The organism is Paraburkholderia sp. BR14374, assembly GCF_040948685.1.
In the GTDB taxonomy this organism is placed as follows: domain Bacteria; phylum Pseudomonadota; class Gammaproteobacteria; order Burkholderiales; family Burkholderiaceae; genus Paraburkholderia; species Paraburkholderia youngii.
This window is the reverse complement of the sequence record NZ_JBFPKF010000001.1, coordinates 573,962-629,838: the sequence shown is the minus strand read 5'-3', so window position 1 is coordinate 629,838 and position 55,877 is coordinate 573,962. Positions and strand designations below refer to the sequence as shown.

53 protein-coding genes (1 of these 53 cut by a window edge) are annotated in these 55,877 nt (G+C 65.3%); 26 read left to right on the top strand and 27 right to left on the bottom strand.

From position 1 onward, the window contains the following. Positions 1-82: 82 nt before the first annotated feature. The 7 genes from AB3X86_RS02860 to AB3X86_RS02830 form a co-directional block, all read right to left on the bottom strand. Positions 83-1,390, bottom strand: a complete 1,308-nt coding sequence (locus AB3X86_RS02860) for a dienelactone hydrolase family protein (RefSeq protein ID WP_368594843.1) — start codon at positions 1,388-1,390, stop codon at positions 83-85. Between the two features lie 612 nt (positions 1,391-2,002). Then, complete coding sequence (locus AB3X86_RS02855; protein ID WP_368594842.1) at positions 2,003-2,458, bottom strand: YchJ family protein; 456 nt, start codon at positions 2,456-2,458, stop codon at positions 2,003-2,005. A 7-nt stretch (positions 2,459-2,465) separates the two neighbouring features. Further along, positions 2,466-3,596, bottom strand: coding sequence for an acyl-CoA dehydrogenase family protein (locus AB3X86_RS02850; RefSeq protein WP_368594841.1), 1,131 nt, complete (start codon positions 3,594-3,596; stop codon positions 2,466-2,468). Between the two features lie 33 nt (positions 3,597-3,629). Then, a complete protein-coding gene (locus AB3X86_RS02845; RefSeq protein WP_176109713.1) occupies positions 3,630-4,307 on the bottom strand; it encodes an SDR family oxidoreductase in 678 nt (225 codons plus the stop codon). A 27-nt stretch (positions 4,308-4,334) separates the two neighbouring features. After that, on the bottom strand, positions 4,335-5,543 hold the full coding sequence (locus AB3X86_RS02840) for an acetyl-CoA C-acetyltransferase (RefSeq protein WP_368594840.1): 1,209 nt from the start codon (positions 5,541-5,543) through the stop codon (positions 4,335-4,337). Positions 5,544-5,615: 72 nt separating this feature from the next. Continuing rightward, on the bottom strand, positions 5,616-7,433 hold the full coding sequence (gene aceK, locus AB3X86_RS02835; protein ID WP_368594839.1) for a bifunctional isocitrate dehydrogenase kinase/phosphatase: 1,818 nt from the start codon (positions 7,431-7,433) through the stop codon (positions 5,616-5,618). A gap of 39 nt (positions 7,434-7,472) precedes the next feature. Then, positions 7,473-7,877 carry a MerR family DNA-binding transcriptional regulator gene (locus AB3X86_RS02830; RefSeq protein ID WP_018436808.1) on the bottom strand — a complete coding sequence of 135 codons (405 nt, stop codon included), beginning with the start codon at positions 7,875-7,877 and terminating at the stop codon, positions 7,473-7,475. 158 nt (positions 7,878-8,035) lie between these two features. Between AB3X86_RS02830 and AB3X86_RS02825 the strand changes: the two genes are divergently transcribed. Continuing rightward, on the top strand, positions 8,036-9,109 hold the full coding sequence (locus tag AB3X86_RS02825; RefSeq protein ID WP_368594838.1) for an MBL fold metallo-hydrolase: 1,074 nt from the start codon (positions 8,036-8,038) through the stop codon (positions 9,107-9,109). Positions 9,110-9,209: 100 nt separating this feature from the next. Here the strand turns inward: AB3X86_RS02825 and AB3X86_RS02820 are convergent, their stop codons facing one another. The 7 genes from AB3X86_RS02820 to argS form a co-directional block, all read right to left on the bottom strand. Continuing rightward, complete coding sequence (locus AB3X86_RS02820; protein ID WP_368594837.1) at positions 9,210-9,644, bottom strand: lysozyme inhibitor LprI family protein; 435 nt, start codon at positions 9,642-9,644, stop codon at positions 9,210-9,212. 498 nt (positions 9,645-10,142) lie between these two features. Beyond that, entirely contained in the window at positions 10,143-11,729 is a 1,587-nt protein-coding gene (locus AB3X86_RS02815) for an ABC transporter substrate-binding protein (protein ID WP_368594836.1), read from the bottom strand. A gap of 281 nt (positions 11,730-12,010) precedes the next feature. Further along, complete coding sequence (locus AB3X86_RS02810) at positions 12,011-12,829, bottom strand: helical backbone metal receptor (protein ID WP_368594835.1); 819 nt, start codon at positions 12,827-12,829, stop codon at positions 12,011-12,013. 3 nt (positions 12,830-12,832) lie between these two features. Further along, positions 12,833-13,606 carry an SDR family oxidoreductase gene (locus AB3X86_RS02805; protein WP_176368326.1) on the bottom strand — a complete coding sequence of 258 codons (774 nt, stop codon included), beginning with the start codon at positions 13,604-13,606 and terminating at the stop codon, positions 12,833-12,835. A gap of 15 nt (positions 13,607-13,621) precedes the next feature. Continuing rightward, positions 13,622-14,260: a thiol:disulfide interchange protein DsbA/DsbL gene (locus tag AB3X86_RS02800; protein ID WP_176368327.1), complete on the bottom strand. Its 639-nt coding sequence runs from the start codon at positions 14,258-14,260 to the stop codon at positions 13,622-13,624. Between the two features lie 176 nt (positions 14,261-14,436). Further along, positions 14,437-15,258: an SPOR domain-containing protein gene (locus AB3X86_RS02795; protein ID WP_368594834.1), complete on the bottom strand. Its 822-nt coding sequence runs from the start codon at positions 15,256-15,258 to the stop codon at positions 14,437-14,439. 79 nt (positions 15,259-15,337) lie between these two features. Further along, positions 15,338-17,128, bottom strand: a complete 1,791-nt coding sequence (gene argS / locus AB3X86_RS02790; RefSeq protein ID WP_368594833.1) for an arginine--tRNA ligase — start codon at positions 17,126-17,128, stop codon at positions 15,338-15,340. A 460-nt stretch (positions 17,129-17,588) separates the two neighbouring features. On the opposite strand from argS, the gene AB3X86_RS02785 reads away from it, so the two are divergent. Next, positions 17,589-17,915: a DUF1840 domain-containing protein gene (locus AB3X86_RS02785; protein ID WP_013088219.1), complete on the top strand. Its 327-nt coding sequence runs from the start codon at positions 17,589-17,591 to the stop codon at positions 17,913-17,915. 131 nt (positions 17,916-18,046) lie between these two features. Here the strand turns inward: AB3X86_RS02785 and AB3X86_RS02780 are convergent, their stop codons facing one another. The 7 genes from AB3X86_RS02780 to AB3X86_RS02750 all read right to left on the bottom strand — a co-directional run bounded on the left by AB3X86_RS02780 (position 18,047) and on the right by AB3X86_RS02750 (position 26,174). Further along, positions 18,047-18,244, bottom strand: a complete 198-nt coding sequence (locus tag AB3X86_RS02780; RefSeq protein WP_368594832.1) for an acid-shock protein — start codon at positions 18,242-18,244, stop codon at positions 18,047-18,049. Positions 18,245-18,434: 190 nt separating this feature from the next. Continuing rightward, positions 18,435-21,161 carry a methionine synthase gene (gene metH, locus AB3X86_RS02775; RefSeq protein WP_368594998.1) on the bottom strand — a complete coding sequence of 909 codons (2,727 nt, stop codon included), beginning with the start codon at positions 21,159-21,161 and terminating at the stop codon, positions 18,435-18,437. 71 nt (positions 21,162-21,232) lie between these two features. Beyond that, on the bottom strand, positions 21,233-22,303 hold the full coding sequence (locus AB3X86_RS02770; protein ID WP_368594831.1) for a homocysteine S-methyltransferase family protein: 1,071 nt from the start codon (positions 22,301-22,303) through the stop codon (positions 21,233-21,235). A 295-nt stretch (positions 22,304-22,598) separates the two neighbouring features. Continuing rightward, entirely contained in the window at positions 22,599-22,856 is a 258-nt protein-coding gene (locus AB3X86_RS02765; protein WP_013088223.1) for a DUF3567 domain-containing protein, read from the bottom strand. A 120-nt stretch (positions 22,857-22,976) separates the two neighbouring features. Continuing rightward, positions 22,977-23,765 carry an alpha/beta fold hydrolase gene (locus AB3X86_RS02760; protein WP_176122258.1) on the bottom strand — a complete coding sequence of 263 codons (789 nt, stop codon included), beginning with the start codon at positions 23,763-23,765 and terminating at the stop codon, positions 22,977-22,979. 151 nt (positions 23,766-23,916) lie between these two features. Beyond that, on the bottom strand, positions 23,917-25,206 hold the full coding sequence (locus AB3X86_RS02755; RefSeq protein ID WP_368594830.1) for a DUF3108 domain-containing protein: 1,290 nt from the start codon (positions 25,204-25,206) through the stop codon (positions 23,917-23,919). Between the two features lie 41 nt (positions 25,207-25,247). Then, on the bottom strand, positions 25,248-26,174 hold the full coding sequence (locus AB3X86_RS02750; protein WP_368594829.1) for an IclR family transcriptional regulator: 927 nt from the start codon (positions 26,172-26,174) through the stop codon (positions 25,248-25,250). A 159-nt stretch (positions 26,175-26,333) separates the two neighbouring features. Between AB3X86_RS02750 and AB3X86_RS02745 the strand changes: the two genes are divergently transcribed. The 6 genes from AB3X86_RS02745 to rfaE2 all read left to right on the top strand — a co-directional run bounded on the left by AB3X86_RS02745 (position 26,334) and on the right by rfaE2 (position 32,760). After that, positions 26,334-27,317, top strand: coding sequence for a fumarylacetoacetate hydrolase family protein (locus AB3X86_RS02745; RefSeq protein ID WP_368594828.1), 984 nt, complete (start codon positions 26,334-26,336; stop codon positions 27,315-27,317). 196 nt (positions 27,318-27,513) lie between these two features. Beyond that, complete coding sequence (locus tag AB3X86_RS02740) at positions 27,514-28,767, top strand: ABC transporter substrate-binding protein (RefSeq protein ID WP_368594827.1); 1,254 nt, start codon at positions 27,514-27,516, stop codon at positions 28,765-28,767. Positions 28,768-28,821: 54 nt separating this feature from the next. Then, on the top strand, positions 28,822-29,679 hold the full coding sequence (locus AB3X86_RS02735; protein ID WP_368594826.1) for an enoyl-CoA hydratase/isomerase family protein: 858 nt from the start codon (positions 28,822-28,824) through the stop codon (positions 29,677-29,679). Between the two features lie 82 nt (positions 29,680-29,761). Beyond that, on the top strand, positions 29,762-30,622 hold the full coding sequence (locus tag AB3X86_RS02730) for a PhaM family polyhydroxyalkanoate granule multifunctional regulatory protein (protein ID WP_368594825.1): 861 nt from the start codon (positions 29,762-29,764) through the stop codon (positions 30,620-30,622). A gap of 623 nt (positions 30,623-31,245) precedes the next feature. After that, a complete protein-coding gene (locus AB3X86_RS02725; RefSeq protein WP_013088232.1) occupies positions 31,246-32,124 on the top strand; it encodes a ferritin in 879 nt (292 codons plus the stop codon). 153 nt (positions 32,125-32,277) lie between these two features. Continuing rightward, positions 32,278-32,760, top strand: coding sequence for a D-glycero-beta-D-manno-heptose 1-phosphate adenylyltransferase (gene rfaE2, locus AB3X86_RS02720; RefSeq protein WP_368594824.1), 483 nt, complete (start codon positions 32,278-32,280; stop codon positions 32,758-32,760). A gap of 68 nt (positions 32,761-32,828) precedes the next feature. Here rfaE2 and AB3X86_RS02715 read toward each other — a convergent pair whose 3' ends face one another. From AB3X86_RS02715 to AB3X86_RS02705, 3 genes are all read right to left on the bottom strand, one after another. Then, on the bottom strand, positions 32,829-33,068 hold the full coding sequence (locus AB3X86_RS02715; protein ID WP_176385438.1) for a hypothetical protein: 240 nt from the start codon (positions 33,066-33,068) through the stop codon (positions 32,829-32,831). Positions 33,069-33,145: 77 nt separating this feature from the next. Further along, complete coding sequence (locus tag AB3X86_RS02710) at positions 33,146-33,973, bottom strand: type III pantothenate kinase (RefSeq protein WP_368594823.1); 828 nt, start codon at positions 33,971-33,973, stop codon at positions 33,146-33,148. Next, positions 33,970-34,908, bottom strand: a complete 939-nt coding sequence (locus AB3X86_RS02705) for a biotin--[acetyl-CoA-carboxylase] ligase (RefSeq protein WP_368594822.1) — start codon at positions 34,906-34,908, stop codon at positions 33,970-33,972. Before AB3X86_RS02705 ends, AB3X86_RS02710 begins: the two co-directional genes overlap by 4 nt. 148 nt (positions 34,909-35,056) lie before the next feature. Here AB3X86_RS02705 and AB3X86_RS02700 point away from each other — a divergent pair, with 148 nt between their 5' ends. The 10 genes from AB3X86_RS02700 to AB3X86_RS02655 all read left to right on the top strand — a co-directional run bounded on the left by AB3X86_RS02700 (position 35,057) and on the right by AB3X86_RS02655 (position 43,834). Further along, positions 35,057-36,190, top strand: a complete 1,134-nt coding sequence (locus AB3X86_RS02700; protein WP_368594821.1) for an MlaE family ABC transporter permease — start codon at positions 35,057-35,059, stop codon at positions 36,188-36,190. Continuing rightward, positions 36,187-37,065, top strand: a complete 879-nt coding sequence (locus tag AB3X86_RS02695) for an ABC transporter ATP-binding protein (RefSeq protein ID WP_176385431.1) — start codon at positions 36,187-36,189, stop codon at positions 37,063-37,065. The genes AB3X86_RS02700 and AB3X86_RS02695 overlap by 4 nt, the downstream gene beginning before the upstream one ends. Positions 37,066-37,111: 46 nt before the next feature. Next, positions 37,112-38,086, top strand: a complete 975-nt coding sequence (locus AB3X86_RS02690) for an MlaD family protein (RefSeq protein WP_368594820.1) — start codon at positions 37,112-37,114, stop codon at positions 38,084-38,086. A gap of 30 nt (positions 38,087-38,116) precedes the next feature. Then, positions 38,117-38,743, top strand: coding sequence for an ABC-type transport auxiliary lipoprotein family protein (locus AB3X86_RS02685; RefSeq protein WP_368594819.1), 627 nt, complete (start codon positions 38,117-38,119; stop codon positions 38,741-38,743). Between the two features lie 31 nt (positions 38,744-38,774). Beyond that, a complete protein-coding gene (locus tag AB3X86_RS02680; RefSeq protein ID WP_368594818.1) occupies positions 38,775-39,932 on the top strand; it encodes a VanZ family protein in 1,158 nt (385 codons plus the stop codon). A 136-nt stretch (positions 39,933-40,068) separates the two neighbouring features. Beyond that, the gene (locus AB3X86_RS02675; RefSeq protein WP_176122244.1) at positions 40,069-40,392 is read left to right on the top strand and encodes a ferredoxin; all 324 of its coding nucleotides are present in this window, start codon (positions 40,069-40,071) and stop codon (positions 40,390-40,392) included. Positions 40,393-40,424: 32 nt separating this feature from the next. Further along, positions 40,425-41,069 (top strand): alpha/beta hydrolase, encoded by a 645-nt coding sequence (locus AB3X86_RS02670; protein WP_368594817.1) that lies wholly within the window; start codon positions 40,425-40,427, stop codon positions 41,067-41,069. Positions 41,070-41,390: 321 nt separating this feature from the next. Then, positions 41,391-42,620 carry a D-alanyl-D-alanine carboxypeptidase family protein gene (locus AB3X86_RS02665; RefSeq protein ID WP_368594816.1) on the top strand — a complete coding sequence of 410 codons (1,230 nt, stop codon included), beginning with the start codon at positions 41,391-41,393 and terminating at the stop codon, positions 42,618-42,620. A 13-nt stretch (positions 42,621-42,633) separates the two neighbouring features. After that, positions 42,634-43,593, top strand: a complete 960-nt coding sequence (locus AB3X86_RS02660; RefSeq protein ID WP_368594815.1) for a D-amino acid aminotransferase — start codon at positions 42,634-42,636, stop codon at positions 43,591-43,593. Then, the gene (locus AB3X86_RS02655) at positions 43,565-43,834 is read left to right on the top strand and encodes a DUF493 family protein (protein WP_013088246.1); all 270 of its coding nucleotides are present in this window, start codon (positions 43,565-43,567) and stop codon (positions 43,832-43,834) included. The genes AB3X86_RS02660 and AB3X86_RS02655 overlap by 29 nt, the downstream gene beginning before the upstream one ends. A 21-nt stretch (positions 43,835-43,855) precedes the next feature. On the opposite strand, the gene AB3X86_RS02650 is transcribed toward AB3X86_RS02655, so the two are convergent. Beyond that, entirely contained in the window at positions 43,856-44,839 is a 984-nt protein-coding gene (locus tag AB3X86_RS02650; RefSeq protein WP_368594814.1) for a transcriptional regulator GcvA, read from the bottom strand. A 98-nt stretch (positions 44,840-44,937) separates the two neighbouring features. On the opposite strand from AB3X86_RS02650, the gene AB3X86_RS02645 reads away from it, so the two are divergent. The 7 genes from AB3X86_RS02645 to AB3X86_RS02615 all read left to right on the top strand — a co-directional run bounded on the left by AB3X86_RS02645 (position 44,938) and on the right by AB3X86_RS02615 (position 53,136). Continuing rightward, positions 44,938-45,264 carry a DUF2917 domain-containing protein gene (locus AB3X86_RS02645; RefSeq protein WP_368594813.1) on the top strand — a complete coding sequence of 109 codons (327 nt, stop codon included), beginning with the start codon at positions 44,938-44,940 and terminating at the stop codon, positions 45,262-45,264. 118 nt (positions 45,265-45,382) lie between these two features. Next, positions 45,383-46,108, top strand: a complete 726-nt coding sequence (lipB, locus tag AB3X86_RS02640; protein ID WP_368594812.1) for a lipoyl(octanoyl) transferase LipB — start codon at positions 45,383-45,385, stop codon at positions 46,106-46,108. Between the two features lie 13 nt (positions 46,109-46,121). Next, complete coding sequence (gene lipA / locus AB3X86_RS02635; protein WP_368594811.1) at positions 46,122-47,126, top strand: lipoyl synthase; 1,005 nt, start codon at positions 46,122-46,124, stop codon at positions 47,124-47,126. A gap of 112 nt (positions 47,127-47,238) precedes the next feature. Beyond that, a complete protein-coding gene (ugpQ, locus tag AB3X86_RS02630) occupies positions 47,239-47,991 on the top strand; it encodes a glycerophosphodiester phosphodiesterase (RefSeq protein ID WP_368594810.1) in 753 nt (250 codons plus the stop codon). A 377-nt stretch (positions 47,992-48,368) separates the two neighbouring features. Beyond that, a complete protein-coding gene (locus tag AB3X86_RS02625) occupies positions 48,369-49,649 on the top strand; it encodes a dicarboxylate/amino acid:cation symporter (RefSeq protein WP_176109672.1) in 1,281 nt (426 codons plus the stop codon). Between the two features lie 153 nt (positions 49,650-49,802). Then, entirely contained in the window at positions 49,803-51,755 is a 1,953-nt protein-coding gene (locus AB3X86_RS02620) for an ATP-binding protein (protein WP_368594809.1), read from the top strand. A 31-nt stretch (positions 51,756-51,786) separates the two neighbouring features. After that, on the top strand, positions 51,787-53,136 hold the full coding sequence (locus AB3X86_RS02615) for a sigma-54-dependent transcriptional regulator (protein WP_368594808.1): 1,350 nt from the start codon (positions 51,787-51,789) through the stop codon (positions 53,134-53,136). Positions 53,137-53,196: 60 nt separating this feature from the next. On the opposite strand, the gene AB3X86_RS02610 is transcribed toward AB3X86_RS02615, so the two are convergent. Further along, positions 53,197-53,733 carry a TlpA disulfide reductase family protein gene (locus tag AB3X86_RS02610; RefSeq protein ID WP_368594807.1) on the bottom strand — a complete coding sequence of 179 codons (537 nt, stop codon included), beginning with the start codon at positions 53,731-53,733 and terminating at the stop codon, positions 53,197-53,199. A 370-nt stretch (positions 53,734-54,103) separates the two neighbouring features. Here AB3X86_RS02610 and AB3X86_RS02605 point away from each other — a divergent pair, with 370 nt between their 5' ends. Beyond that, complete coding sequence (locus tag AB3X86_RS02605; protein ID WP_368594806.1) at positions 54,104-54,622, top strand: hypothetical protein; 519 nt, start codon at positions 54,104-54,106, stop codon at positions 54,620-54,622. 332 nt (positions 54,623-54,954) lie between these two features. On the opposite strand, the gene AB3X86_RS02600 is transcribed toward AB3X86_RS02605, so the two are convergent. Beyond that, positions 54,955-55,877: the 3' portion of a YifB family Mg chelatase-like AAA ATPase gene (locus AB3X86_RS02600; RefSeq protein ID WP_368594805.1), read on the bottom strand. The gene runs 700 nt beyond the window's last position; the window shows 923 of its 1,623 coding nt (coding positions 701-1,623); the start codon falls outside the window, past its right edge; it ends in the stop codon at positions 54,955-54,957.

Here is a 55,877-nt window from a genome sequence, read left to right as displayed (position 1 = left end):
GGCCCGAATGCAAAAAGGCCTGCTGAATCAGCAGGCCTTCGACAGGTCGGAACCGAACTCGAATCCAGATGCTATGCGTACTTCACTCCCGGCTCGCAATCGCATTCCGGCCATTCGCATCGGCATCACCCGCATCCGCCGTCTGCGAACTCTGATTGCCCCACACGACCGAGTTATCGACTGCATACAGCCGGCACGGATCCGAGCTCTGCTTCTGGCAATTCGCCACCGCCACCGACATCGGATCGTCGCCGCCCTCGGCCCACGACCACGCGCCCGAATCCGACACCGCGAATGCGCGGCTCGGATACTGATGCAGGAAGTTGCGATAGCCATTGCGGCCCTCGTTGTCGAGGAACGGCACCGCGTCGACGGCGTCGAGCGCGGCGAAGCCGGTTGCCTGCGGCGCGGCCGGATCGGCGACGTGATACTGCACGGCCGTCGGCATGCCGGCGCGAGCGAGGAACGCTTCGACGGCCGGCCACCATACGCGCACGCCGTCGCGGTCACCGACCAGCCGATGCGCGTCGTTCTTGTACTTGCCGAAGTCGACCATCTTCACGCTCGCGCCATGCGCGCCATACGCGGCGTACATGCCGGCGACGAGCGGCGCGTTCCACACCGAATCGTTATCGCCATAGAGCCACAGCGACGGTACCGTGGTCTTCTCGCCGTATGCGCCGAATGCGCGCGTCAGATTGCCTTGCCAGTCCTCGCAGGAGTCCTGGCGCAGGCCGCCCGAGAAATTGATCAGCGCGCGCACGCCGGGCGCCGCTTCGGTGCCGTACGCAATCGTCGCGAGACCGCCATGCGAGGTGCCGGCCACCACAATGTGCGTCGCGTCGACATAAGGCTGCTTCGACATGTAATCGATCGTCGCGGCGACGTCGCCGGCTTGACCGAGGCCATTGCGTTGGACGTCGCAGCCGTCCTGCTCGTACACGCCGCCCGAGTGGCCGAAGCCCTGGCGGTTTGGCGCGACGACCACGTAGCCGCGGCGCACGAATTCGCGCGCGAACGGAAGCGGGTCGCTGCGTTCCTGGGTGCGCGGATCGCCCGGAATCTTGCCGTGGTTGAACACGATCATCGGGAACGGCCCGCGGCCGTCCGGCTTGTAGATCGTGGTTTCGAGCGTGACAGTGCCGGCGGCGTCGACCGGCACGCGGATGATCTTTTCGTTCAGGTGAGCGGTGGGCAGATAGACGTCGTCGTCGAGCGCGAGGCGCGGCACGCGGGCGCGCGACAGCGGTCCCTGGGTGTCGCTGGTCGGAGTCGCGTTGTGTGCCGAAGGCGAAGAGTAAGCGAGCGGATCGGCGTGCGCGATCGTGACCGCACACGTGGCCGCGGCGCAGATCGCCGCACACTTCGTCAGAACCTTGCTCAACACCATTGGCGCACCTGCTTGAAAGACCTGTCCCGAACTCCGTGCTGTCCGGTGGCCAAAAACGCTGCTGACGTTCAGCTTTCGTTCGCGTTTTCGACACAAACAGACTCACTCGCGTGCGTAGTGCGCAAAGCGCACGCACGCAAATCGAGATTGCACGGGATGAACCCAACGGCCGACGCGACCCCACGCGCCGAGGATGAGCGTCACTTGGTGCTACCGGAGCCCGCGCGGCGCGCTTACTATCAGCGGCCAGTCAGGCTTCCTTTGCATGTTGCGGAACTGGTGTGACCCGCTCTCGCAATGTGACGTCATGAAACTACGGACTCATCCTGGCACGACAATTTTGTTTTGTGCAATCAAGGAGAACCCGCGACGAAAAAATTGCTGCGTCTGCGAATCAGGCCTCAAAGCCTTGCCAGGCAAGGGCCGGGGACATGTGGCGCGAAGCGGCGACTAAAGGTCGTGTAAGTGCTGTGGCGCGAGGCCAACGAAGGAGCCTGCGCCCGTGGAACGAAAAAAAGCGGATGCGGGGGTTTTTATGAATTTTGTCGAGAGCGAGAGGCAGGCATGAGAAAGCCTCGACGCGTAATGCAGCGATCACTTAATCAGCGCCTGCTACTCATCGACGTCTCCGTCTACATAACGCCAGCGTCCATCATCGCCACGCAGGAAGCGGCTCAATTCATGCAGCCGATGCGCACGTCCCCCCACTTTGTAGCGGGCGATGAATTCGACGGTCGCGTGATCGGCATCGCTTTGGGCGAACGCTTTGATCTGCAGTCCGAGCCAACGAGGCGCGTCGGGTGCGGTGGGATCGACGTCGAGATTGGCGGGGCAGGTGCGGGGGGCCCACGTCGCGCGCAGGTAGTCGGTTGCACCGAGCACGTACGCGCTATAGCGCGAGCGCATCAGTTCGAGCGCGCGCGGCGCCGCTTCGCCGCCGTCGATATAGCGGCCGCAGCATTGTGCGAAACGCGGGGCCTTGGTCGCGGTGCCTGGGCGTGCGGCGGGCGCGGCGCCGCCGCACGGGCAGTCGACAGGTCTTTGCGGTGACAACAATGGCTTATTCATTGAAATTTCAGTTGAGCGCGCGAGCGATCAGGATCTTCTGGATATCGCTCGTGCCTTCGTAAATCTGGCACACGCGCACGTCACGGTAAATCCGCTCGACCGGGAAGTCGCTCAGATAACCGTAGCCGCCGTGAATCTGCAACGCGGCCGAGCAGATGCGCTCGGCGGCTTCGGAAGCGAACAGTTTTGCCATCGCGGCTTCGGTCAGGCACGGTTGGCCCGCGTCTTTCAGCGACGCAGCGTGCCAGATCAATTGACGCGCGGCTTCGAGTTGCGTGGCCATGTCGGCCAGACGGAACTGCACCGCCTGGTGCGAGAACAGCGCCGCGCCGAAGCTCTCGCGTTCTTTTGCATAATTCAGCGCCGCTTCGAACGCCGCGCGCGCCATGCCGACGCTTTGCGCAGCGATGCCGATGCGCCCGCCTTCGAGCCCTGACAACGCGATCCGGTAGCCTTCGCCTTCCGCGCCAATCAGGTTCGCCGCCGGCACACGGCAGTCCTCGAACACGATCTGCGCGGTGTCCGACGAATGCTGGCCGAGCTTGTCTTCGACACGCGCGACTACGTAGCCCGGCGTGCTGGTGGGCACGATGAACGCGCTGATGCCGCGTTTGCCGGCGGTCTTGTCGGTGACGGCCATTACGATCGCGACGTTGCCGTTCTTGCCGCTCGTAATGAACTGCTTGACGCCGCTCAGCACGTACGCGTCGCCATCGCGCGTCGCGGTAGTGCGCAGCGCCGACGCATCCGAGCCCGCTTGCGGCTCGGTCAGGCAGAACGCGCCGAGCATCTCGCCGCGCGCGAGCGGCGTGAGCCAGTCGCGCTTCTGCGCGTCGTTGCCATAGGTGAGCAGGATGCTGCACACCGGGCAGTTGTTCACCGAGATCGCGGTCGAAGTGCCGCCGTCGCCGGCCGCGATTTCTTCGAGGATCAGCGAGAGCGCGAGCGCGTCCATGCCGGCGCCGCCATACGCGTCGGGCACCAGCACGCCATAGGCGCCGAGTTCGGCGAGCTGCCGGTGCACGTCGCGCGGAAAGGTGCGCTCGCGATCCCATTGCGCCGCGTACGGCGTGATCGCTTCGCGCACGAAGGTGCGCAGCGCGTCGCGCACCATCAGGTGATCCTGGTCAAGCACCATGAGTGTGTCTCCGATCCGATGCAACCCGGTTGTCTACCAGTCGAGCTGCGTACCGTCGTGCTGAACGAAGCGGCCGTGGAACGCGTCGCGCGATGCCGCCGCCTGCGCCAGCACCTCGCGCATGCCCGCGACGCTGCGCGCCGGATCGAGCGCGGCCTGCGCGCCACCCATGTCGGTGCGCACCCAGCCGGGATGCAGCGACACGCAGGTCGCGCGTTGCGCGTCGAGCGACGCGAGCTTCAGCACGGCGTTCAGCGCCGCCTTGCTGGTGCGATACAGCCAGCCCGTCGTGCCGCTCGCATCGGCGATGCTGCCCATGCGGCTCGAAATCACCGCGAGCACGCCGTCCGTTTCCTCGACGAGCGGCAGCAGGATCGGCAGCAACTGCATCGGGCCGCGCACGTTCGTATGCATCACGTGATCGAAGTCCTCGGCGGTGATCGTCTCGATCCCTTCGGTGCGCGGACCGTACACGCCCGACACCACGATCGCCACGTCGAGCCGTTCGCCGTCGAGCTTCCAGCCGAGCGCCGCGATTTCTTCGGGGGCGGTGACGTCGAGCATGAAGGTTTCGGCACCGAGCTCGTTGAGCGCGTCGAGCGCGGCGCCGTCCCGCGCGGTCGCGAGCACGCGCCAGCCGCTCTTTTTGTACTGCCGCACGAATTCCTGGCCGATGCCACGCGACGCACCGACGATCAACACTGTTTTCATCGTATTCCTCGAAGTTTGGTCAACTCTTCAGATCAGTTCGATACCCATTGCGGTCGCCTCGCCGCCGCCGATGCACAGCGACGCGACGCCGCGCTTCAGACCGCGATTCTTCAGCGCGCCGATGAGCGTAACCAGAATGCGCGCGCCCGAGGCGCCGATCGGATGGCCTAGCGCGCATGCTCCGCCGTTCACGTTGACCTTGTTGTGCGGCAGGTCGTGCTCTTTCATCGCGGCCATCGTGACGACCGCGAACGCTTCGTTGATCTCGTACAGATCGACGTCGCCGGCGCGCCAGCCGTTCTTCTCGAACAGCTTGCGGATCGCGCCGACCGGCGCGGTCGTGAACTTCGCGGGCTCCTGCGCGAACGTCGAATGACCGACGACGCGTGCGAGCGGCGCGACGCCGAGCCGCTTCGCGGTCGACTCGCGCATCATCACGAGCGCGGCCGCGCCGTCCGAGATCGATGACGAGTTCGCCGCCGTCACGGTGCCGGTCTTGCTGAACGCAGGCTTCAGCGTGGGAATCTTGTCGAGGTTGGCCTTGAACGGCTGCTCGTCGCGCGCGATCGTGACGTCGCCCTTGCGGGCCGCCACCGTAACGGGCGCGATTTCCCAGTCGAACGAGCCGTCCTCGTTCGCGCGTTTCGCGCGGTTCAGCGACTCGACCGCGAACGCGTCCTGCGCCTCGCGGGTGAAGTCGAACGACGCCGCGCATTCCTCGGCGAACGTGCCCATCAGACGGCCTTTGTCGTACGCGTCTTCGAGGCCGTCGTAGAACATGTGGTCGAGCACCTGACCGTGGCCCATGCGCATGCCGCCGCGCGCTTTCGGCAACAGATACGGCGCGTTCGTCATGCTTTCCATGCCGCCCGCGACGATCACGTCGAGCGAGCCCGCAGCCAGCATGTCGTGCGCGAACATCGCCGCGCGCATGCCGGAGCCGCACATCTTGTTGACCGTCGTGCAGCCTGTGGCGAGCGGCAGACCCGCGCCGAGCGCGGCCTGGCGCGCGGGCGCCTGGCCGAGGCCGGCGGGCAGCACGCAGCCCATCACCGCTTCGTCGATCTGCTCGGGCTTCAGACCCGCGCGCTCGACGGCCGCCTTGATCGCGACCGCGCCGAGTTGTGGCGCGGTCAGCGACGCGAAGTCGCCCTGAAAGCCGGCCATCGGCGTGCGCGCCGCGCTGACGATCACGATCGGATCGGCATGGATACCACTTTGAATTGCGTCACTCATGTTTGAGCTCCTTGGTCATAGCTTGGATGGCTACCGCCGCACGCGGCCTGCTGTGAACCCTCGTGAGATTCATCAAGCCACGCGCACATTCGGCTCGTTCGCCTCTGCATCGGTTGTTTCGGCGAACCGCCCCGGATAACGCACGCAGAAGCGCACGCTCTGGTCGTACGGGAAAAAATCGGGCAACTCGCCCTTCAAGAGAAAATCCTTGTATCGCTGCCACAGTTCGGGCTCGAAGAGATCCGCGTGATGCAGCATGAACGATCGGCGCACGCGCGGATCGCCGAGCAGGAACGTGCCGTACGTCTCCGGGAAAATATCGTGCGGACCGACCGCGTACCACGGCTCGTCCGACATTTCGTCTTCCTCGTTGCGCGGCGCCGGCACCGCGCGCACGTTGCAGTCGGTCAGGTACTCGATCTCGTCGTAGTCGTAGAACACGACACGGCCGTGGCGCGTGACGCCGAAGTTCTTGTACAGCATGTCGCCGGGGAAGATGTTCGCCTGGATCAGCTCCTTCACCGCGTTGCCGTATTCCTTGATGCCGTGCTCGATGTCGTCGTCGTTGCCGTTCTGCAGGAACAGATTGAGCGGGATCATGCGTCGCTCGATGTACATGTGGCGAATCACGAGGTTCTCGCCGTCGTATTCGATCAGCGACGGCACTTCCTTCTCGAGTTCGCGCAACAGCGTTTCGTCGAGCCGCGCGAGCGGCAGCGCGACGCTCGAATATTCGAGCGTGTCGGCCATGCGGCCGAGCCGGTCGTGACGTTTGACGAGCAGATACTTCTGCTGGATCTGCGCTCGCGTGGTTTCCTTCGGCGGCGGAAAGTTGTCCTTGATCAGCTTGAACACGTAGGGGAACGACGGCAACGTGAACACCAGCATCACGAGCCCCTTGATGCCGGGCGCGACGATGAAGCGGTCGCTCGAATGCTTGAGGTGATGCAGCAGATCGCGATAGAACAGATTCTTGCCCTGCTTCTGCAGGCCCACCGACGTATAGATCTCCGCCTTCGGCTTGGCCGGCATCACCGTGCGCAGAAACTCGACATACGCGGACGGCACTTCCATGTCGACCAGAAAATACGAGTGCGAGAAGCTGAAGATGATCAGCAACTGCTCGCGCTTGAGCAGCACGGTGTCCAGTGCGAGCACGCCCGGTTTCACGTAACGCAGCGGCACCGCGAACGGCAGCAGCGCGTCGCCGTTGATGATGCGCCCGACGATGTACGCAGCCTTGTTGCGATAGAACAGTGACGACAGCACATGAATCTGGAAATTCGGCGCCTCGTCGAACACGCCGAACGCTTCGCGAATCGACTGCACCACACAGGCGACGTCGCGCGTCAGGTCCTCGAACGGCGGATCGAGCTGGAAGTTTGTGACGACCCGCTCCAGCGTCGCGGCGAGTCCGTCCGTACCGGGGTAATACGCACGATAGGTCGGCTTCGCGGCCGGTTCGTCGTTCTCGATGTATTCGGTCGAAATCGCTGGGCGCACGAAAATGAAATCGTTGTTGAAGTACGAGCGGTGCAGGATCTTGCAGGAAACCGAATTAAAAAAGGTTTCCGCGCACTCGGGCTGACGGTGCGTGGTCAGAAGGCCAATGTAGTGCAGCTTGATCTGCTGCCACACTTCGCTGTCGATGTTCTCCGCGTCGTACTCGTCTTCGAGCAGGTGCACGCATTCCTGCACGCGATCGTCGTACGACGCGATGCGGTCGCGCGCGAGCTTTTGCAGGCCGTGCCAGTCGCCGGCTTCGAACAGCGTCTTCGCATGGATCGCCGCGTCGCGAAAGATCCGGTAGTGACGGTCGAACCCTTCGAGCATCGTCTGCGCGACGTCGAAACCGATTTGCGACGATAACAGTTTGGGGAAGTGATTCATCACGCGCGCTCCGCAAACGCCGGTCAGAGTCAGGCAGCTTCAGGCAGGTTTCGCGTCGTGCCTCGTGCCATCGAGCAACGCGCGCGCCTGCGCTTCGTACTGCGCCAGATCTTCGAGCGTCGCGTCGAGATCTTCGCGCTGACGTTCGAGCACTTCGCGATGACGCGCGACCGTCGCGAGAAACGCGTGCAATTGCGGCACGGTGTCGGTCGGCGACTCGTAGACGTCGAGCAGGTCGCGAATCTCCGACAGCGTGAAGCCAAGGCGCTTGCCGCGCAGCGTGAGCTTCAGACGCGTGCGGTCGCGGCCGGAATAGACGCGCCGCAAGCCGCTCGAACCCTCGCGGCTCGGTGAGAGTAAACCCTGGTCTTCATAGAAACGAATTGCGCGTGGCGTGACGTCGAATTCGCGCGCGAGTTCGGTGATCGTGTATTGCGTATTCATCGGGACATCTCGTGGCCGCTTGGCCGGCACAAAACCGGATTGAACGATAGAATCGACGTTTACGTTATCGTCAACCTGAGCGGAACGCAACCACAACCAGGCCGACCGGCATCGCATACCTGGCCATGCCGGAGAGTCGTCGGAGGAAGACAGTCCCCATGAATGCACTCGAACACCAACTCCAATACCCGTTCAACGACACGATGCCCGACTCGGGCCGCACGATGGAAGTCGCGCCGGGCGTGCTATGGCTGCGCATGCCGTTACCGTTCGCGCTCGACCATATCAACCTGTGGCTGCTGCGCGATGAGATCGACGGTCAGCAAGGCTGGACCGTGGTCGACTGCGGCATCACGTCGGACACGATCAAGGCGAATTGGGAGAGCGTGTTCGAGTCGGTGCTCGACGGGCTGCCGGTGCTGCGCGTGATCGTCACGCATTGCCATCCGGACCACATCGGCCTCGCGCACTGGGTGTGCGGCGGCGGCGAGAAAAAGCGTTGGGACGCGCGGCTCTGGATGACGCTCGGCGAATACATGCAGGCGCGCGTAATGGCGACGGGCGACGGTTCGAACGCGGGCGGCGAGGCCGCGGCGCGGCACTTCGCGCGGCATGGTTTGAACGACACCGAATCGGTCGACAAACTGCGCAATCGCACGAGCTATTACTCGAGCCTCGTACCGGCGATTCCGGGGCAATACCGGCGTTTGCGCGAAGCCGAGGACGTGAGGATCGGCGGCAGGACGTGGCGCGTGGTCACAGGCTTCGGCCACTCGCCGGAACACTGCGCGCTGCACTGTGCGGAAACCGGCACGCTGATTTCAGGCGACATGGTGCTGCCGCGCATTTCAACCAACGTGTCGGTGTTCGATATCGAGCCTGAGGGCTCGCCGCTCGAACTGTATCTGGAGTCGCTTGGCCGCTACGAGACGATGCCAGAAGATACGCTCGTGCTGCCGTCGCATGGCAAGCCGTTTCGCGGCGTGCGCACGCGCATTCGGCAACTGCGCGAGCATCACGATGCGCGGCTCGCCGAAGTGCGCGAAGCGTGCGCGGAAAAGCCGCAAAGCGCCGCCGACATCGTGCCGCTGATGTTCAAGCGCCAACTCGATATCCATCAGATGACGTTCGCGATGGGTGAGGCGCTCGCGCATTTGCATCTGCTGTGGCGGGCGGGGGAATTGAAGCGGACGCAGAATGCGGACGGGGTGATACGGTTTGCGGCGGTGTGATCTCGGACATTCGCCGCGGGCGGAGAAGCGCGGACGAATAGATCCGCGCTTCGCGAAGGCACTGAGCGGCGCAACGATGCTGGGTGTCCTCTCACGCGAACTACTTCAAGGGCATGTCAGATGCAGCGTTGCGTAGTTGCTCGGCTCGCCGGTTGTTGAGTTCGGAAACGCAAGCTAATCGGCTGATTTCGTGCGCATTGCCGGCTGCACCACCAGTCAGCGAAGCTGCGAAGTCGCATTGAGACTCACGGTACCGAGCGAATTTTCTGTTTGATGCGGCGAGTTTTGCCCTGGCCTGGTTGACGTACTTGTGGTCTTCATCCCATTTGGAAAGGGTGCCAGCCATCTTCTCCTCGGCTCGTCTGAGGGTCTTCTTACTCGCCTCTGCTTTTTCTGCCAGACAGTCCCGCATCCCCGCTTGCGAGAACGCGCTGCATTCCTCGCGCAAGGCCCGCTCGCTTGCGACGGGAACCGCTGAGGCTGCAAGGACCATTGTTGGCAGGCAGGCGGCCAGGGCGAAACAGATCAGCTTCATTGTGCACATAGGGCCGCCTTTCCTTTCCGCACCGATGACAACGCGCAATCAAGTTTTCTGGCGTAGTTTGGTTCCCGACGTCCGTTATAGCGCAGTGCTATGAACGTCGTGACGATGGGGTGCCAGCCTGCAATCACTTTTTGAATTGAAGCTTTCCGGTACGTCAATACTTGTCCAGGGCGAAGAACAGCGGCCGTCGGGTTCAGCTTTCTCAACGTCTCGATCGTGGTGCCTTGATCCTTCCCTCGTTGGAGCTTGCATTGCCGTAACCATTCCTGTTGTCAAAGTGTGGGCCGTTGCTTTGCAAACGATTATTAGCTTCTTGCCTGAGGGAAAATTGCATTAGGAGTCGGTTCTCGCGGGCAAAGGCCCGAGATCACGTCGGAAAAGGTTACGCAGTGTCATATGCGATCAGCCAATTCGCGCGTCAGATAAAAAAAGCCCGGTTCAAGAACCGGGCTTTCTCGCAGGGCTGTCTGCGTCAACCGCAGCGCAAAATCACTGCACCACCACCGCCCCAAAATTCTGCCGTCCAAACGGACTCACGTGATACCCGCTCACGTTCGTACGCGTGATCGCAGCAGCGGTCGGATAGCCGAGCGGAATCCACAGCGCTTCGTCATGGATGATCTGCTGCGCGGCTTCATACGCTTTCGTGCGCTTGGCGATATCGGACGTTGCTCTGCCGTCGGCGATCAGCTTGTCGAGATCCTGATCGCAGAAGCGCGCGAAGTTGATCCCCGACTTCACCGCGTTGCAACTGAAGAGCGGCGACAGATAGTTGTCCGGATCGCCGTTGTCGCCCGCCCATCCCATGAACAGCGAGTCATGCTGGCCTTGCTTCGCCTGCTTGATCAGCTCGCCCCATTCGATCACCTTGACGTCCGCATTCACGCCGATCTTCGCGAAGTCGGCCTGCAGCAGTTCGGCACCGGCCTTCGGATTCGGATTCAGCACGCTGCCGTTCGGACGCACCCAGATGGTCGTTTGGAACCCGTTCGGAAAACCCGCGTCGGTGAGCAACTGCTTCGCCTTCGCCGGGTCGTACGGCCAGCCCTTGATCGAGTGGTTGTAGCTCCACGTATTCGGCGGAAACGGGTTCACGGCCGGCGTCGCGGTGTTGTCGAACACGGTCTTCAGATACGTCGCGCGGTCGAACGCCATGTTCAGCGCGGCGCGCACCTTCTGGTTGTCGAGCGGCTTCTGCTGCGTGTTCAGCGCGACGAAGGCCGTCATGAACGCGGGCGTCTGCACGATCGCGAGTGACTTGTCCTTCTTCGCGTCGGCGAGATCCTGCGGCTTCGGTGACAGTGCGATCTGGCATTCGCCAGCCTTCACCTTCTGCGCGCGCACGGTTGCGTCCGGCGTGATCGCGTAGATCAGACGCTCGATCTTCGGCTTCGGCCCCCAGTAGGTCGGGTTCGCGTCATAACGGATCACTGCGTCTTTCGTATAGCTCTTCAGCACGAACGGGCCGGTGCCGATCGGCTTCGCGTTCAGGTCGACCTGCTTGCCGGCCTTCAGCAACTGGTCCGCGTACTCGGCCGAATAGATCGACGCAAAGCCCATTGTCAGGATCGACACGAACGTCGCGTTCGGCTCGTTCAATTCGAACTTGACCGTGTCGTCGTCGACCTTGGTAATCGACTTGATCAGCTTCGGCAGCCCCATCGACTGCGCGTGCGGGAAGCCGCTCGCGCCCGCCACCTTGTGCCACGGATTGCTGTCGTTGAGCATGCGGTCGAAGGTGAAGATCACGTCGTCGGCATTCAGCGCGCGGTTGGGCTTGAAGTAGTCGGTGGTCTGGAACTGCACGTTCGGACGCAGGTGGAACGTGTAGGTCAGGCCGTCGGGGCTCACTTCCCATTTGTCGGCGAGCGCGGGCACGACCTTCTTCGCGGCTTCGTCGAACGACACCAGCGAGTTGAAGATCACGTCGGCCGATGCATTCGTCGTGACCAGCGAATTGAACTGCACGACGTCGAAGCCGTCGGGGCTCGATTCGGTACAGACGGTCAATGGTTTGGCGAGCGCGAGCGCGGGCGCCGTGAGCAGGATGGCGGCTGCGAGCAGTTTGAAGCGCATAGGATCTCCGGTAACGAGCGCAGTCAGGCAGTGCGTCTGGTTGTGTTTATGGCGGCGATGCGTGAGCGGGCAGGGGAGCGCTCCCGGCGCGCGCGTCGCCACGATTGTGATACGTTCCCGGCGCCGCCGTACAGGTCGGGCGATCCCGGCCTGAGGCCGAGGGGCCTGCCTTCGAGGCCTGGCCGGCGGCGCGCCTTCGCGAAAGCTTATCGAAGGGCCATTATGGCGACAACAATTTAATCGACATATCCATATGGGGGCGGCGCGGCTGTGTTGCCGCCTCAGGCCGCCGCGGCCCCGCGCAGCAGATAGCCGATGCCATCGATTGCGCGCACGCCGTACCACGACGTCATTTCCCCATCGATCAGCTCGATGCGCTTGCCAGTGAACCGCGGATCGCGCGCGAGCGCATCGCGATGCGCGGCCGTGAAGCGGTACGGCTCGCTCGACAGCAGCACGCGGTCGACTTGCGCGAGCCATGGCGCGGTGTCGAAGTCGAGCGTCGGGTAGCGCGTGGCGCCGACGCTGCCGCCGTGCACGTCGGGCAACGTGTGCCAGTTCACGAGACGCAGCATCGCGGCGATGTAGGTATCGCGCGCGACGCTCATCCACGGTTCGCGCCAGATCAGGTACAGCACGTTCTGCGCGGCGAAGGTGCGAGCGGCGGCTTCGCGCAGACGCGCGTCGAGCGCGCCGCTCAAGCGCCGCGCTTCCTCTTCACGTCTGAAGATCGCGCCGAGCAGCGCGTACAGCGCGAGGTTGTCGCGCGGCGTCTGCGGATGAGTGACGACGATGTGCGGCACGAACGCGCGCAATTGCTCGACGGTGTCGCGTTCGTTTTCGTCGATATTGACGATCAGGTGGGTGGGGCGCAGCGCGCGGATCGCGTCGAGTTTGACGGCTTTCGTGCCGCCGACCTTCGGCACCGCGCGGACCTTGTCGCGCGGATGCACGCAAAAGCCGGTGCGCCCGACGATCTGCCGCTCGAGCCCGAGCGCGAACAGGGTTTCGGTGAGGCTCGGCACCAGCGACACGATGCGCGCATCGGCGCCCGCGGATTCGTGCGCGACGCCGGCTGCATCGATCGCACGAGGTTGCATGACTTACTCGGTGGCGGCGCGCGGCTTGCGCGGCGCGCGTTCGAACACGCGGTCGTAGAGCCAGCGCGGCAGCACGTGCAGCAACATCGCGGCCACGCGCATCTGCCACGGAAACACCGCGAACGACGTCTGCCGTTCGACCGCCCGTGCGACCTTCGCCGCGAAACGGTCGGCGTCCATCAGGAACGGCATGTTGTACGGATTGTGCTCGGTCATCGGCGTGCGGATATAGCCGGGCGCGATCGTGACGACACCGACGCCGAACGGCCGCATCTCGACGCGCAACGCTTCGAGATACTTCAGCGCCGCCGACTTCGACGCACTATACGCACCCGAGCCCGGCAGGCCGCGCACACCGGCGACGCTCGCAATGCCGACCAGCGTGCCATGTTTGGTGTCGGCCATTGCGGCGGCGAACGGCTCGAACGTCGCGACCATGCCGAAGTAATTGATGTCCATCACCTCGCGGAAGGTGCGCAGATCGCCGTGACCGGTCAGCGCGCCGCGGCTGATGCCGGCATTGGCGATCACGACGTCGGGCAGGCCGTGCTCGGCGATGAAGCGCGCGGCCGCATCGGCGAGCGCTTCCGCGTCGCGCACGTCGAGCGCATAGATCGAGACGGTGTTCTGGGGATGGGACTGCTGGAACGCGGCGAGCGCGTCGCCGCGGCGGGCGACGAGGCCGAGAATCGCGCCGCGCCGTGCATATTCGCCGGCGAGCGCGAGGCCGATGCCGCTCGAAGCGCCGGTAATGAAAACCTTCAGCGGAGAGGTCATACCGGCGCCTCGTGATTACATCTTTTTGGCGCGGACTTGCGAGACGAGGTAATCGAGCACCTGGATCGTGCCCGGCAGGGTGCCGGTCGCGGCCGGGCCGGTCAAATACTTGCCCTGCACGGCGAGCGTCGGCACGCCGTCGATCTTGAACCCGTCGAGCAGTTTCTTGTCCTTCTGCAGCGCGCTTTGCGTCGAGAACGAGTTGTACGCTTCCATGTACTTCTTCGGATCGACGCCGAACTTCGCCAGGAATTTGGTCTGGTCTTCCGGCGTCAGCAGATAGTTCTTGTTGACGTGGATTTCGTTGAAGACCTTCGGCGTCAGTTCGTTCGCGAGGCCGAGCGCGTCGAGCGCGTGGAACATCTTCGAGTGCGGGATGAAGTCGTCGCGGAAGGCGACCGGCACGCGGCGGAACACGACGTCCGGGGCCTGCTTCTTGACCCATGCTTCGAGGAACGGGTTGAATTCATTGCAGTGCGGGCAACCGTACCAGAAGAATTCGATGACTTCGATCTTGCCGGCCGGCACGTCGGTAGGTTGCGGCGTGGCCAGCACGGTGTAGTCCTTGCCGGCCACCGGCGCGCTCGGCGATGCATGCGCGCTCGCCGCGATCAGGCCCAGCGAGAGGAACAGGATGCTCAGCAGTTTTTTCATGTCGTGTAGACCCGGATAAGGCGGTGGCGCGGCGACGCCATGCGAAAAGCCCGTCACCGCTGGTGGGATTCGGTGTGGTCGCCCGCCACAATACAGGTCGAAGCGGCCATCGTGCTTGTGACTCGCGCGCCGCGCCGATAGTTCGACGCGCCGCGCGGGCCGGCATTACCGTTTATTTATTGTTTGGTGAAGCGGATCACCGCGGTATCGACACCCGCGTCCGACAGACGCTGACGGCTCGAATTCATGTCCTCGAACTTCGAGAACGGCCCGATGCGCACGCGGTAGTACGTGACGCCGCCGGCATCGCGCTGCGTGACCTTCGATTCGAAGCCCTGGAACGCGAGGCGCGCGCGCTGCTGCTCGGCATCGGCGGCGGTCTTGTACGCGCCGACCTGCAGGAAGTAGCCGGTGTTCGCGTCGCCGGGTGCAGGTGCGGGTGCGGGCGCGGGCGCGGCAGCCGAGCCAGGCTTGACGTTGGCCAGGGTGGTCGCGCTCGAGCTCTTCGGCGCGGAGCCCGCCGCGGTGGCGGCCGGCGCGCTCGAGGTCTGCGGCTTCTTGGCCGGCGCGGGCGCGACAATGCCGCCGGTGCCGTTTTCCTGCGCGGGGTTCGGCGCGACCGCTGTACCGTTGTTATTCGCGTTGCCGCCCGACGGCGGGACTTCGACGATCTGCGGTTCTTCGAGCATGCCCGACTGGGTCTGCGCGTTGGTCTGGCCCGGCGCGGTGTTCGGTGGCGCGGGTTGCGCGGCCTGCGGCACCGGCTGGCCCGGCGTCTTGCCTTGCAGCGGACGGTTCGGATCGTATTGCGCCTGGCTCGCGCCGTTGTCGGTCGGCGCCGGTGGCGCGACCTTCGACACGAACGGCGTAGGCGCACGGGTGATATACAGCGCCACCACCACCGCGATCGCCAGGCCGACGATCAGGCCCAGCACGATGCCGAGAAAAGTGCCCCCGGTTTGCTTCGATTGCTTTGTTGTGCGGCGTGGTTTTGCCATCGTACGAATCACCTGCAAAAAGAATCCAGGAACGGCCGCCGATTATAACGACGGCCGCGCGCATATTACGCTGGAGGAGTTACATCTTGACGGGAGCGGAGACGCCGATCGTCGCGAGACCGTTGGCCAGCACCTGGCGCGTGGCCGCGAGCAGCGCCACGCGAGCGTTGCGTTCGGCCGCATCGTCGACCAGCACGCGCTCGGCACGATCATTGTAGAACGAGTGAAATTCGCCGGCGAGTTCTCGCAAGTAGAACGCGACCGCGTGCGGCGCGAGCTCGTCGGCGGCGTGCTGCAGCATGTCCGGGAATTCGGCGAGCTTGTTGAGCAGCGCCATCGAGCGCTCGCTCGCGAGCGGCGCGAGATCGACGCTCGGCAGTGCGCTTTCGTCTAGGCCGTAGCGCGCGTTGCATTCGGCGATCACGGAGCAGATGCGCGCGTGCGCATACTGCACGTAGTGCACCGGATTCTCGTCGTTCTGCTTCAGCGCGAGGTCGATGTCGAACACGAACTCGGTGTCCGCCTTGCGCGAGATCAGGAAGAAGCGCACCGCGTCGCGGCCGCGGCGGATGGTTTCCTCGTCGATCAGATCGACGGCCGCTTCCGAGCCCGGCATCGCGCCACCCGACCATTCGATCAGGTCGCGCACCGTCACGTAGCTGCCCGCGCGCTTCGAGATCTTCACCTCTTCGCCGTTGCGCATGACCGTGACCATCTTGTGCAGGATGTAGTCGGGGTAGCCCTTCGGAATGCCGATGCCGAGACCCTGCAGACCGGCGCGCACGCGCGCGATCGTGCCGTGGTGATCCGAGCCCTGCACGTTGATGACCTTCGTGAAGCCGCGCTCCCACTTTGCGACGTGATAGGCGACGTCCGGCACGAAGTACGTGTAGGTGCCGTCGGTCTTGCGCATCACGCGGTCCTTGTCGTCGCCGTCGTCGGTCGTGCGCAGCCACAGCGCCCCTTCCTGCTCGTAAGTCTTGCCTGCGGCAATCAGCGCGTCGACGGTTTTCTCCACGCGGCCTTCCGTGTACAGCGACGATTCCAGGTAGTACTGGTCGAACTTCACGCCGAACGCCTGCAAATCCATGTCCTGCTCACGACGCAGATACGTGACGGCGAAGCGGCGGATCGCCTCGAGGTCCTCGACGTCGCGCGCGCCGGTGACCGGCTCGCCGTCGCTCGCCTCGACCGTGATGCCGTTCAGATAGTCCTTGGCGATGTCGGCGATGTACTCGCCGTTGTAGGCCGACGCGGGCCAGCCTTCGTCGCCGGGGGCGAGGCCGCGTGCGCGTGCCTGGGTCGACAGCGCGAGCGTGTGGATCTGCACGCCGGCGTCGTTGTAGTAGAACTCGCGATGCACGTCCCAGCCTTGCGACTGGAGCACGTGCGCAAGCGCGTCGCCGAGCGCGGCCTGGCGGCCGTGGCCGACGTGCAGCGGGCCGGTCGGGTTGGCCGACACGAACTCGATCAGCACGTGCTTGCCGGCGTCGCGCCGCGAGCGGCCGTACGCGTCCTTCTCCGCGAGCACGGCGGCGATCACGCCTTGCTTGGCGGCGGCCGTGAGGCGCAGGTTGATGAAGCCGGGGCCCGCCACTTCGGCAGTATCGATCAGGCCTTTGGCCTGCGGATTGACGAGCAGCGCGTCGACGATCTGTTGCGCGAGCTGGCGCGGATTGGCGCGCAGCGGCTTGGCAAGCTGCATCGCGACGTTGCACGCGACGTCGCCGTGCGCGGCGACTTTCGGGCGCTCCAGCGCGATGGCGGGCGAGACGAAAGCGGCTTCGGTCGCGCCTTGCGTGGCGGTCGCGACCTGCTTCACCGTGTCGGCGAGCAGTGTTTCGAGTGTGTGTTTATGTGCGGGCAGCATGCTTGTTGCAAGTCCAGTGAGGCAGTCCGGTAAGGCGGAAGAGGCGCCGGCCGCGGCCGGTGTCGAAAGCGTGGAGCGCGGCCGCGCTTTGCGGCCATGATGGCTGCGTCGCCGGCACAGCGTCCCCGTGCGATGCGGCGACCCGCAACGCAAGCCGCGCAACGCGGTGGAGTCCGCACGGCGGCTTGCCGTTACGCAGGCTCGCGCGGTATGCGGATTGCGGCCGATGATTCGACGCCCCCGGTTGCCCGCGTGCGCGATGCTCGTCGAGCCGCGCCGTACGTGGCGCTGGGCGGCGCGCTTTTCCGTTCAGACGGATTTTAGCAGGTGCTAATATGTTCAATGAGCTGCCCGCGAGGGGTGTGGCCGCCGCGCCTTGCCGGCGCCGCGTCAGGCGCGCGCAGCTGCAGCCCTTGGGACGCTCGTGCGCTCACCCGACATAACGAAAAAGGGAACAGTCATGCTGATTACTTTCAAGTGCCACGCCTGCCCGGACGTGATGATGCTGGAGAATCTGGCGCAGTATCTGGTCGGCATTGTCGGCAAACGCCTTGGGCAGCGGGGCGTCATCACTCACGACGAACTGGGCCCGGCCATCGAAAAGCTCGAAGCGGCGATCACGTCCGATAAGCAGGAGCGCGCCGAGCACGAGGGCCATTTCCACGAGGGCGAGGACGGCCGTGATCGTCACGAGATTCCGCCCGGTCTCGCGCAGCGCGCGTATCCGTTCCTCGATATGCTGCGCGCGGCGCAGAAGGAAAACGCGGATATCGTCTGGGGGATCTGATTTCTGGCGGGTCCCGAGCGTCGCGGCCCGGACTCAGAAGGTCTTCGTAAGCGTTCTTTTGGCGCACCAAAGAAAAGAGCCCGCTCGACGCGGGCTCTTTGCCATTCAGAAGGTTTTATCCGCCGTGCCGCTCATTGGCCCTCGGAGGCCGCCGACGCTGCCGCGCCCTTCTTCATCTTTTGCTTCTTCGCCTTTTTGACATGCGCCTCGGTGGGGGGCGAGTAGGAGCTGACCGAGCTCGATCCGCCCGGCGCGGCGGGCTGCGCGAGCGCCACGGAGGCACCCGCGGCCAGTGAAACAGCGGTCAATAACAGTGTCAGCTTCTTCATACGATTTTCTCCGTTGACGGTTGCAATCTCGGTGAGCCGGCGCGTCGTGCTCGCGCCTGACGGGGGATGAAAGCCGACTCAGTCTACAAAGCCGAAATTGCCGTGGCGCCAAATATTCAGGCTTTCGGACTCGATATAGTCGCGCATGCGTGGCCCGGGCCGCACGGCCGGGCCACGCATCGCTTCACGCTCAAAGCAACGGCGCCAACGCGCGCTCGGCGTCCGCTTTCGAGAGCGACATCCGCTGCGCGTAGTCGTCGAGCTGATCCGCGCCGATCTTGCCGACCGAGAAATAGGTGCTGTCCGGATGCGCGAGGTAGAAGCCCGACACGCTCGCGGCCGGCAGCATCGCCAGCGATTCGGTCACGCTCATGCCGATTTCATTCGCCTGCAGCACCTCGAACATGTCTCGCTTGACGAGGTGATCGGGGCAGGCCGGGTAGCCCGGCGCGGGGCGGATGCCGCGGTATTTTTCGGCGATCAGCTCGTCGTTTGAGAGGTTTTCGCTGCTCGCGTAGCCCCACAGGTCGCGCCGCACACGCGCGTGCATCGCTTCGGCGAACGCTTCGGCGAGCCGGTCCGCGAGCGCCTTCAGCATGATTGCGCTGTAGTCATCGAGATCCTTCTCGAACTGCTTCTCCTTCACGTCGACGCCAAGACCCGCCGTCACCGCGAACATGCCGATGTAGTCGGCGACGCCCGAGTCCTTCGGCGCGATGAAGTCGGCGAGCGACCGGTTCGGTCGCATCAGCCCGTCGACCACAGGCCGCACACTCTGTTGACGCAGATTGCGCCAGGTGAGCGCGACTTCGGTGCGCGATTCGTCCGTGTAGATTTCGATGTCGTCGTCGTTCACCGTGTTGGCCGGCAACAGCGTGATCACGCCGTTGGCCTGCAGCCAGCGGCCCTGAATCAGACGCGCGAGCATCGACTTGCCGTCGGAGAACACGCGTCGCGCCGATTCGCCGACGATCTCATCGTTGAGGATCGCCGGATACGGGCCGGCGAGATCCCACGTCTGGAAGAACGGACCCCAGTCGATATAGTTCGCGAGCTCGTTCAGATCGAAGTTCTTGAACACGCGCCGGCCGATGAACTTCGGCTTGACCGGCTGATAGGCCGCCCAGTCGATCTTCGTCTTGTTGGCGCGCGCTTCGGCGAGCGTGACCATCGGCTGCGCCTTTTTGTTCGCGTGCTGATCGCGGATGCGGTTGTAATCGGCGTTCAGTTCGTCGATGTACTTCGCGGCGCCCTCGTCGGACAGCAGGCTCGAGGCGACCGACACCGAGCGCGATGCGTCCGGCACGTAGACCACCGGACCCTCGTACTGCGGCGCGATCTTCACCGCGGTGTGCACGCGCGAGGTGGTCGCGCCGCCGATCAGCAGCGGAATCTTCTTCACGCGGAAGTAGTCGTCGCGCTGCATTTCCGACGCGACGTAGGCCATCTCTTCGAGACTCGGCGTAATCAGGCCCGACAGCCCGACGATGTCCGCGCCCTCGACCTTCGCCTTCGCGAGGATCTCATTGCACGGGACCATCACGCCCATGTTGACCACTTCGAAGTTGTTGCACTGGAGCACGACCGACACGATGTTCTTGCCGATGTCGTGCACGTCGCCCTTGACGGTCGCGATGATGATCTTGCCCTTCGCGCGCACATCGCCGCCGGCCGCCGCGAGCTGGCGCTTTTCTTCCTCGATGAAGGGGATCAGATGCGCGACCGCCTGCTTCATCACGCGCGCCGACTTCACGACCTGCGGCAGGAACATCTTGCCCTGACCGAACAGGTCGCCGACGATGTTCATGCCGTCCATCAGCGGGCCTTCGATCACATTGATCGGACGGCCGCCCTCGGCGGCGATCTTAGCGCGCACTTCCTCGGTGTCTTCGACGATGAAGGTCGTGATGCCGCTCACGAGCGCGTGCGCGAGACGCTTTTCGACCGGCTGGTTGCGCCACTCGAGGTTCTCTTCCTTCTTCGCGGCGCCGCTCTTGAACTTGTCGGCGATTTCGAGCAGACGGTCGGTACCGTCTTCACGTCGATTCAGCACGACGTCTTCGACGCGCTCGCGCAGTTCGGGATCGAGTTCGGCATAGACCCCGAGCTGACCCGCGTTGACGATGCCCATGTCCATCCCCGCCTGGATCGCGTGATAGAGGAACACGGTGTGAATCGCCTCGCGCACCGGGTCGTTGCCGCGAAACGAGAACGACACGTTCGACACGCCGCCGCTCACCTTCGCGTACGGCAGGTTCTGCTTGATCCAACGCGTCGCCTCGATGAAGTCGACCGCGTAGTTGTTGTGCTCCTCGATGCCGGTCGCGATCGCGAAGATGTTCGGATCGAAGATGATGTCTTCGGGCGGGAAGCCGACTTCGTTGACGAGTATCTCGTACGAGCGCCGGCAGATTTCCTTCTTGCGCGCGAACGTATCGGCCTGGCCCTGTTCGTCGAAGGCCATTACGACGCTGGCCGCGCCGTAGCGGCGAATCAGCTTCGCGTGGTGAACGAACTGCTCCTTGCCTTCCTTCAGCGAGATCGAGTTGACGATCGCCTTGCCCTGCACGCATTTAAGGCCCGCCTCGATCACGTCCCACTTCGACGAGTCGATCATGATCGGCACGCGCGCGATGTCCGGCTCCGACGCGATCAGATTCATGAAGCGCACCATCGCCGCTTTCGAATCGAGCATCGCCTCGTCCATGTTGATGTCGATGACCTGCGCGCCGTTCTCGACCTGCTGGCGCGCGACGGCCAACGCCTCGTCGAACTGATTGTTCAGGATCATTCGCGCGAACGCTTTCGAGCCGGTCACGTTGGTGCGTTCGCCAACGTTGATGAAGAGCGTCCCGGACGTGACGTTGAACGGCTCGAGGCCGCTAAGGCGCATGGTGTGATCGGTCATGGCGTATATGCGAGTCGGGTGCGTGCGTTAAGGGGCGTTCTGGGCGTGCCGGGCGTCGGGGTGAAGTGCGCGAGGCCGGCTCAAGCCGCGTCGCGATACTGGCTCGGCCACTTGCGCGGCTTCAGCTCGGCGAGCGCCTTCGCGATCGCCGCGATGTGCTCGGGCGTCGTGCCGCAGCAGCCGCCCGCGATGTTCACGAGTCCCGCTTCGGCGAATTCCTTCAGCAGGCCCGAGGTATCCGCGGGCAACTCGTCGAAGCCGGTGTCGCTCATCGGATTCGGCAGACCGGCGTTCGGATAGCACGACACGTAGGTGTCGCACAGCTTGGCGAGCTCGGCGATATAAGGGCGCATCAGCGCCGCGCCGAGCGCGCAGTTCAGGCCGAACGTGAGCGGCTTCGCGTGACGCAGCGAGTTCCAGAAGGCCTCGACGGTCTGGCCGGACAGAATGCGGCCCGAGGCATCGGTGACCGTGCCCGAGATCATGATCGGCAGACGCTCGCCGGTGTTTTCGAACAGTTCGTCGAGCGCGAACAGCGCGGCTTTCGCGTTCAGCGTGTCGAAGATCGTTTCGACGAGGAACAGGTCCGCGCCGCCGTCGAGCAGGGCTTTCGCCTGCTCGTAGTACGCGGTGCGCAGTTCGTCGAAGGTCACATTGCGGGCGCCCGGATCGTTGACGTCCGGCGAGATGCTGGCGGTTTTCGGCGTCGGGCCGATTGCGCCGGCGACGAAGCGCGGCTTGTCCGCCGTCGCGTACTTATCGCACGCGGCGCGCGCGAGCTTCGCCGATTCGAGGTTCATCTCGACGGCGAGCGACTCCATGCCGTAGTCGGCCTGTGCGACCGTGGTCGCACCGAACGTGTTGGTCTCGATGATGTCCGCGCCCGCCGCCAGATATTGCTCGTGAATCTCGGAGATGATCTGCGGCTGGGTGATCGACAGCAGTTCGTTGTTGCCCTTGATGTCGCGCGCGTAGTCCTTGAAGCGCTCGCCGCGATAGCTGGCTTCGTCGAGCTTGTAGCGCTGGATCATCGTGCCCATCGCGCCGTCCAGGATCAGGATGCGCGAGTTCAGCAGCGCGGGCAGCGCTGCGCCGCGAGTATAGGCGGGCTCGGAACGGACTGGCGTGATGGGTTGAGCAGGCTGGGTCATGGCGGACGAGGGCTTGCGCCGGCATTGGCGGAAAGCCTGTCATTGTAGCCGCTGCGGCGCGGATGCGCCCGGCGGGCGGGAGGCGGGTTTGAGGCGCGACCGGCAAAATCGACCGATACGAATGCGCCGCGTCAGCAATTCAGAACGAGCTAACAGGTGAAGCAATAAAAAATAGCCCGGCAAGCCAAAGCCTGCCGGGCCGTTTCGTTGCCGCCGACCGCAAAATGGAACCCGCCGGACAAGCCGCGCGGTACGGTCGATCGATGTCGCCTGAGCGCCAGCTAAACCCCTCCGCTCAATGCAGAACAACGGGTTGGTGCATCAAGCTGTCGAATTGACCGAGGAATTCGTCGACCTCGTCGAGCGTCGGCTCGCCTTCGATCAGCTTTTGCACATGCTCGCGAAAACGCGCCGCCATTGCACCGTCGATGTAGATTTCGCGCTGCATGTTCTTGTCAACAATCTCGTAGCCGCCCGACTTCATGGCCAGCTGACCTTCCTGCGGAGGAAACTCGACGACACAGTAGTTAGGGCTGTTATAGATCATTTGCATGGCGACACTCCTTATTTCCGTTGGGCTCCTGCCCTTTTCTGCAACATAGGTGGAGCATGGGGGATGGAATTCAAGGGGTGGGTCCGGACGACGCAAGTAAAAAAACTCCGGACCTGACGGTTAGACTCGCCGCTCCAGAAACGATTCAAGCAACGCGGCAAAACGGTGAGATTGCTCGACGGGCGTGAGATGCGCGGCATCCAGCAACTCGAAGCGGGCGCCCTCGATCGCCTCCGCTATTGCCTGCGTAGCAGCAGGGGGCGTGCCCGTATCGTGACGTCCGGCCACCGTCAGCGTAGGCAAGCGGATCGCGCCGTGCTTGCCGCGCAGGTCGAAGTCGCGCAGCGCCTCGCAGGCCATCGCGAAGCCTTCCGGCGGGGTGCGCGCAAATGCCTCACGGATCGGCTCGACCGCTTCGGGATGCGCGGCCTGAAAGTCGGGCGTGAGCCAACGCGCGATCGTCGACGGCAGCAGCGCCTCCATGCCGTCGCTGCGAGCGGTGTGGGCCCGCTGATTCCACAACTCGCGGTTTTCGGGCGGAGTGCCGCCGGTGCTGTCGGCGATCGTCAGCGTGTCGAGACGCGATGGATGGTCGAGCGCGAATTGCTGCGCGATCATGCCGCCGAGCGACAGGCCGACCAGGTGCGTCGTCGGCGCGCCGAGCGCATCGAGCAGTTTGGCGAGATCGTCGGCCAGATCGCGCATGGTGAACGGCTCGCGCGCGACCGCGCTGTGGCCGTGGCCGCGCACGTCGTAGCGCAGCACTGTGTAATCGTCGCGGAAATAGCCGGCCATCTGATCCCAGATGGAAAGATCGCCGCCCAGCTGATGGATGAACGTGAGCCACGGGCCGCCGCCTTCGTTGCTCAGCACGTAGCGTGTTTCGATACCGTTGATGTTCACTTGCATGCAGACTCCTTTGAAGGAAACGCAGTGAAAAAGCGCGGTGGGTCGCCCCGTTCGCGCAAACGGAGGCTCCATTGACGTGCGAGTCAGTGTTGCAAAGTAAGTTTCGCCGATCTCGAGCAGTTCTGCTGGTGACACTGTGTCACGACAAGTGTCACGGTTTGATGATTGTTGGAGCGGTTGAATCGACCGCTGCGGCGGGGGCGGGCTCGGGCGTTACTGCCGATGCGTCGGCCGGCGCTGGCGCAGGGCTCGTGGTGGAGGGGGCTGAGGGAGCGGAGGGCGAGGCATCCACCGCCGAGGCCCCATCGACATTTAGCTTGCCGCGCCACACCAGCTCGAACTGGGTACCGTTCGGCTCCGTCTGCAGAATGCGCGCGGGCAGCCAGCCGAGCGACGGCGCGAGCCACACGTCGATGCGGCGCTGGTCGCCATCGTGCCGCGGCAGACGTTTGAAATGACGCGTCTGCAGGTAGCCCTGCGCCGCGCGGATCGTTTCGTCGCCAATCGTCTCGATCGGCCAGTTCTCGCCGCTATCGGAATCGACGACGAAAAACTGTCGCGTCACGCCGGGCTTATAGGCGTCCGGTTCGCCGCGCACGAGGCTTGCGAGCTGCATCACGACGCTGAAGCGGTCCTGCGCGCCGTCGGGCAACGGCAGCGAGGCGGGCGTGCGCGTGAAGCCAATTTTCCTGTCGCTGCGATTGAAGATCGCGATGTCTTCCGCGCGACGGCCACGCTTTTCGCTGTACTGCGCCGGCGCGAGGCCAAACGCGTCGATCCCTCCGTGGCTCGAAAACACGAACGGACCGACGAACGGCAGCGGCACCGATACGACCATTTCGTAGCCTAGCCCATTGCTCGCCCAATGGATCGTGCCGGGCGCGTTGCGCACGCCGTTGTAGAACGTGTCGTAGTCGAGTTCGGCCGATGGCGGCACCGAAAACTTCACGCCCTGCGACGCCTGCGGCGCGCTGGCCGCGCCAGCGGCACTCGCGGCGGCGCCGCTGGCATTGGCATTGACCGGCGCATTCGCGCTCGCGGCGGCGGGCGGCGCGCTTGCCGCGACCTCGGATGCCGGCGTAGCCGCCGGCTCGTTCGGCTTGGCCGGCTGCAATGCGCTCAACACATGCTGCTCGCGCGGCGGACGCGCCGCGGGCTTGCGTGTGGGCGCGGGTGGGTGCGGTGCCGGCGCGGCCGGCTTTGGCGCCGGTTGACGCTCGACCCTCTCGGGCGTCAGCAGCGCGACCTGCACCGGCACATGCTCGTGATTCGCCGGATTCAGATCCACGCGATTGCGCTCGAACCATTGCGCCGCGATCCAGTGCAAGACCGCCACGACCACGAGCACCGCGATCCAGCGTCCCGCGCGCGCCCCGCGTCCTGGCCCGCTGCCCAAAGCGGGAAGGCGATTACCACGGCGGTTGGCGGAAGCAAAATCCATCGGCGCTTGAATTGGTGAGAGCTTGAAAGGACTGGCGCGTATCAACCGTTGTCGCTACGCGGTGTCGCGCTATAGCCGAGTTCGTACGACAGCTTGCGCGCGCATTCGCGCAGCGCGGTATCGATCTCGCCACCCCAGCGGATATCGAACCCGCCTTCATGGCCGAGCGCGACGAGAGCGAGTGCGAGTTCGCCGGTCGAATCGAACACCGGCATCGAAAACGCGTGGATCGTCGGCAGCAGCATACCTTCGACTCGCGCGGCCTCGTGCTCGCGCACCTCGGCGAGCACCTTGTCGACGTCTTCGCGGGTGCGCGGCGCGCCGCTATGCGACGAACGCCGCGAGTCGGCCAGCTCGCGCTCGATCATCGCGTCGGTCTTGCCGGATGGCAGGTAGGCAGCGAAGAGCAGACCGGTCGCGGAACTCAGCAAGGGCATCACGTCGCCGAGTTTCAACGATGCCTTGGCCGGATAGCTCGACTCCATCCAGTGCACCATCGTCGGCCCCTGATTGCCCCACACGGCGATGCCGACCGTCAGATCGAGCCGGTCGCGCAACTCGGCGAGCGCGATGCGCGCGAGCTTCACACCGTCGACCCGCGCAAGCCGCGCGAGCCCCAGCTGCAAAGCGAAGCCGCCGAGTTCGTAGCGGCCGGACAGCGGGTCTTGCGCGACCACGCCGAGACGCAGAAAGCTGACCAGATAGCGATGCGCCTTCGCCGGACTCATGCCCGCACGGTGCGCGAGATCGCGCAGCATCATTGCGCGCGGCTCGTGGGTCAGCACGTCGAGCAGCCTGAACCCGACCTCGATCGACTGGATGCCTGAGCGCAGTTTTTCTTCGCCGGGTTCACCAGCTTCGTCATCGACACCGGTTGCGTCGGTGGCATCGGCGGCGTCGGGCAGTTCGTCGGCGGACGCGGGGTCGGTGCGGGTGCGGATCGTGCCGGAGCGGGCGTTGGCGGACATGTGCAAAAGGCGCGGGCAGCGCGTTCGGTAATCGTAAAAGGCGCGTAACGGCGGTGGTGACAGTGACAGCGACGAAGAACACGCACATCTTGGGCCGCGCCGATTCACCATCGTAGAATAGATTCCTTCCATCGTCACTAATACACGGTTCACAGCTCTATGAAACTTGCCTCGCTGAAGGACGGCACGCGCGACGGTCAACTGATCGTCGTGTCCCGCGACCTGCACACGGCGGCCATCGCCGACGCAATCGCGCCCACGCTGCAGCGCGTGCTCGACGACTGGGCCTTCTACGCGCCGCAACTGCACGACCTCTACGATGCGCTGAACCAGGGCCGCGCGCGCAACAGCTTTTCGTTCGACGCCAAAGAGTGCATGGCGCCGTTGCCGCGCGCGTTCCAGTGGGCCGACGGTTCATCGTACGTGAACCATGTCGAACTCGTGCGGCGTGCGCGCGGCGCGGAAATGCCGCCCGAATTCTGGACCGACCCGCTGATGTACCAGGGCGGCAGCGACGACTTCATCGGCCCGCGCGACGACATCGTGTGCGCATCGGAACAGTACGGCATCGACTTCGAGGCCGAAGTCGCGGTCATCATCGGTGACGTGCCGATGGGCGCGACGCCCGAGCAGGGATTGCGCGGCGTGCGGCTGGTGACGCTCGTCAACGACGTGTCATTGCGCCACCTGATCCCCGCCGAGCTCGCGAAGGGCTTCGGCTTTTTCCAGAGCAAGCCGGCCACGTCGTTCGCGCCGGTCGCGGTGACGCCCGACGAGCTCGGCGAACACTGGCGCGAAGGCCGCGTGCATCGGCCGATGATCGTCCACTGGAACGGCAGGAAAGTCGGCCAGCCCGACGCGGGCACCGATATGGTGTTTCACTTCGGTCAGCTGATCGCCCATGCGGCGAAAACGCGCAATCTCCGGGCTGGTTCGATCGTCGGTTCGGGCACGGTGTCGAACAAGGACGCGAAGCGCGGCTACTGCTGTATCGCGGAGAAGCGCTGCCTCGAAACGATCGAGCACGGCGCGCCGCAAACGGAGTTCATGAAGTACGGCGACACCGTGAAGATCGAAATGTACGACGACGCGGGCAAGTCGATTTTCGGTGCGATCGAGCAGAGCATCGCGCCGCTCGAATGAAGCGCGGCGCTCACGCGGCGATGCGTTGACGCGGCGATACATGCGAAAGGGTTTCGCCCGATGCCACCGCCCGCGCGCGCGGCTACACTGACTGGCGCGCCGGCTGGGACGGTGCGAATGTCATAAAGCGTGCAGCAACGCATCGGTAGCACATCGGCAATACACCACAACGAAAATCCCGACGTGAGGAGACAGCATGCCGCGATTGAACTTCCCCGCAGCTGGATATCGACGCGCTGATGCGTCAGTCGTTCAAGCGCGCACGAGCGCGCGCGGCTCGTATCAACGCGGCCGGCGCTTCGCGCGGCGCGCCGCGACGCTGTGCGCCGCGCTCGTCTGCGCGTTGCCGCTGACATCGTTCGCGCAGGTGAAGATCGGTCTCGTGTTGTCGCTGACCGGACCGGCCGCATCGCTCGGCATTCCCGCGCGCGACACGGTCGCGCTGCTGCCGAAACAGATTGGCGGGCAAAACGTCGAGTACATCGTGCTCGACGATGCATCTGACACGACCCAGGCCGTGCAGGACACCAAGAAGCTGATCAGCGAGAATCACGTCGACGCGATCATCGGCTCATCGATCACGCCGAATTCGCTCGCGATGATCGACGTGGTCGCCGAGGGCGAAACGCCGATGATCTCGCTCGCGTCGTCCGCGAAAATCATCGAACCGGTCGATGCGAAACGTCGCTGGGTCTTCAAGACGCCGCAGACCGACGCGATGATGGCCTCGGCGATCGCCGAGCATGCGAGCGGACACGGCGTGAAGACGATCGCGTTCATCGGCCAGGCCGACGCGCTCGGCGAGACCTTCTACGCCGAGGTCGCGAAGTTCGCGCAGCTGCATCACATCGACGTGGTCGCGAGCGAGCGCTTCAATCGCACCGATCCGAGCGTGACCGGCCAGGTGCTGAAGATTCTCGCGACCCACCCCGACGCGGTGGTGGTCGGCGCGGCCGGCACACCTGCCGCGCTGCCGCCGAAAACGCTGCGCGAGCGCGGCTACAAAGGCGTCATCTATCACAACCACGGCGTCGGCAATAACGACTTCCTGCGCGTGTGCGGAGCCGATTGCAACGGCACTTACCTGCCCGCGAGCCCGGTGCTGGTCGCCGCGCAATTGCCGGCCGATCATCCGGCCAGGCGCCTCGCGCTCGAATACATCGCGCGCTTCGAGGCGCAGCACGGCGCGGGCAGCGTGTCGGCGTTCGGTTCGTACACCTCGGACGCGGACGCGTTGCTCGAGCACGCGATTCCGCTTGCGTTGAAGAGCGGCGCGCCAGGCACGCCGGCGTTTCGCCGCGCGCTGCGCGATGCGCTCGAAGGAACCCGCGGTCTCGCGGATACCAACGGCGTGGTCAACATGAGCGCGGCCGATCATCTCGGGCTCGATCAGCGCGCGCGCGTGATGGTCGAAATCACCAATGGCAAGTGGCTTTATCAGCCGCATTGAACGGGTCGCGACGTTCCGCGCGCGACTGAACGAATCACCTACGGACTGCTCACCATGACTCAGTCATCGCAACCGAACGACGCGTACTACGCGCACTACCAGTCGCTGCGTTTGCAGCGTCATCCGCACGGCGTGCTCGAAGTCGTGATGAGCGGCGAGGGCGCGAATAAAAGCGGCCTCGCGACCGCGGACGCACGCATGCATTACGAGCTCGCGGAAATCTGGCGCGACATCGATCGCGATCCCGACACGCGCGTCGCGATCATTCGCGGCGAGGGCAAGGGCTTTTCGGCCGGCGGCGATCTGCAGCTCGTCGAGGACATGGCGAACGATTTCGAGGTGCGCACGCGGGTGTGGCGCGAAGCGCGCGACCTCGTCTACAACGTGATCAACTGCGGCAAGCCGATCGTGTCGGCTATGCACGGGCCCGCGGTCGGCGCGGGGCTCGTTGCGGGGCTGCTCGCCGATATCTCGATCGCGGCGAAGACGGCGCGCATCATCGACGGACATACGCGTCTCGGCGTCGCCGCGGGCGACCATGCGGCGATCGTCTGGCCGCTCCTGTGCGGCATGGCGAAGGCGAAGTACTACCTGCTGCTGTGCGAGCCGGTGAGCGGCGAAGAGGCGGAGCGCATCGGGCTCGTGTCGCTCGCGGTCGACGAAAGCGCGCTGCTGCCGAAGGCGTTCGAAGTCGCGCGCAAGCTCGCCGACGGGTCGCAGACCGCCATCCGCTGGACCAAGTACGCGCTGAACAACTGGCTGCGCACGGCGGGGCCGGCGTTCGATACGTCGCTCGCGCTGGAGTTCATGGGCTTCGCGGGGCCCGATGTGCGCGAGGGCTTGAGCTCGTTGCGCGAGCGGCGCGCACCCGATTTTGGCGCAGGCCATCCGCGTCACGGCGAACCATCGTGATGTCATACCTCAAACGGTATGATCGAATCAACGCGCGCGGCATCGCGCGCTCTACCTGTCATCCAGTACCGAGGCGACAACCATGACCGACACCACTGGCTCCGCGCCGCCCTTTCCCGGCTTTCCCGGTTTTCCGCCCGCTGAAATGCTCGATCGGATGTGGAGCATGATTCGGCTGTCGCCGTTCGGCGCCGCCATGACGGGCGCGCAGCCCGGTGGCGGCACGAGTCCGTCGCTGTCGATGATGTCCGACATGATGGCGCCGCTCACGAGCGTCGAGGAGCTCGACAAGCGCATCACCGACATGCGCGCGGTCGAGCAATGGCTGAAGCTGAATCTGAGCATGCTGCAGTCGGCGATCCAGGCGCTCGAAGTGCAGCGCGCGACGCTCGCGACGCTGCGCGCGTTCGGCGCGTTCGCACAGACCTCGATGTCGCAGGCGGCGGCTGCCGCAACGGGTGCGGCCGCGACTGACGCGCCAAGCCCCGCGCCGGCGCCGAGCTGGACGAAGCCCGCTGAACCCGCGCCCGAAAGCGCCCCTCCAGCCGACAGAGACGAGGAGGGAGCGCCCGCGGCACCCGGTTTCGATGCATCCGCGTGGTGGAATCTGCTGCAATCGCAGTTCAATCAGATCGCGCAGTTCGCGATGACGCAGCCGTCCGTCGCGGTCGCGGCGGCGGGCGGGGGCACGCAGGGCAAGGCGGAGTCGTCGAAAGCTGCGGATGCGTCGGGCGACGATCCGTCGGGCGGCGATCCGTCGGGCGGCGATCCGTCGGGCGGCGATCCGTCGGGCGGCGATCCGTCGGGCGGCGATCCGTCGGGCACCGGTGCGCAAAGCGCGAAGCCCGCCGCCAAACGGCCGGCCGCGAAGCGCGCCGCGACATCGGCCAAACGCGCATCCGGCGAGGGCACGAGCGCAGCAACGCAGAAAAAGTCGACGTGAGCGGGCGGTGCGGGCGACACGCTCGCACCCCGTGCGACTGCGCAAGCAATCAAAAGCAGGGGCGGTCAGGTCCGCGCTTGCATCACCTCTCGCCCCCGCGAATCAGTGCCCGATGACGAGACAACCCATCGCCTACCTTTTTGCCGTATGCCAACGCCGGCGATTTCCTGCCGCGCGAATTGCCGACTTTATTGAGAGAAGTCAATGCCATAGCGCGCTCGCACCGCTTCTGTCACGGGTTTCGCCGGAGGCGCGTGCTATCATTGTGTAAGCTTGATCTGGCTTTGGGGCGTGCGCCGAAAACAACCAATCCCGCCGCTCTCTCGTCATTCGCCGCCGGCGCTACCGGTGCAGGGCTGGACGGGGTGCGGTTGTCGACCCAGACTGGCTCGACCTCAGGCAAAGGGTATTCCTCACCCACGGTTGGCCGCGGCGCCTGATTCACGCTCCAGGCGCCAATACAACAGACCGGACTTCTTTGCTGCCCGATGCTTCTGGGCGGCCGGTTAACGCGTAAAATTGAATGCTTGGCCGATAAACGGCATGTCCGTTCGTCACAGGTGAAAACGGCTACACGTAGCAGCAACAGACACACACAGTATGTGCAGAACAGGGGTGGGACTATGAACACCATGCTTTATCCGGAACTTTATAAATCGCTCGAATCCGTTCGATGGGACATGGAGAAGGACATTCCCTGGGACAAATTCGATGCATCGCTGTTGACCGACGAGCAGGCCGCGACGATCAAGATGAACGCGATCACCGAATGGTCGGCGTTGCCTGCCACGGAAATGTTTCTGCGCGACAATCATCACGACAGCGATTTCTCCGCATTCATGAGCGTCTGGTTCTTCGAGGAGCAGAAACACTCGCTGGTGCTGATGGAATACCTGCGCCGCTTCAAGCCGGAACTGGTCCCGACCGAAGAGGAACTGCACGCGGTGCGCTTCGAGTTCGATCCCGCGCCGCCGCTCGAAACGCTGATGCTGCACTTCTGCGGCGAAATTCGCCTGAATCACTGGTATCGCCGCGCCGCCGAATGGCACACCGAGCCGGTCATCAAGCACATCTACGAAACCATCTCGCGCGACGAAGCGCGCCACGGCGGCGCGTATCTGCGCTACATGAAGAAGGCGATGGCGCAAACCGGCGACATCGCGCGTGCCGCGTTCGCCAAGATCGGCGTGCTGATGGCGTCGGCGCGTCGCACCGAAAAGCCGCTGCACCCCACCAACCTGCACGTGAACCAGGCGCTGTTCCCGCGCGACACGATCCAGTCGCGTCTGCCGGATCCGGAATGGCTCGAGCGCTGGCTCGACGAGCAGATCCGTTTCGACGACGGGTGGGAAAAGAAGGTCGTCGAGCGCATTCTGCACAACCTGTCGCTGCTGTTCGAACGCACGTTCACCACCGCGCAGGAACTGAACCGTTATCGCAAGGAAGTGGTCGCGCGTCTGCAAGCCGCTGAACAAAGCCCGGCGCAGCAGCAACCGGCGTAACGGCTCGGGCGGTGTCAGCACCGTTTCAAATGGCGGTCCGGCAGGCGTGAGCTTGCCGGACCGTTTTGCTTCGAGCCGCCCAGCATGTATCGTGGCGGCACCCGGCATTCCTCTTCCCGCAACTTCGCAACTCCCCAACTCTGTGACCGTGCGATGACCGCCATCTTTGAACGCAAGATTCTGACGCGCGATGCCTTGGTGAAGCTGCGTCCTTCGCTGCGCGCGCCCGTCGTGTTTACGAACGGCGTGTTCGATATCCTGCATCGCGGTCACGTCACCTATCTGGCCGACGCGAAGGCGTTGGGCGGGTGCCTGATCGTCGGTGTGAATAGCGACGCATCGGTGCGGATGCTCGGCAAAGGCGACGACCGGCCGATCAACAACGAGGCTGACCGCATGGCCTTGCTCGCGGCGCTGGAAAGCGTCGACTACGTGGTGGGCTTCGGCGAGAAAACGCCGGTCGAGCTGATTTCCGCGCTGCGCCCGGACGTGCTCGTGAAGGGCGGCGACTACGACATGGACGCGCTACCCGAATCGGCGCTCGTGCGCGGTTGGGGCGGCAAGGCGCTCGCGATCGCGTTCGAGCACGATCGCTCGACGACCGCGCTGTTGAAGAAGGTGCGCACGCAGGGTTGATGCTGCGCGTTGCCGCGCGAACGCGCGGCGCAATGCCGAGCGTCTAATCAACCGCGTCGCTCGGCCGATTACTGCGGCAACTCCGATGTCGAAATCGGTGCCTGCGGTGCGGGTCCGCCGACCACTGCCTGATCGGCCGCATCGGCGGCGCTGACCGGGCGCACCTTCAGCCAGTTCGGATGAATCTGGCGGTTCAGATGATTCGGCTCGCGTCCGCTGGCGGTGGGCATCGGGCCGAAGGCGCCACGCAGCGCGACGAAAGCCAGCACGTTGACAACAATCAGAATGGCGATCGGCCAGCGAAGCATCGTGGGTGTTTCCAATCCAGAAAGAAGTTGAGCGCCGGGCGGAGGGCGCAACTCGGTCGCATCCGCCCGGCAGGCATTCAGCCGCTTTGGCGCGCCGTATCCTCGGCGGCGATCAGCGCGAGCCCCGACAGCACCAGCGAATCGTGGCGAGTATGCGGCACTTTCAGCGCGCTCGCCACTTCGCCGGCGGCGCCGCCGCTGACCACGAGACGCACCGGCACTTGCCATTCATCCTGCAGATCGCGCCACATCCGCTCGATCAATCCGGCCTGCGCCAGCGTGCAGCCCGCCGACAGCGAGCGCGGCGTATCCGTTGCGAAAAACGGACCGCGTCGTGCCGCGTCGGCTGTAGCGGCCCCGCCGAGCAGTCCGCGCGCGTACTTGGCGTCGAGCGTCGGCAGTTGTGCGGTGTGCTCACCGAGCGAGCGCATCATCAGCGTCCAGCCCGGCGCGATCAATCCGCCGATAAACGCGCCGTCCGCGCGCAACGCCTCGAGCGTCGTCGCGGTGCCGAAGGTCGCGAGCAGCAGATGTTCGCCGGGAAAGGCCGCGTGCGCGCCGATCATGCCGCACCAGCGGTCGCTACCGAGCGAGTGCGGTGTCGTATAGCAATTGGTCACGCCGCATTGATGAGCGCTCGCGCGGATCGTCGCGAGCGGCAGTTGCGGCCAGTACGCTTCGACGAGCGCGGCGATGTGAGTCGCGATCTGCGTGCCCGCGACGTTGGAGAGCCACGCGCCGCAGGGCGCTGGCAGGTCGGCCCAACCGGTTTGCGCGCGTGGCCCGGCAATGTCGTGATGCGCGAGCGCACCGCTCGCCAACTGCGTCCCGTCCGGCTGCACCAGCGCCCACTTGATCCGGCTATTGCCCGCGTCGATCAGCAGATAAGGCGCGCGCTGCGTCATGCGGCACCGTCGGCGAGGCGCAGCGATACGTCGCCGGTCGCGATGCTCCGGCGGCCTTCGGCCGTATCGAGCAGCAACTGGCCGCGTTCGTCGACGCCCGCCGCCACGCCGCGCGCGAGTTCTTGACCCTGCTCGAGCAGCACCACATCGCGGCCCGCGTATGCATGCACTCCGTTCCAGCGAGCCTGGAACGGTGCGAAGCCTTCAGTGCCGAAGCGCTGCAGCATCGGTTCGAGCGCGTTCAATTCGGCGGCCAGCGTATCGGTCAGATTCGCGTTCGGCAGCGCGCGCTGCAACGCGGTCGGCACGGTGCCGCGCGCCTGCGGCGATACCTCGGCGTTCAGCGCGCCGACCTTCGCCGCGAGTTCGTCGGCGCCCTTCACGTTGGTGCCGATGCCGATCACGACCGCGCTCGCGTCGTCGGTGCTCCACGCGGTTTCGATCAGGATGCCGGCGAGCTTGTCGCCTTCGAGCAGCACGTCGTTCGGCCACTTCAGCGCGATCTGTCCGGGACCCGCGACCGGCAGCGAGCGCAGCCCGTCGACGAGCGCGACGCCCACCGCGAGGCTCAAGCCCGCGAGCCCCTCGAGCGGGCGCGGCAACACGCACGCGACTGAAAACAGCAGCGCGTTGCCTGGCTCCGCGTACCACGGCCGGCCACGACGGCCACGCCCGGCGGTCTGCAGATACGCGACGCGCACGATCGGCCGCGGCAGCGCGTTCGCGTGTCGCGGCAGTGCTTTCATGTGGGCCATCAGATCGGCGTTGGTCGAACCGGTTTCTTCGACGATTTCGATCGGCCAGTCATGCGCATGCGCGCCGAACAGTTTGACCGCGCGCTCGCGATCGATGCGCCAGTCGGCCGAAGCCGACGACGAGGCCGCGGCCGCGCTTGCCGCAGCGGGCGGAGAGGCGGGAGTCTTGGAGGCATTCATGCCTCGTATTGTAGCCACAGCAAACCCGCCTGGGACTGGAATGCGGACCGGCGAGGAGGCGACGCGGATCGATGCACATCCTGGCGGACCGGGCGGCCGAGCCTTCGTTACAATGGCCGCTAATCCGATAACCAGATTCACGCGATCCTTGAACTACGACACTCCGCCCGGCCTTGAAGTCGCGGCCGGCAGCCAAGGCAAGATCGTCCGTCTCTCGGGCCAGTGGACGGCGCTCGCGCTCGCGCGCGATCGCGACACCGGGCACGTGATTCCGCAACTGCGTTCGCTGACCGGCGCGCAGCGCATCGGCGGGTGGGACCTGTCGCGCGTCGACAGCATGGACCACGTCGGCGGCCAGGCGCTGTGGCGCGTATGGGGCCGCAAATTGCCGCCGGGCACCGCGCTCACGGACACGCAGCGCGACATCTTCGAGCGCATCGCGCTGCTCGACACGGTGCGCGAGAGCGCCGAGCCGGTCACGCGCTTCGATCCCTTCACGCGTCTCGGCCTTGGCATCTTCTCGTTCGTCGAGCACATGCAGGGTGGCGTCACGATGCTCGGGCGCTTCGTGCTCGATCTGCTCGCGATCGTGCGTAAACCGAAACTCACGCCGTGGACCGAAATCTCCGCGAACATCTACAACGCCGGCGCCCGCGCGCTGCCGATCACTGCGCTCGTCGCGTTCCTGATCGGCATCGTGTTGAGCTATCTATCGGCACAGCAATTGCGCATCTTTGGCGCGAACCAGTTTATCGTCAATATTCTCGGCCTCGCGGTGATTCGGGAACTCGGCCCGGTCTTGTCGGCGATTCTGGTGGCGGGCCGCTCGGGCTCGGCGATCACCGCGCAGATCGGCGTGATGCGCGTGACCGAGGAGCTCGACGCGATGCGCGTGATGGGCATCCCGCACGGTCTGCGGCTGATCCTGCCGCGCGTGATCGCACTGTCCGTCGCGATGCCTCTGCTCGTGATGTGGACCAACGTGATCTCGTTGACAGGCGGTGCGCTCGCCGCGAAGCTCGTGCTCGGTATCGACATGAGCTTCTTCGCGCGGCAGCTGCCCGTCGTCGTGCCGATCGCGAACCTGTGGATCGGCCTTGGCAAGGGCGCGGTGTTCGGCATGCTGATCGCGCTCGCCGGCTGTCATTTCGGTTTCCGTATCAAGGCCAATTCGCAGAGTCTCGGCGAAGGCACGACGACCTCGGTGGTCACGTCGATCACCATCGTGATTCTCGCGGACGCGGTGTTCGCGATCCTCTTTCAGAACGTGGGGCTCGGATGATCGCGCCACTAACCGAGGCCGTACGCGGCCAGCCCGTACCGTCGATTGCCGAGCCGGTGATCGAGGTGATCGACATCACCAAGCGCTACGGCCGCAACATCGTGCATCAGCATCTGAGCCTCGACGTGCGGCGCGGCGAGATCGTGTCGATCGTCGGCGGCTCGGGCTCGGGCAAGACCACGCTGGTGCGGCAGATTCTCGGCCTCGAGCGGCCGTCGCGGGGCACGATCAAGCTGTTCGGCGAAGACCTCGCCACGATCTCGCCCGAGACCGCGCTGCTGATGCGCAGCCGCTCCGGCATGCTGTTCCAGCGCGGCGCGCTGTTCTCGTCGCTGTCCGTGTTCGACAACGTCGCGCAACCGGTGCGCGAGCTCGGCAAGGTGCCCGAAGACCTGCTGCGCGACATCGTGATGCTGAAGCTCGAAATGGTCGGACTGCCGTGCAAGCACGCGTCGAAAATGCCGTCGGCGCTGTCGGGCGGCATGATCAAGCGGGTCGGCATCGCGCGCGCGATCGCGCTCGAACCCGAACTGCTGTTCCTCGACGAACCGACCGCCGGCCTCGACCCGCAGGCGTCCGACGAATTCGTCGAGCTGATCTCGGGGCTGCATCGCGCGCTCGGTCTGACGGTCGTGATGATCACCCACGATCTCGACACGATGGTCGCGCTGTCGACGCGCGTGGCCGTGCTCGCCGATCGGAAAGTGCTCGTCAACGCGCCGGTCGAGGAGGCCGCGGGCGTCGACCATCCGTTCATCCGCGAATATTTCCTCGGCCTGCGCGGGCGCCGCGCGCTCCAGGCGCTGCCGCCCGAGCGCCGCGCGAAGCTGCCGCAGGCGGCGCTCGAGCCGGCGTCGTCCGAGTTGTCGCTGTGAGGCCGGCCGCCATCAAGCGGGCCGCTATGAATCAGGAAAACTGACAATGGAAAACAAAGCACATGCGTTCTGGGCCGGGCTCTTTACGGTCGTGCTGACGGCGGCGATCGCGCTGGCCGCGTATCTGTTCAATGTCGACCGCACCGTGCGAGTGCCGTACGACCTGATCGCGCGCACCAACGTGACCGGCCTCTTTGCGGACGCGGCGGTGCGCTTTCGCGGCCTCGACGTCGGCCGCGTGCAGTCGATCAAGTTCGATCCGACCCATCCGGGGCAGATCCTGATCCGCATCATGGTCGACGAGCACGCACCGATCACGCATTCGACGTTCGGCAGCCTCGGCTTGCAGGGCGTGACCGGCATCGCGTTCATCCAGCTCGACGATACCGGGCGCGACCTGACGCCGCTGCACTCGTCGGCGCAGCAGGTCGCGCAATTGCCGATGCACCCCGGTCTGTTCGACCAGTTGCAGCAGCGCGGCGACGTGCTGCTGCGCAAGTTAGAAAAAGTCACCGACAGCGTGAACGACATGCTCTCGCCGGAAATGGTCGAACAGCTGCACGAGACGGCGGCGAGCATCGCGCAGGCGGCTTCGGGCGTCGCGACGCTGACTCGTGAGATGGCGCCGGTCGCCAGCAAGCTGCCCGGCACGATCGACCAGCTGAACCACACGCTCGCCTCGACCGACCAGATGATCACCGGCCTGAACCGTCCGGACGGACCCCTCGAGCGCAATCTGAACAAGGTCGGCACGGCCGCGCAGCAGGCGGGCGATGCGCTCACGCAGATGAACACGTCGCTGCAGGACCTGTCCGCGCGGGTCGGCTTCGAGACGCTGCCGCGCGTCAATTCGCTGACCGAGGACGTGCGCTCCGCCGCGCAATCGATCGATCGCGCCGCCGACACCTTCAATACCAATCCGCGCAGCGTGCTGTTCGGCGCGCCGCGCGCGGCGCCGGGTCCGGGCGAGGCCGGCTTCGCGTGGCCCGCCGCCGCGCCCGCAGCCCCCGCAGCCCGTTAAATTCGCAGGCTAGAACAGAGGAAGATGCCCATGTCACGCTCGATTCACCGACTGTTGTCCTCGCGCGCCGCGCTCGCGGCGCTGCTCGCGTTCGGCATGCTGGCGGCGGGCTGCGCGGGCACGTCCGCGGTCGTGTCGGACGTGCGCTACGACTTCGGACCGCCGCCGCAGGCCGCCGCCGCGAGCCGGCTGGCGGCCGTCAAGGTGCTCGAGGTGAGCGCGCCGTCCGTGCTCGAATCGGACCGGCTGACGTATCGGCTGAGCTACGCCGATGCGCAGCAGACGGCCGCCTACGCCAACAGCCACTGGACGATGATGCCGTCGCAACTGCTGACGCAGCGCCTGCGCAACGCGCTGAGCGAGCGCGGCACCGTGCTGACGGGTGCGGACGGCGTGAGCGCACCGGTGCTGCGGGTCGATCTGACCGAGTTCGAGCAGGTGTTCGCCAGCCCGACCGACAGCCACGGCGCGATCACCGCGCGCGCCACGCTGATGAAGGGCGGCAAGGTGCTCGCCCAGCACACCTTCGTCGCGCACGCGCCCGCCCATTCGGCGGATGCGGCCGGCGGCGCGCGGGCGCTCGCCGCGGCCAGCGACGACCTCGTCGCGCAGATCGCCGCGTGGCTCGGCTCGCAGGCGCTGGTCGCCGCGCAATGACGGGCAGGCAGCGCACGCAAAGGAGCGCCGCATGAGCGAACGCCCGTGGCTGCGCCGCCCGTCGACGCTGGCACGTCGGGCGCTGCTGCTGTACGCGGCGCTGATCGTGTACGGCTCGTGGTATCCGTTCTCGGGGTGGCGCTCGCTCGGCATCGCACCGTTCGCCTATCTGTTCGATCCGATGCCGCAGTACCTGACGGCATTCGACGTCGTCACCAACGTGCTCGGCTATATGCCGTTCGGCGCGCTGGTGGTGCTCGCGGTGTATCCGCGCTGGCGCGGCACGCTGGCCGTCGCGCTCGCGTTCGTGTTGGGCGGCCTGCTGTCGGGCACGATGGAAGCCGTGCAGACCTATCTGCCGACCCGCGTCGCCTCAAATCTCGATCTTGCGGCCAACACGCTCGGCGCGCTCGTCGGCGCGGCGATGATGTCGCCGTTGACCGGCGCGCTGCTCGATCGCGGCCTGCTCAGGCGTCTGCGGCTGCTGTGGTTCGAGCGCGGCCATGCGACGCTCGCGTGCATCGTCGCCGCGTGGCCGTTCGCGACGATGTTTCCGGCGCCGCGCCTGTTCGGCCTCGGCACCTGGCCGCGCGCGCTGTGGCTGAGCGTCGATCCGGCCACTCAGGACGCGCTGCTCGCGTGGACGCCGTCTGCATGGCAGGTCGGCACATGGCCGGCGGCGGCCGCCGCGTGGCTTGACGACGACACATGGGAAGCGTTGATCACGACGCTGAACCTGTTCGCGGCGCTTGCGCTCGCGTCGCTGCCGATGCGCCGTCATGCGCCGCGCGTGCGCCTGCTGTTCGGGTTCATCGTTGCGACCTTGTGCGTGAAGGCCGGCGCGACGTTCCTGCAATCGCAATCGGGCCTCGCGTTCGACTGGGCGACGCCGGGCGCGTTGCTCGGACTCGTCTGCGGCACCGTCGCGGCGCTCGTCGCGCTGCCGCTGCGGCGGCGCGTGCGCGCGACGCTCGCCGGGGTCGCGCTGGTCATCGCACTCGTGTTCGTCAATCTGCTGCCGGTGAATCCGTATTTCGACGCGGTGCTCGCCGACTGGAGACAGGGACGCTACCTGCATTTCAATGGGCTCGCGCGCTGGCTCGCGTGGATGTGGCCCTATGCGGCGCTGGTGTGGCTCGCGTTCGCGGTCGAGCGGGCGTGGCTGAAGCGGCGCGTGAAGCCGGCCTGACGTGCTCGCGCTGCGGCCGCCAGGCCCCGGCGCGTGCACAGCCCGGTCGCTATAATCGTCCGCACGACGGGCGCTTCGGCATACCGGATGCCGACTGCGCCATTGCATTTCCTTTCAGGCTCGCCTCCCGAACATCATGGATTCCTTTTACAAGCACCACGTTTTCTTCTGTCTGAATCAACGCGACCCCGGCGCCGAGCGTCCGAGCTGCGCGAACTGCAATGCGCAGGCGATGCAGGAGTACGCGAAAAAGCGCGTGAAGCAACTCGGGCTCGCCGGTCCCGGCCAGGTGCGCATCAACAAGGCCGGCTGCCTCGATCGCTGCGAACTGGGCCCGGCGCTCGTCGTGTATCCCGAGGCGGTCTGGTACACCTACGTCGACGAGAGCGACATCGACGAGATCGTCGAATCGCATCTCGTGAACGGCAAGGTCGTCGAGCGTCTGAAGATCGATCAATAGCGCGAACCACGAAACGATCCACAGGCATCCCGATGAACGTCAACACGAAGAAGTATCTGATCGACGGCCCGGTCGGCAAGATCGAGGTCGCGCTGGACCTGCCCGACGACGTGCGCGATAAAAGCGCCGCGCCGCGCGGCATTGCGCTCGTCGCGCATCCGCATCCGCTGTTTGGCGGCACGATGGACAACAAGGTCGCGCAGACACTCGCGCGCACGCTCGTGCAACTGAACTACGTCACGTACCGGTCTAATTTCCGCGGCGTCGGCCAGACTCAGGGCGAACACGACGCGGGCGTCGGCGAGCGTGACGATCTGTGCGCGGTGCTCGAGCACATGCGCGCCGATCCGGACTTTGGCGATCTGCCGCTCGTGCTCGCGGGCTTTTCGTTCGGCACCGTGGTGCTGTCGCACGTCGCGGCGAAGCTGCGCGACGAAGGCAAGGAAATCGAGCGCATCGTGTTCGTCGGTACCGCGGCGAGCCGCTGGGACGTCGCGCCGGTGCCCGAAGGCACGCTCGTGATTCACGGCGAAGTCGACGAGACCGTTCCGATCCAATCCGTGTTCGACTGGGCGCGGCCGCAGGAACTGCCGGTCGTCGTGATTCCGGGCGCCGAGCACTTTCTGCATCGTAAGCTTCACATCCTGAAGCGCATCATCGTCGACGCCTGGCGCTGAAACCGCGCGACACGCGTTTCGCGGGGGACAGGTACGCGCAAACGTGTGCAAATCAACGACACACGCACGAAGTTGACCAGGTAGCGCGCGTATAATGAGCGCTCTTTTTTTGGGCACAGCGCCGCCCAGCCGGCAGAATCGCGCGCCGCGGAATCATTTCGCGGGAGGGCGCGGCCGGGTGCTTAGCGCTGTGCTCGCGAACCGATTGCGTCGCCATCAGTCCAACAGGCGCCCGCCGTTTTACGGCCAGATGCCCCGCCGACCGGCTCCCCCAACTCCGCGCGCTGTCGCGCAACGTATTTTTCTGCACCAATCGACCCTATGCGTTTCTCCTCCTCTGGCCGCACGTCTTTCCCGTCAGTCGCTTCTTTCATTCCCACTTCGCTCAACCGTGCCATCGCCGTCGGCCTCGTGCTGCCGGCCACGCTGGTCGCGAGCACCGCGTTCGCGCAGGTGCCCCCGCCGGGCGTCAACGCGCGCTCGTGGGTGCTCGTCGATGCGACCAGCAACCAGGTGCTCGCGTCCGCCAATGCCGACGAACGCGTCGAACCGGCGTCGCTGACCAAGCTGATGACCGCGTATCTGGTGTTCGAAGCGCTCGGCACCAAGAAGATCACGATGGATCAGAGCATCGAGCCGAGCGAAGCCGTGCGGCGCGTGCGCAACGACGAGTCGCGCATGTTCATCGAGGCGCTCAAGCCGGTGACCGTGCACGACCTCGTGTACGGCATGATCGTGCAGTCGGGCAACGACGCGGCGATCGCGCTCGCCGAACTGGTGGGCGGCAACGAGGCGCAGTTCGTCGACATGATGAACAAGGAAGCGCAGAAGCTCGGCATGAAGAACACGCATTTCGCCGACGTGAACGGCATGCCCGACCCGCAGCACTACACGACCGCGGGCGATCTCGCGATCCTGTCGGCGCGCCTGATCCGCGACTATCCGGACTACTACAACATCTTCTCGGTCAAGGAATTCACGTACAACAAGATCAAGCAGCCGAACCGCAACCGTCTGCTGTGGATCGACCCGAGCGTCGACGGTCTGAAGACTGGTCACACGCAAGCGGCCGGCTACTGCCTGATCGCGAGCGCGAAGCGTCCGCTGCCCGGCACGACCGACGCGTCGCGCCGTCTCGTCTCGGTGATGATGGGCGAGACCAAGGAGCACGACCGCGTGCAGGACAGCCTGAAGATGCTGAACTACGGCTACACCGCCTACGACACGACGCGTCTGTACAAGGCGAACCAGGTCGTGGCCACGCCGCGCGTCTACAAGGGTTCGCAGGACAGCGTGCAGGTCGGCGTGAAGAGCGACCAGTACATCACTCTGCCGAAGGGCGCCGGCGACAAGGCGAAGCCGCAGATCGAACTGAACGATCCGCTGATCGCGCCGATCGCGAACGGCCAGCAGATCGGCACCGCCAAGCTGGTCGCCGACGGCAAGGTGCTCGCGCAGTTCCCGGTGGTCGCGCTGCAGCCGGTGCCGCAAGCCGGTGTGGTCGGCCGCGTGTGGGACTCGCTGATGCTGATGTTCAACAAGAAAAAGTAAGGGCTACGTCGCAATGACCGCTGTCTGCGAGGTTGCGCCGGACCCGATCGTTTTTCTGAACGGCGAACTGGTGCCGTTGTCCGAAGCGCGCGTGCCGGTGCTCGACCGCGGCTTCATTTTCGGTGACGGCATTTACGAAGTGGCGCCGTTGTACGCGCACGCGAGCGGCCGCCGCACCGCGTTTCGTCTGAAGCAGCATCTGGCGCGGCTCGCGCGCTCGGTCGGCAAGATCGGCATCGCCAATCCGCTCGACGACGCCGGCTGGCGCGAGCTGATCGAGCGGGTGGTCGAGGCCAACGAAGCGGACGGCGGCTTGGGTGCCGATCAGGACGCGATCGCGTACATTCAGGTGACGCGCGGCGTCGCGAAGCGCGCTCACGCGTTTCCGGCCGGCGTGAAGCCGACCGTGTTCGTGATGGTTACCGCGCTGAGCCTGCCCGGCGCCGCGCAGCGCGCGAGCGGCGTCGCGTGCGTGAGCGCGGAAGATCGTCGCTGGCTCAATTGCGACATCAAGTCGGTGTCGCTGCTCGGCAACGTGCTGATGGCGCAATACGCGGCCGAAAACGACGCCTTCGAGACGCTGCAGTTCCGCGATGGTTTGCTGACCGAAGGGTCGTCGTCGAACGTGTGGGTCGTGAAGGATGGCGTGCTGGCCGCGCCGCCGCGCAGCAAGAAGATTCTCGAAGGAATCCGCTATGGGCTCATCGAGGAGCTGACGGCCAAATGCGGCATACGCTTCGAGGCGCGCGACATCACCGAGGCCGAAGTGCGCGCGGCCGATGAAATCATCGTCAGCTCGGCGACCAAGGAAGTGCTGCCGGTCACGCGGCTCGACGGCGCGCCGGTCGGCGCGGGCCAGCCGGGCGCGGTGTTTGCGGCGCTGTATGCGGCGTATCAGCGAGCCAAGGCGGCCGAAGCCGTCGCGGCGCAAGAAGGAGTAGAGAATGAATCCCGAGAACGACTCACTGTTTGAATTCCCCTGCGATTTCCCGATCAAGATCATGGGCAAATCGCACCCCGAGTTTGCCGCGACGATCGTCGAAGTGGTGCGCGAGTTCGATAGCGAGGTCGATGCGTCGCGCGTCGAGACGCGGCCGTCGAGCAGCGGCACCTACACGGGGCTGACCGTCCACGTGCGCGCGACGAGCCGCGCGCATCTCGACGACATCTATCGCGCGCTGACCGGCCATCCGATGGTCAAGGTCGTGCTGTAACACCGCACGCGGTTTTTCACCTCACGACGCGGCGCGCAACGCGTCCGCCGTCGCCCCCTCCGCCGCAAGGCGCGCACTCGCCTCGGGCCCCGCCGCGCAGGCGAGATCGAACAGCTGCCTGAAGCGCGCCACCTCGTCGAACACCCAGTCGCGAAACGCCTTGACCCGCGCGGTCTCCAGCGTCTGCGGCAGGCAGACCAGATAGTATTGCCACGGGCTGGGCCCATCCACATCGAACAGCCGCACGAGCCGGCCTGCCGCGATTTCGTGCATCGCGAGCGAGCGGCGCGTGAGCGCAACCCCCTGGCCGTCGACCGCCGCCTGCAGCAGATTCGACGAATCCTGATACAGCACGCCGCGTTTCGGTTCCGGCCAGTCGGTGAGGCCGGCGGCGTCGAACCACGGGCGCCATAGCTCGTCGTCGGAGCGCAGCAGCGGGACTTTGGCGAGATCGGCCGGGGTTTGCGGCAGCTTGCCGCCGTTGAAGTTGGGCGAGCAGGCCGGGAAGAAAATCTCGTCGAGCAGCAGCTCGGCGTGCAGTCCCGGATATTTGCCGAAGCCGAAACGGATCGCCACGTCGACGTCGTCGCGCGCGAAGTCCGTCAGCGCGTTGGTGGTCAGCAGCTCGAGATCCCACTGCGGATTCGCCTCGATAAAGCTGCCGATGCGCGGCGTCACCCAGCGCGCCGCGAACGACGACAGCATCGATATCACGAGGCGCCGCTCGCGGTCGCCGGCGCGTATCGCGCGGGTCGCATCGGCTAGTTCCATCAGCGCGGCGCGCACCTGGGTGGCGTAACGGCGGCCGGTTTCGGTGAGGCGCACGCGCTTGCCGTCACGCGCAAACAGCGACACGCCGAGCTCGGCCTCGAGCCCGCGGATCTGGTGGCTGACCGCGCCGTGCGTGACGAAGAGCTCGTCGGCGGCGCGCGAAAAGCTCTCGTGGCGGGCGGCGGCTTCGAACGCCTTGATCGCGTTCAGAGCGGGGAGTTGACGCAGGTCCATCGCAATATTTCTCACATAGACGTGAAAATTGATCGTTTTGCCTAAGTCCTTGCTGCACCTAGGATTCTAGTCAGGAAACGATTTTTGGCGAGGGCCTCATGCGAGAAATTTCCTCTAGCATTGCATATGAAATCCGCGCTGGCGACACGCTGCCGCTGAAGGTCGCGCGCAGCACGAAGCTGATCGTGCGCGGCGGCGCAGTGTGGGTCACGCGCAGCGACGACACCAAAGACTACTGGCTGCAGCCCGGCCAGACGCTGCATCTGCGCCGCGGCGAGCGGCTCTGGCTCAGCGCCGAGGGCGCCACGTTCGCGAAGGTCACGTTCTCGGTGCCGACCCGCTGCGACAAGCGTGCGCTGAACTGGTTCGCGCGCATCGCCGAGCGCTGGATGATGCGCGTGCGCGGCGGCTGGCGCACGGTTTGAGCGTGGGTGCGGCGGCTGCGCCGCGTCTTACGATGGGGCTGGCGGCGCGCCAGCCCCTCTGCGTTGCGTCCCGTCCCCTCGGGCGCGGTTTCCGAGATTTCGGTAAACTCGCGGGATCATGCGCGCCACCCCGGTTTCTCCGTCTCCTCTAGCTGCCATCGAGCCACCCAAGCTGCGCTGGCTCGGCCTCGAACCGTATCAGGTCAGTTTCGACGCGATGCGCGCGTTCACCGACGCCCGCACCTCCGACACCCCCGACGAAATCTGGCTCGTCGAACATCCGCCCGTCTTCACGCTCGGCCAGGCCGGCGATCCGGCTCACCTGCTCGCGGCCGACAGCAGCATTCCGCTCGTCAAGGTCGACCGCGGCGGGCAGATCACGTATCACGGGCCCGGCCAGGTGGTCGCGTATCTGCTGCTCGACCTGCGCCGGCGCAAGCTGATGGTGCGCGAGCTGGTCACGCGGATCGAGCAGGCCGTGATCGACACCCTGGCGGCGTATAATCTCGCCGGAGAACGCAAGGCGGGCGCCCCTGGCATCTACGTGGCGCCCGGGCCCGAGGCCGGGTCGCATGTCGGCGCGAAGATCGCGGCGCTTGGCCTGAAAATCCGCAACGGTTGCAGCTATCACGGCGTGAGTCTGAACGTGAACATGGACCTGCTTCCGTTTCTCGCGATCAATCCATGCGGCTACGCGGGGCTCGAAACGGTCGACATGGCGACGCTCGGCGTCGCCGCCGGCTGGGACCACGTGGCCCGTACCCTCGCAGCAAGTCTCACCGCAAACCTCGACGGCAATCCCGCGGCCGTCGCCCAACCGCAGGCCGGTGCGCTCACCGCCTGACTGGATCGAACGAATGACTGACGTAACCGCGAACACCGCAGCCAACCCCGCGCCCGAGGGCGTGCCGGCCCCCGCCGCCTACGACGCTACGGCGAAGCAGAAAGCGCAAGCCAAGACCGCGCGCATCCCGATCAAGGTCGTCCCGATCGAAAAGCTGAAGAAACCGGACTGGATTCGCGTGAAGGCGGCCACCGGCAATTCGCGCTTCTACGAGATCAAGCAGATCCTGCGCGAGCACAACCTTCACACGGTGTGTGAAGAGGCGAGCTGTCCGAACATCGGCGAATGCTTCGGCAAGGGCACCGCGACCTTCATGATCATGGGCGACAAGTGCACGCGCCGCTGCCCGTTCTGCGACGTCGGCCACGGCCGTCCCGATCCGCTCGACGTCGACGAACCGGCCAACCTCGCGCGCACCATTGCGGCGCTGAAGCTGAAGTACGTGGTGATTACCAGCGTCGACCGTGACGATCTGCGCGATGGCGGTGCGGCGCACTTCGTCGAATGTATTCGTCAGACGCGCGAGCTGTCGCCGGAAACGCGCATCGAAATCCTGACGCCGGACTTCCGCGGCCGCCTCGACCGAGCGCTCGGCATCCTCAACGCGGCGCCGCCCGACGTGATGAACCACAACCTCGAAACGGTGCCGCGTCTCTACAAGGAAGCGCGTCCGGGTTCGGACTACGCGCATTCGCTGAAGCTGCTGAAGGACTTCAAGGCGTTGCATCCGCACGTCGCGACCAAGTCCGGCCTGATGGTCGGCCTCGGCGAAACCGAAGAGGAAATCCTGCAGGTGATGCGCGATCTGCGCGATCACGACGTCGACATGCTGACGATCGGCCAGTATCTGCAGCCGTCGGAGCACCATCTGCCGGTGCGCGCTTACGTGCATCCGGACACCTTCAAGATGTACGAGGAAGAGGCGTACAAGATGGGCTTCACGCACGCCGCGGTGGGCGCGATGGTTCGTTCGAGCTATCACGCCGACGTGCAGGCGCATGGAGCCGGCGTAGTCTGACGCGCTGACGCGTCGCCGCTGTTGCGTCGCTTCACGCCCCGCAAAAACGAAAAAGCCCGCCGATGTGCGGGCTTTTTTTTGAACCGTTCATCTATCAGTAAGGAAACGACACGTGGCAACTGGGATCGACCGCGGGACCTCCGCGCAATGGCCTTACCCGCGGCTGATCGCGCACCGCTGCGGCGGAACGCTCGCGCCGGAAAACACGCTGGCCGGTTTCGACGCCTGCGTGCGCTACGGCTATCGCATGGTCGAATTCGACGCGAAGCTGTCCGCCGACAACGCGCTGTTCCTGCTGCACGACGACACGCTCGATCGCACGACCAACGGCCACGGGCCCGCGGCCCTGCATACGTGGCAGCAACTCGCCGCTCTCGATGCCGGCGCGTGGCGCGGCGCCGAGTTCGCCGGCACGCGGCTGCCGACGCTGGCCGACGCGGCCGGGCGTTGCGCGCGCGACGGCATCGCCGCGAATATCGAGATCAAGCCGTGTCCGGGCCGCGAAGTCATCACCGGCACGCTGGTCGCCCAAGGCGCGCTCGAGCTTTGGCGAGGGCAGACGCCGCCGCTCCTGTCGTCATTTTCGTTCGACGCGCTCGCCGCCGCGCGCGCTGCCGCGCCGTCGCTGCCGCGCGGCATGCTGTTCGAGCAGGTGCCGGCGGACTGGTTGAGCATCGTGCGTGAGCTCGACTGCGCATCGCTGCACGCGAGTCACCGTTATCTGAGCGAGCCGCTGGTCGCGCAGATCCGCGCGGCCGGGCTGCGCGTGCTCGCGTACACGGTGAACGATCCGGGGCGCGCGCGGGTGCTCGAAGAATGGGGCGTCGACATGATTTGCACGGATCGGATCGATCTGTTGAGCTGAAGTCGCGCTCGCGAGCTTCGCGCCGACCCCTGCCGGTTTTCCCGCAACCGTGCGCGCACTGGATTCCGGATTCCCCGACAGAATTCGTCCGGATTTCCGGAATCCCGGACGGAGCACGCGGCGCCTTGCCTAAAAACCCATAAAAATCAAGGCTCTCAGTCTGAAATCAAACTGGCATCGACCTTGCAAATTAAAACGCGTGGCCGCCACGGCCCGACATAAAAGCAAGGAGACAACGATGTCCGATTTCCCTTCCCGGTATTTCTGAATTCGTCGTCTTTGCAGCGGCCCGCTACCGTGCGCGCACGTGACGACGTTTCGTTTGCGTGTCGCGCGTCGCGGCAGGTCATTCGCTCATATCCCTCGCAGGAATCATCGTGAAGAAACCTATCCATAAAGTGCTGTACGTCCAGGTGATCGTGGCGATCATCATCGGCATCGTACTCGGACATTTCTACCCGAACCTCGCCACCGACATGAAGCCGCTCGGCGACGGCTTCATCAAGCTGATCAAGATGGTGATCGGGCCGATTATCTTCTGCACGGTCGTGACTGGCATCGCCGGCATGGAAGACATGAAGAAGGTCGGACGCGTCGGCGGCAAGGCGCTGCTGTACTTCGAAATCGTCTCGACGTTCGCTCTGGTGCTCGGCCTCGCCGCCACGCACCTGCTGCGACCCGGCGCCGGCTTCAACGTCGACCCGGCCTCGCTCGATAGCCGCGCGGTCGCGTCGTACGCCGCGAAGGCGCACGGCCAGTCGACCGTCGACTTCTTCATGCACCTGATTCCGGACACGCTGTCGTCGGCGTTCGCGCAGGGTGAAATCCTGCAGATCCTGCTGATCGCGCTGCTGTTCGGCGCCGTGCTCGCGACGGCCGGTGAGAAGGGCAAGCCCGTCACGAACTTCATCGAAGGGCTGTCGCACATCCTGTTCGGCATGGTGCGCATCATCACGAAGCTCGCGCCGATCGGCGCGTTCGGCGCGATGGCCTTCACGATCGGCAAGTACGGCATCGGCTCCCTGCTGCCGATGCTCAAGCTGATCGGCACGTTCTATCTGACCTCGATCGTATTCGTGGTGGTCGTGCTCGGCGCAATCGCACGGATGGTGGGCTTCAACATCCTGCGTTTCGTCGCGTACATCAAGGAAGAGATGCTGATCGTGCTCGGCACGAGCTCGTCCGAAGCCGCGCTGCCGCAACTGATGCAGAAGCTCGAAAATCTCGGCTGCTCGCGCTCGGTGGTGGGCCTCGTGGTGCCGACCGGCTACTCGTTCAACCTCGACGGCACCAACATCTACATGACGATGGCGGTGCTGTTCATCGCCCAGGCGACCAACACCGACCTCTCGTGGGGCCAGCAGCTGACGCTGCTCGCGGTGACGATGCTGACCTCGAAGGGCGCGAGCGGCGTGACCGGCGCGGGCTTCATCACGCTCGCGGCGACGCTGGCCGTCGTGCCGACGATTCCGCTGTCGGGCATGGTGCTGATCCTTGGCATCGACCGCTTCATGAGCGAGTGCCGCGCGCTGACGAACATCGTCGGCAACGGTGTCGCGACGGTCGTCGTATCGGCCTGGGAAAAAGAGCTCGATCGCGCCCGGCTGAACAAGGTGCTGCGCGGCGAGGTAGCGGTCAAAGAGCCGGCCGGCGTTTGAGCCGGGCTCGGCCAACCCTGTCGTGACCAGCGCGGACGCTCGAGCATGAAACAGGCGTCCGCGCATTCGACTGAGGCGTCTGCTGTCGCTCCGGCGTTCCCGGAGCCTGCGACCCGTACCTCTGGCGGTGACCCGTTGCCGCCCTATGCCACAATGTCCGATGCTCATCTATCGGACCTTGCCAACGTGACCCGCCGCCTGCTGATTCTCTTCGCGCTCGCAGCCGGGCTCGTGGCGGCATGCTGGCTCACCTACAGCCTTGCGTGGAAAAGCGGTGTCGACACGCTGCGGCGCAACGCCGCCGTGCGCGCCGAGCGCACCGCGAGCGCGCTCAGGAGCACGCTCGAGCGCTACGAATCGCTGCCTTATCTGCTCGCCGAGCATCCGATCGTGCAGGACGTGCTGCTCGATCCGAACCCCGCCAACGTCCAGCGCGCGAATCTCTATCTCGAAGACCTGAACCGCCATGCGCGCGCGACGGTCACCTACATCATTTCGCTCGACGGCTACTGCGTCGCCGCCAGCAACTGGCGCGGCCCGGGCAGCTTCGTCGGCGCCGGCTATCAGTTCCGGCCGTATTTCGTCGATGCGATGAATGGCGGCGTCGGCCGCTTCTTCGGCATCGGCACGATTTCGCAGGCGCCCGGCTACTACATCTCGCAGCCGGTGCGGCGCGACGGCAAGATCGTCGGTGTGGCGGTCGTCAAGCTCGACCTCGAATGGTTTCAGGGCGTCGACGCGTCCGAGCCGCTCGTCGTCACCGACGATCATGGCGTGATCTTCCTGTCGTCGGTGCCGGCGTGGAAGTACCACACGATCCGGCCGCTGCCCGGCCGGATCGCCGATTCGATCTATCAGGCGCGCCAGTACGCGCAGCAGCCGATCGAGCCGCTGCCGGTGACGGTCGAGCGCATGCTCGAAGGCAATGCGCAGATTCTGCGCATCGGCGGCGGGCGCCTCGCACCGCGCTACTTGGCGTCGCGGCACGCGATGGGCGAGCCGGACTGGCATCTGATCACGATGTCCCCAGTCGATCCCGTCGATGCCGACGCGCTCAAGGCGACCATCGTCACCGGCTTCGGCTACGTGTCGCTGGTGCTGCTCGCGTTCTACTGGCGCATGCGGCGCGCGCGCGTGCGCGAAGTGATGCGCAGCCGCGCGCTGCTGCAGAAGGCGTATGCCGAACTGAATCAGCGCGTCGCCGAGCGCACCGCGGATCTGTCCGAGGCGAACCAGCAGCTACAAAAGGAAGTCGCCGAGCGCACCCGCGCCGAACAGGAGCTGCGCGCCGCGCACGACGAACTGATCCAGGCGAGCAAGCTCGCCGCGCTCGGCCAGATGGCGGCCGGCATCACGCACGAGCTGAACCAGCCGCTCGCGGCACTGCGCAGTTTCTCCGACAACACCCGCGTGCTGCTCGAACGCGGCGATCAGGCATCGGCGCGCGAGAATCTCGAAGCGATCGCGGCGCTCACCGAGCGCATGGGCAAGATCACCAATCAGCTGAAGCTGTTCGTCGGCCGCGCGCGGCCACGCAGCGCGCGCGCGTCGATCGTGCGGGCGCTGCGCAACGTCGTCGCGCTGCTGCAGAAGCGTCTGCAGGGCGTCGAGCTCGAATTCGTGCTGATCGATGCCGAGGCTGACACCGACGCTGGGTCCGCCGCTGCGGCAGGCGGCGCGCGCACGCCGCTGAATCTCGCCGACGATCATCCGGAGCTGATCGCGAATTGCGACGATCTGCGGCTCGAACAGGTGCTGATCAACCTGCTCGGCAACGCGCTCGACGCAACTGCCGGCATGAACCCGCCGCGTATCACGGTCGAGGTCGAGGCCGGCGCCGCGAATCTGTCGATCGCGGTCGGCGACAACGGCCCCGGCATTCCCGACGACGTGTTGCCGCACCTGTTCGAACCGTTCTTCACGACGAAGGAAATGGGCCAGGGGCTCGGCCTTGGCCTCGCGATTTCGTCGTCGATCGCGCGTGATTGCGGCGGCTCGCTGGTCGCGCGCAACGCGCCGCAAGGCGGTGCATCATTCGTGTTGACGCTGCGTCGCGCGCGCGTGCAGACCAGTCCTTCGCACGATCCGCTGACGGCGGGCTCCTGATTTCACACTGACGCATCACCCGGAACACGCAATGAACGACGGCCTGCAAGTGCTGTATATCGAAGACGACGAACTGGTGCGGCGCGCGAGCGTGCAGAGCCTGCAACTGGCCGGCTTCGACGTGATCGGCCATGCATCGGTCGAGGCGGCGGCGAGGCTGATCGGCGCGGACTTCTCCGGCGTGATCGTCAGCGATATCCGGCTGCCCGGCGCGAGCGGCCTCGATCTGCTCGCGCAGTGCCACGAGCGCGCGCCCGACGTGCCGGTGATTCTGGTCACCGGCCACGGCGATATCTCGATGGCCGTGCAGGCGATGCGCGATGGCGCCTACGACTTCATCGAAAAGCCGTTCGCGTCCGAGCGGCTGATCGAAACCGTGCGGCGTGCAATGGAGCGCCGCAAACTCGTGCTCGAAAACCTCGCGTTGCGCCGTGAGCTGGCCGGGCAAAACGCGGTCGCGCCGCGTATCATCGGACGCAGTCCGGCGATCGAGCAAGTGCGGCGGCTGATCGCCAACGTCGCGCCGACCGATGCGTCCGTGCTGATCAACGGCGATACCGGCGCGGGCAAGGAACTGATCGCACGCAGCCTGCACGAGCTGTCGCCGCGGCGCGACAAGCCGTTCATCGCAGTGAACTGCGGCGCGCTGCCCGAGCCGATGTTCGAATCGGAAATGTTCGGCTACGAGCCGGGCGCGTTCACCGGCGCGGCCAAACGGCGGATCGGCAAGCTCGAATATGCATCGGGCGGCACGCTGTTTCTCGACGAGATCGAGAGCATGCCGCTCGCGCTGCAGGTCAAGCTGCTGCGCGTGCTGCAGGACGGCGTGCTCGAGCGGCTCGGCTCGAATCAGCCGATTCGGGTCAATTGCCGCGTGGTCGCGGCGGCGAAAGGCGATATGGCCGAGCATGTCGCGGATGGCTCATTCCGGCGCGATCTGCTGTACCGGCTCAACGTGGTGACGATCGCGCTGCCGCCGTTGAGCGAGCGTCGCGAGGACATCGTGCCGCTGTTCGAGCATTTCCTGCTCGATGCTGCGGTCCGTTATCAGCGGCCGGCGCCGATCCTCACCGATCGGCAGCGTGCGAGCCTGATGCAGCGCGACTGGCCGGGCAACGTGCGCGAGCTGCGCAATGCCGCCGACCGCTTCGTACTCGGCATCGCCGACGAACCGGTGCTGTCGTTCGACGAAGACGACGGGGCCACCCATCCGCTAAAGGAGCGTGTCGAGCAGTTCGAGCGCGCGATGATTGCCGAGGCGTTGGAGCAGGCGGGCGGCGTGGTCGCGGTCGCGGCGGACCGGCTGCAGCTCGGCAAGGCGACGCTCTACGAGAAGATCAAGCGATATGGCCTTGCGGCCAAAGGGGATGGGGAGCGGTGAGGAGGAAGGCGCCGGCGGCGGGAGATTGCGCCGGCGCGTTGAGGATCTGCTTCACCCGGCTTAAGCCGCGCCAGCTTTCAGCGCTTTCGCGAGCAACTGGTCGAGTTCCGCGAATTGCGGCTCGCCGACGTAGCGCTTCAGGATCTTGCCGTCTTTATCGACGACGAAGGTGGTCGGCGTGAGCTGCACGTTGCCGAACTGCTTGGCGGCCGAGCCGTCGTCCATGGCGACCTTGAACGGCAACTGACGCGTTTGCGTGTAGTTGGTCACGTACATCGGCGCGTCGTAGTTCATCGCCACCGCGACGAATTCGAGGCCCTGGCTCTTGAAGCGGTTATAGGTCTCGACCATCTGCGGCATTTCTTTCATGCAGGTGTCGCAGCTCGTTGCCCAGAAATTGACCAGATAAACCTTGCCTTTCAGGTCCGCGGTCGTGAGCTTCTGTCCCGATAGCAGCGTGAAGGTCGCATCTGGCACGCGCTGTTGACCGGCAAACGCCAGGTAACCGGCGACGGCGAGCGCAATGGCCACGGCCACCGCAATCAGGTAGCGAAGCGGGTTCATGCGCCGGGCGGCGGTCGGTGAATTGGAACTCATGGACGGAACCTCGTGAGTCGCGCGCGGCGCGGAACAATGGGTCGGTGCAATGGCGCTCGGGCCGGTGCTCAATAGCTTTTCCATTGTAGCTGCAATGGGGCGGCTGCGCCGAGGTGGCCGAAGCGTGCGGCTCGGCGCGACGGGCCGGCAGCCGATCAGCGGATAATGGCGTTTTACGCTCCGCAAGCCCGATCTCTTTCGCCCCATGCTCCAAATCGTTCTTCGCGTCTGCCGCCCGGTTGCCCGCGTTTCGTGCCGCTTTCCGTTGATCCGCCGAATTCCCGGCCGCCGTGCGGACGTCTTCCAGCCGGCGGGCCATTTCCTTCGCGCTTTCACGCGACCCGGTCACGCTCGTACCGTGCTCGGCGCGATGACGGCCGCGTTGGCGCTCGGCGTCGCGCTAAGCGCCTGCTCGCCGACCTTCGACTGGCGCACCGTGATGAACAACGAGAAGGGCTACACGGTCGACTTCCCGGCCAAGCCGGGCAACGACCAGCGCGCGGTGCAGATCGACGGCACACCCATGCAGATGGCGATGCAGACTGCCGAAGCGGGCAATGCGGTCTTCGCGGTCGGCACCGTGATGCTGCCCGACGATAGCGACGCGACGCAGCGCGCCGCACTCGATTTCCTGCGCGCGGGACTGGCGCGCAACGTCGGCGCGACACCCGATGCTCACGCGGTGCAGATCCCGCTGGCGGCGGGCGGCAAGATTCCGGGGCAGGAAATGACGGTGAGCGGCGCCGCGGGCGCCAAACACGAAACGCGCACCGTGTATGCGCGGCTCGTCGCGCGCGGCCGACACGTGTACCAGGCGGCGATCATCGCCGATCAACCGCTGCCGCAAGACCAGGTCGACCAGTTTTTTTCGTCGTTCCAACTCTACTGAACGCGGTATTTTTGGCCGAACGGACGCGCCTCAGAATGCCGAATGCAGTGAAAGTTCCTTCGCAGGTTTGCGCGCTAATTACCGGTTTACGTTGAGCTTTTTGAGTTACGCGCACAACCTGTGGATAACTCTGTTGAAAAGTCGCCTTCAAAGGCCGCAAAAGCCCATCAGACGGGCCTTTCGTCAAAATCCACGAGCGCAGGGGGTTTTAAAAAAGTCAATTAAATCAATGCATTGGAGAGATGTCTGTCTGCGCGCTTTCGAGTTGTATCAAAATCTAACAGGATCGTGGCTGTGTGAATAAGTCAAGTCTTGACAGTAGTTTTTTCTCATCATAACGAGCCAAAAGCGCGGCGGTATTGGATTGCCTCGGCGACCTGCGCGGCGCTCGGCATCGCCTCGCCAGCCAGATCCGCGACGGTGCGCGCGACCTTCAACACCCGGTAGTACGCGCGCGCCGACCAGCCGAAGCGCTCGCCGGCTTCGCGCAACAGTGCCTCGCCTGCTGCGTCCGGGCGGCACACATCGTCGACTTCGCGCCCGTCCAATTCGCGGTTGGTCTTGCCTTGCCGGACCTGTTGCCGTTCGCGCGCAGCGCTCACGCGGTGTGCGATCGCCGCGCTTGCTTCGCCGGCGGTAGCGGCGCGGGCCGCGAGTTCGGTGGCGGTAAGAGCTGGAATTTCCAGCTGGATGTCGATGCGGTCGAGCAGCGGTCCCGACAATTTACGCAGATAGCGCGCCGCAACTTCGGGCGTACAGCGGCAGCGCCCGCCCGGATCGCCGCGCCAGCCGCATGGGCACGGGTTCATTGCGGCGATCAGTTGGCAGGCAGCGGGGAAGTCCGCTTGCCAGGCGGCGCGCGAGATCGTGATGCGGCCGGCTTCGAGCGGCTCGCGCAGCGTTTCGAGCACCACGCGGTCGAATTCGGGAAGCTCGTCGAGAAACAGCACGCCCAGATGCGCGAGCGTGATCTCGCCAGGCTGCGGCGGATTGCGTCCGCCGACCAGCGCCGCCGCGCTCGACGAATGGTGCGGCGCGCGAAACGGCCGCTGCCGCCACTGCGACGGCTTGAAGCCGATGCGGCTCGCCGACAGCAGCGCGGCGGAAGCGAGCGCTTCGTCGTCGGTCATGGGCGGCAGCAGGCCGGGCAGGCGCGCCGCGAGCATCGACTTGCCGGCGCCGGGCGGCCCGATCAGCAGCACGTGATGGCCGCCGGCCGCCGCGACTTCGAGTGCGCGCCGCGCGGCGCGCTGGC

Excerpts from the sequence above, each read along its gene's own strand:
- AB3X86_RS02800 (WP_176368327.1), bottom strand. The coding sequence starts at position 14,260 with ATGAAAAAACTGCTGAGCATCCTGTTCCTCTCGCTGGGCCTGATCGCG.
- AB3X86_RS02705 (WP_368594822.1), bottom strand. The coding sequence starts at position 34,908 with ATGAATGCCTCCAAGACTCCCGCCTCTCCGCCCGCTGCGGCAAGCGCG.
- AB3X86_RS02760 (WP_176122258.1), bottom strand. The coding sequence starts at position 23,765 with ATGCAAGTGAACATCAACGGTATCGAAACACGCTACGTGCTGAGCAAC.
- AB3X86_RS02610 (WP_368594807.1), bottom strand. The coding sequence starts at position 53,733 with ATGAGTTCCAATTCACCGACCGCCGCCCGGCGCATGAACCCGCTTCGC.
- AB3X86_RS02645 (WP_368594813.1), top strand. The coding sequence starts at position 44,938 with ATGCGAGAAATTTCCTCTAGCATTGCATATGAAATCCGCGCTGGCGAC.
- AB3X86_RS02825 (WP_368594838.1), top strand. The coding sequence starts at position 8,036 with ATGAATGCACTCGAACACCAACTCCAATACCCGTTCAACGACACGATG.
- AB3X86_RS02755 (WP_368594830.1), bottom strand. The coding sequence starts at position 25,206 with ATGGATTTTGCTTCCGCCAACCGCCGTGGTAATCGCCTTCCCGCTTTG.
- AB3X86_RS02715 (WP_176385438.1), bottom strand. The coding sequence starts at position 33,068 with ATGCTTCGCTGGCCGATCGCCATTCTGATTGTTGTCAACGTGCTGGCT.
- AB3X86_RS02685 (WP_368594819.1), top strand. The coding sequence starts at position 38,117 with ATGTCACGCTCGATTCACCGACTGTTGTCCTCGCGCGCCGCGCTCGCG.
- AB3X86_RS02680 (WP_368594818.1), top strand. The coding sequence starts at position 38,775 with ATGAGCGAACGCCCGTGGCTGCGCCGCCCGTCGACGCTGGCACGTCGG.
- AB3X86_RS02820 (WP_368594837.1), bottom strand. The coding sequence starts at position 9,644 with ATGAAGCTGATCTGTTTCGCCCTGGCCGCCTGCCTGCCAACAATGGTC.
- AB3X86_RS02805 (WP_176368326.1), bottom strand. The coding sequence starts at position 13,606 with ATGACCTCTCCGCTGAAGGTTTTCATTACCGGCGCTTCGAGCGGCATC.
- AB3X86_RS02675 (WP_176122244.1), top strand. The coding sequence starts at position 40,069 with ATGGATTCCTTTTACAAGCACCACGTTTTCTTCTGTCTGAATCAACGC.
- AB3X86_RS02765 (WP_013088223.1), bottom strand. The coding sequence starts at position 22,856 with ATGCAAATGATCTATAACAGCCCTAACTACTGTGTCGTCGAGTTTCCT.
- AB3X86_RS02655 (WP_013088246.1), top strand. The coding sequence starts at position 43,565 with ATGAATCCCGAGAACGACTCACTGTTTGAATTCCCCTGCGATTTCCCG.
- AB3X86_RS02745 (WP_368594828.1), top strand. The coding sequence starts at position 26,334 with ATGAAACTTGCCTCGCTGAAGGACGGCACGCGCGACGGTCAACTGATC.
- AB3X86_RS02830 (WP_018436808.1), bottom strand. The coding sequence starts at position 7,877 with ATGAATACGCAATACACGATCACCGAACTCGCGCGCGAATTCGACGTC.
- argS (WP_368594833.1), bottom strand. The coding sequence starts at position 17,128 with ATGCTGCCCGCACATAAACACACACTCGAAACACTGCTCGCCGACACG.
- AB3X86_RS02845 (WP_176109713.1), bottom strand. The coding sequence starts at position 4,307 with ATGAAAACAGTGTTGATCGTCGGTGCGTCGCGTGGCATCGGCCAGGAA.
- AB3X86_RS02650 (WP_368594814.1), bottom strand. The coding sequence starts at position 44,839 with ATGGACCTGCGTCAACTCCCCGCTCTGAACGCGATCAAGGCGTTCGAA.
- AB3X86_RS02665 (WP_368594816.1), top strand. The coding sequence starts at position 41,391 with ATGCGTTTCTCCTCCTCTGGCCGCACGTCTTTCCCGTCAGTCGCTTCT.
- AB3X86_RS02615 (WP_368594808.1), top strand. The coding sequence starts at position 51,787 with ATGAACGACGGCCTGCAAGTGCTGTATATCGAAGACGACGAACTGGTG.
- AB3X86_RS02735 (WP_368594826.1), top strand. The coding sequence starts at position 28,822 with ATGACTCAGTCATCGCAACCGAACGACGCGTACTACGCGCACTACCAG.
- AB3X86_RS02660 (WP_368594815.1), top strand. The coding sequence starts at position 42,634 with ATGACCGCTGTCTGCGAGGTTGCGCCGGACCCGATCGTTTTTCTGAAC.
- AB3X86_RS02850 (WP_368594841.1), bottom strand. The coding sequence starts at position 3,596 with ATGGTGCTTGACCAGGATCACCTGATGGTGCGCGACGCGCTGCGCACC.
- AB3X86_RS02695 (WP_176385431.1), top strand. The coding sequence starts at position 36,187 with ATGATCGCGCCACTAACCGAGGCCGTACGCGGCCAGCCCGTACCGTCG.
- AB3X86_RS02840 (WP_368594840.1), bottom strand. The coding sequence starts at position 5,543 with ATGAGTGACGCAATTCAAAGTGGTATCCATGCCGATCCGATCGTGATC.
- aceK (WP_368594839.1), bottom strand. The coding sequence starts at position 7,433 with ATGAATCACTTCCCCAAACTGTTATCGTCGCAAATCGGTTTCGACGTC.
- lipB (WP_368594812.1), top strand. The coding sequence starts at position 45,383 with ATGCGCGCCACCCCGGTTTCTCCGTCTCCTCTAGCTGCCATCGAGCCA.
- AB3X86_RS02740 (WP_368594827.1), top strand. The coding sequence starts at position 27,514 with ATGCCGCGATTGAACTTCCCCGCAGCTGGATATCGACGCGCTGATGCG.
- AB3X86_RS02780 (WP_368594832.1), bottom strand. The coding sequence starts at position 18,244 with ATGAAGAAGCTGACACTGTTATTGACCGCTGTTTCACTGGCCGCGGGT.
- AB3X86_RS02690 (WP_368594820.1), top strand. The coding sequence starts at position 37,112 with ATGGAAAACAAAGCACATGCGTTCTGGGCCGGGCTCTTTACGGTCGTG.
- AB3X86_RS02725 (WP_013088232.1), top strand. The coding sequence starts at position 31,246 with ATGAACACCATGCTTTATCCGGAACTTTATAAATCGCTCGAATCCGTT.
- AB3X86_RS02810 (WP_368594835.1), bottom strand. The coding sequence starts at position 12,829 with ATGCAACCTCGTGCGATCGATGCAGCCGGCGTCGCGCACGAATCCGCG.
- AB3X86_RS02795 (WP_368594834.1), bottom strand. The coding sequence starts at position 15,258 with ATGGCAAAACCACGCCGCACAACAAAGCAATCGAAGCAAACCGGGGGC.
- AB3X86_RS02750 (WP_368594829.1), bottom strand. The coding sequence starts at position 26,174 with ATGTCCGCCAACGCCCGCTCCGGCACGATCCGCACCCGCACCGACCCC.
- rfaE2 (WP_368594824.1), top strand. The coding sequence starts at position 32,278 with ATGACCGCCATCTTTGAACGCAAGATTCTGACGCGCGATGCCTTGGTG.
- AB3X86_RS02815 (WP_368594836.1), bottom strand. The coding sequence starts at position 11,729 with ATGCGCTTCAAACTGCTCGCAGCCGCCATCCTGCTCACGGCGCCCGCG.
- AB3X86_RS02860 (WP_368594843.1), bottom strand. The coding sequence starts at position 1,390 with ATGGTGTTGAGCAAGGTTCTGACGAAGTGTGCGGCGATCTGCGCCGCG.
- AB3X86_RS02730 (WP_368594825.1), top strand. The coding sequence starts at position 29,762 with ATGACCGACACCACTGGCTCCGCGCCGCCCTTTCCCGGCTTTCCCGGT.
- AB3X86_RS02605 (WP_368594806.1), top strand. The coding sequence starts at position 54,104 with ATGACGGCCGCGTTGGCGCTCGGCGTCGCGCTAAGCGCCTGCTCGCCG.
- AB3X86_RS02855 (WP_368594842.1), bottom strand. The coding sequence starts at position 2,458 with ATGAATAAGCCATTGTTGTCACCGCAAAGACCTGTCGACTGCCCGTGC.
- AB3X86_RS02710 (WP_368594823.1), bottom strand. The coding sequence starts at position 33,973 with ATGACGCAGCGCGCGCCTTATCTGCTGATCGACGCGGGCAATAGCCGG.
- AB3X86_RS02785 (WP_013088219.1), top strand. The coding sequence starts at position 17,589 with ATGCTGATTACTTTCAAGTGCCACGCCTGCCCGGACGTGATGATGCTG.
- AB3X86_RS02770 (WP_368594831.1), bottom strand. The coding sequence starts at position 22,303 with ATGACCCAGCCTGCTCAACCCATCACGCCAGTCCGTTCCGAGCCCGCC.
- AB3X86_RS02670 (WP_368594817.1), top strand. The coding sequence starts at position 40,425 with ATGAACGTCAACACGAAGAAGTATCTGATCGACGGCCCGGTCGGCAAG.
- lipA (WP_368594811.1), top strand. The coding sequence starts at position 46,122 with ATGACTGACGTAACCGCGAACACCGCAGCCAACCCCGCGCCCGAGGGC.
- AB3X86_RS02620 (WP_368594809.1), top strand. The coding sequence starts at position 49,803 with ATGTCCGATGCTCATCTATCGGACCTTGCCAACGTGACCCGCCGCCTG.